This window comes from Trichormus sp. NMC-1, from assembly GCF_001858025.1.
GTDB lineage: Bacteria > Cyanobacteriota > Cyanobacteriia > Cyanobacteriales > Nostocaceae > Anabaena.
In genome coordinates this window covers 1,796-55,517 of sequence record NZ_LZQD01000002.1, presented here as the reverse complement: position 1 = coordinate 55,517, position 53,722 = coordinate 1,796, and the positions used below count along the sequence as shown (strand labels likewise).

44 protein-coding genes and 2 pseudogenes are annotated in these 53,722 nt (G+C 40.9%); 15 read left to right on the top strand and 31 right to left on the bottom strand.

Features of this window, described 5'->3' with window-relative positions; translation table 11 throughout:
- Positions 1 to 244: 244 nt before the first annotated feature.
- The gene (locus tag A9Y75_RS26270) at positions 245 to 481 is read right to left on the bottom strand and encodes a SpoIIE family protein phosphatase (RefSeq protein ID WP_236721372.1); all 237 of its coding nucleotides are present in this window, start codon (positions 479 to 481) and stop codon (positions 245 to 247) included.
- Positions 482 to 489: 8 nt separating this feature from the next.
- Here A9Y75_RS26270 and A9Y75_RS07180 point away from each other — a divergent pair, with 8 nt between their 5' ends.
- A complete protein-coding gene (locus tag A9Y75_RS07180; RefSeq protein WP_071188896.1) occupies positions 490 to 2,223 on the top strand; it encodes a DUF4114 domain-containing protein in 1,734 nt (577 codons plus the stop codon).
- Positions 2,224 to 2,687: 464 nt separating this feature from the next.
- On the opposite strand, the gene A9Y75_RS07175 is transcribed toward A9Y75_RS07180, so the two are convergent.
- From A9Y75_RS07175 to A9Y75_RS07110, 14 genes are all read right to left on the bottom strand, one after another.
- Positions 2,688 to 3,899 (bottom strand): SpoIIE family protein phosphatase, encoded by a 1,212-nt coding sequence (locus tag A9Y75_RS07175; protein WP_071188895.1) that lies wholly within the window; start codon positions 3,897 to 3,899, stop codon positions 2,688 to 2,690.
- A gap of 145 nt (positions 3,900 to 4,044) precedes the next feature.
- Positions 4,045 to 7,956 carry a response regulator gene (locus tag A9Y75_RS07170; RefSeq protein WP_071188894.1) on the bottom strand — a complete coding sequence of 1,304 codons (3,912 nt, stop codon included), beginning with the start codon at positions 7,954 to 7,956 and terminating at the stop codon, positions 4,045 to 4,047.
- A gap of 196 nt (positions 7,957 to 8,152) precedes the next feature.
- Positions 8,153 to 8,713, bottom strand: coding sequence for a heme NO-binding domain-containing protein (locus A9Y75_RS07165; protein WP_071188893.1), 561 nt, complete (start codon positions 8,711 to 8,713; stop codon positions 8,153 to 8,155).
- Positions 8,714 to 8,915: 202 nt separating this feature from the next.
- Positions 8,916 to 9,227 carry an STAS domain-containing protein gene (locus A9Y75_RS07160; RefSeq protein WP_071188892.1) on the bottom strand — a complete coding sequence of 104 codons (312 nt, stop codon included), beginning with the start codon at positions 9,225 to 9,227 and terminating at the stop codon, positions 8,916 to 8,918.
- Between the two features lie 89 nt (positions 9,228 to 9,316).
- Positions 9,317 to 9,784: an anti-sigma regulatory factor gene (locus tag A9Y75_RS07155; protein ID WP_071188891.1), complete on the bottom strand. Its 468-nt coding sequence runs from the start codon at positions 9,782 to 9,784 to the stop codon at positions 9,317 to 9,319.
- Between the two features lie 45 nt (positions 9,785 to 9,829).
- Complete coding sequence (locus A9Y75_RS07150) at positions 9,830 to 10,828, bottom strand: sugar transferase (protein ID WP_071188890.1); 999 nt, start codon at positions 10,826 to 10,828, stop codon at positions 9,830 to 9,832.
- A gap of 19 nt (positions 10,829 to 10,847) precedes the next feature.
- Entirely contained in the window at positions 10,848 to 11,333 is a 486-nt protein-coding gene (locus A9Y75_RS07145; protein ID WP_071188889.1) for a glycosyltransferase, read from the bottom strand.
- Positions 11,334 to 11,460: 127 nt separating this feature from the next.
- Positions 11,461 to 11,922 carry a PssD/Cps14F family polysaccharide biosynthesis glycosyltransferase gene (gene pssD, locus A9Y75_RS07140; RefSeq protein WP_071188888.1) on the bottom strand — a complete coding sequence of 154 codons (462 nt, stop codon included), beginning with the start codon at positions 11,920 to 11,922 and terminating at the stop codon, positions 11,461 to 11,463.
- Between the two features lie 47 nt (positions 11,923 to 11,969).
- Positions 11,970 to 12,167: a hypothetical protein gene (locus A9Y75_RS30370; protein WP_071188887.1), complete on the bottom strand. Its 198-nt coding sequence runs from the start codon at positions 12,165 to 12,167 to the stop codon at positions 11,970 to 11,972.
- Entirely contained in the window at positions 12,118 to 12,453 is a 336-nt protein-coding gene (locus A9Y75_RS07130; RefSeq protein WP_071188886.1) for a glycosyltransferase family A protein, read from the bottom strand. The genes A9Y75_RS30370 and A9Y75_RS07130 overlap by 50 nt, the downstream gene beginning before the upstream one ends.
- Positions 12,454 to 12,528: 75 nt before the next feature.
- Positions 12,529 to 13,491, bottom strand: a complete 963-nt coding sequence (locus A9Y75_RS07125; RefSeq protein WP_071188885.1) for a glycosyltransferase family 2 protein — start codon at positions 13,489 to 13,491, stop codon at positions 12,529 to 12,531.
- Positions 13,488 to 14,765 carry a lipopolysaccharide biosynthesis protein gene (locus A9Y75_RS07120; RefSeq protein WP_071188884.1) on the bottom strand — a complete coding sequence of 426 codons (1,278 nt, stop codon included), beginning with the start codon at positions 14,763 to 14,765 and terminating at the stop codon, positions 13,488 to 13,490. Before A9Y75_RS07120 ends, A9Y75_RS07125 begins: the two co-directional genes overlap by 4 nt.
- Positions 14,762 to 15,763: a glycosyltransferase family 4 protein gene (locus A9Y75_RS07115; protein WP_071188883.1), complete on the bottom strand. Its 1,002-nt coding sequence runs from the start codon at positions 15,761 to 15,763 to the stop codon at positions 14,762 to 14,764. The genes A9Y75_RS07120 and A9Y75_RS07115 overlap by 4 nt, the downstream gene beginning before the upstream one ends.
- A complete protein-coding gene (locus tag A9Y75_RS07110; RefSeq protein ID WP_071188882.1) occupies positions 15,760 to 16,818 on the bottom strand; it encodes a polysaccharide pyruvyl transferase family protein in 1,059 nt (352 codons plus the stop codon). The genes A9Y75_RS07115 and A9Y75_RS07110 overlap by 4 nt, the downstream gene beginning before the upstream one ends.
- 694 nt (positions 16,819 to 17,512) lie before the next feature.
- Here A9Y75_RS07110 and A9Y75_RS07105 point away from each other — a divergent pair.
- The 3 genes from A9Y75_RS07105 to A9Y75_RS07095 are packed head-to-tail and all read left to right on the top strand — an operon-like array spanning position 17,513 to position 21,318.
- Positions 17,513 to 18,541, top strand: coding sequence for a polysaccharide biosynthesis/export family protein (locus A9Y75_RS07105; RefSeq protein ID WP_071188881.1), 1,029 nt, complete (start codon positions 17,513 to 17,515; stop codon positions 18,539 to 18,541).
- The gene (locus A9Y75_RS07100; protein WP_071188880.1) at positions 18,538 to 19,935 is read left to right on the top strand and encodes a GumC family protein; all 1,398 of its coding nucleotides are present in this window, start codon (positions 18,538 to 18,540) and stop codon (positions 19,933 to 19,935) included. The genes A9Y75_RS07105 and A9Y75_RS07100 overlap by 4 nt, the downstream gene beginning before the upstream one ends.
- Before the next feature lie 54 nt (positions 19,936 to 19,989).
- The gene (locus tag A9Y75_RS07095; protein WP_071188879.1) at positions 19,990 to 21,318 is read left to right on the top strand and encodes a capsular biosynthesis protein; all 1,329 of its coding nucleotides are present in this window, start codon (positions 19,990 to 19,992) and stop codon (positions 21,316 to 21,318) included.
- Positions 21,319 to 21,577: 259 nt separating this feature from the next.
- On the opposite strand, the gene leuS is transcribed toward A9Y75_RS07095, so the two are convergent.
- Positions 21,578 to 24,157 carry a leucine--tRNA ligase gene (gene leuS, locus A9Y75_RS07090; protein ID WP_071188878.1) on the bottom strand — a complete coding sequence of 860 codons (2,580 nt, stop codon included), beginning with the start codon at positions 24,155 to 24,157 and terminating at the stop codon, positions 21,578 to 21,580.
- A gap of 160 nt (positions 24,158 to 24,317) precedes the next feature.
- On the opposite strand from leuS, the pseudogene A9Y75_RS26265 reads away from it, so the two are divergent.
- Positions 24,318 to 24,443, top strand: a pseudogene (locus tag A9Y75_RS26265) (gamma-glutamylcyclotransferase); the annotation flags it as partial.
- Positions 24,444 to 24,631: 188 nt separating this feature from the next.
- Positions 24,632 to 24,780 (top strand): annotated as a pseudogene (locus tag A9Y75_RS27365) (gamma-glutamylcyclotransferase); the annotation flags it as partial.
- Positions 24,781 to 25,411: 631 nt separating this feature from the next.
- Here the strand turns inward: A9Y75_RS27365 and A9Y75_RS07080 are convergent.
- Both A9Y75_RS07080 and A9Y75_RS07075 read right to left on the bottom strand, forming a co-directional pair.
- Entirely contained in the window at positions 25,412 to 26,044 is a 633-nt protein-coding gene (locus A9Y75_RS07080; protein WP_071188876.1) for a transcriptional regulator, read from the bottom strand.
- Positions 26,045 to 26,200: 156 nt separating this feature from the next.
- A complete protein-coding gene (locus tag A9Y75_RS07075; RefSeq protein WP_071188875.1) occupies positions 26,201 to 26,857 on the bottom strand; it encodes a sigma-70 family RNA polymerase sigma factor in 657 nt (218 codons plus the stop codon).
- 582 nt (positions 26,858 to 27,439) lie between these two features.
- Here A9Y75_RS07075 and A9Y75_RS07070 point away from each other — a divergent pair.
- Positions 27,440 to 28,264, top strand: coding sequence for a L,D-transpeptidase (locus tag A9Y75_RS07070; protein ID WP_071188874.1), 825 nt, complete (start codon positions 27,440 to 27,442; stop codon positions 28,262 to 28,264).
- Between the two features lie 334 nt (positions 28,265 to 28,598).
- Here A9Y75_RS07070 and A9Y75_RS07065 read toward each other — a convergent pair whose 3' ends face one another.
- The 4 genes from A9Y75_RS07065 to A9Y75_RS07050 all read right to left on the bottom strand — a co-directional run bounded on the left by A9Y75_RS07065 (position 28,599) and on the right by A9Y75_RS07050 (position 32,789).
- The gene (locus tag A9Y75_RS07065) at positions 28,599 to 29,144 is read right to left on the bottom strand and encodes a late competence development ComFB family protein (protein ID WP_071188873.1); all 546 of its coding nucleotides are present in this window, start codon (positions 29,142 to 29,144) and stop codon (positions 28,599 to 28,601) included.
- A 77-nt stretch (positions 29,145 to 29,221) separates the two neighbouring features.
- Positions 29,222 to 30,142, bottom strand: coding sequence for a M23 family metallopeptidase (locus A9Y75_RS07060; protein WP_071188872.1), 921 nt, complete (start codon positions 30,140 to 30,142; stop codon positions 29,222 to 29,224).
- Positions 30,143 to 30,409: 267 nt separating this feature from the next.
- Positions 30,410 to 31,585: an ABC transporter permease DevC gene (devC, locus tag A9Y75_RS07055; protein WP_177176129.1), complete on the bottom strand. Its 1,176-nt coding sequence runs from the start codon at positions 31,583 to 31,585 to the stop codon at positions 30,410 to 30,412.
- 10 nt (positions 31,586 to 31,595) lie between these two features.
- Entirely contained in the window at positions 31,596 to 32,789 is a 1,194-nt protein-coding gene (locus A9Y75_RS07050) for an ABC exporter membrane fusion protein (protein ID WP_071188871.1), read from the bottom strand.
- 12 nt (positions 32,790 to 32,801) lie between these two features.
- Between A9Y75_RS07050 and A9Y75_RS28320 the strand changes: the two genes are divergently transcribed.
- Positions 32,802 to 33,317 carry a hypothetical protein gene (locus A9Y75_RS28320; protein ID WP_177176128.1) on the top strand — a complete coding sequence of 172 codons (516 nt, stop codon included), beginning with the start codon at positions 32,802 to 32,804 and terminating at the stop codon, positions 33,315 to 33,317.
- A gap of 637 nt (positions 33,318 to 33,954) precedes the next feature.
- The gene (locus A9Y75_RS07040; protein WP_071188869.1) at positions 33,955 to 34,569 is read left to right on the top strand and encodes a TetR/AcrR family transcriptional regulator; all 615 of its coding nucleotides are present in this window, start codon (positions 33,955 to 33,957) and stop codon (positions 34,567 to 34,569) included.
- Between the two features lie 3 nt (positions 34,570 to 34,572).
- On the opposite strand, the gene A9Y75_RS07035 is transcribed toward A9Y75_RS07040, so the two are convergent.
- The gene (locus A9Y75_RS07035) at positions 34,573 to 36,156 is read right to left on the bottom strand and encodes a serine/threonine-protein kinase (protein WP_071188868.1); all 1,584 of its coding nucleotides are present in this window, start codon (positions 36,154 to 36,156) and stop codon (positions 34,573 to 34,575) included.
- Between the two features lie 450 nt (positions 36,157 to 36,606).
- Positions 36,607 to 37,905 (bottom strand): glutamate-1-semialdehyde 2,1-aminomutase, encoded by a 1,299-nt coding sequence (gene hemL, locus A9Y75_RS07030; RefSeq protein ID WP_071188867.1) that lies wholly within the window; start codon positions 37,903 to 37,905, stop codon positions 36,607 to 36,609.
- A 348-nt stretch (positions 37,906 to 38,253) separates the two neighbouring features.
- On the opposite strand from hemL, the gene A9Y75_RS07025 reads away from it, so the two are divergent.
- The 3 genes from A9Y75_RS07025 to hisIE all read left to right on the top strand — a co-directional run bounded on the left by A9Y75_RS07025 (position 38,254) and on the right by hisIE (position 40,856).
- Positions 38,254 to 38,886, top strand: a complete 633-nt coding sequence (locus tag A9Y75_RS07025; protein ID WP_071188866.1) for a carbohydrate binding domain-containing protein — start codon at positions 38,254 to 38,256, stop codon at positions 38,884 to 38,886.
- An 866-nt stretch (positions 38,887 to 39,752) separates the two neighbouring features.
- Positions 39,753 to 40,136 (top strand): zinc ribbon domain-containing protein, encoded by a 384-nt coding sequence (locus tag A9Y75_RS07015; protein ID WP_071188864.1) that lies wholly within the window; start codon positions 39,753 to 39,755, stop codon positions 40,134 to 40,136.
- Between the two features lie 69 nt (positions 40,137 to 40,205).
- On the top strand, positions 40,206 to 40,856 hold the full coding sequence (gene hisIE / locus A9Y75_RS07010) for a bifunctional phosphoribosyl-AMP cyclohydrolase/phosphoribosyl-ATP diphosphatase HisIE (protein WP_071188863.1): 651 nt from the start codon (positions 40,206 to 40,208) through the stop codon (positions 40,854 to 40,856).
- A 61-nt stretch (positions 40,857 to 40,917) separates the two neighbouring features.
- Here the strand turns inward: hisIE and A9Y75_RS07005 are convergent, their stop codons facing one another.
- Together A9Y75_RS07005 and A9Y75_RS07000 are read right to left on the bottom strand one after the other, a co-directional pair.
- Positions 40,918 to 42,654, bottom strand: coding sequence for an iron uptake porin (locus tag A9Y75_RS07005; protein ID WP_071188862.1), 1,737 nt, complete (start codon positions 42,652 to 42,654; stop codon positions 40,918 to 40,920).
- 759 nt (positions 42,655 to 43,413) lie between these two features.
- Positions 43,414 to 44,124 (bottom strand): response regulator transcription factor, encoded by a 711-nt coding sequence (locus A9Y75_RS07000; RefSeq protein WP_071188861.1) that lies wholly within the window; start codon positions 44,122 to 44,124, stop codon positions 43,414 to 43,416.
- Positions 44,125 to 44,786: 662 nt separating this feature from the next.
- Between A9Y75_RS07000 and A9Y75_RS06995 the strand changes: the two genes are divergently transcribed.
- Positions 44,787 to 45,422, top strand: a complete 636-nt coding sequence (locus A9Y75_RS06995; protein WP_071188860.1) for a CPP1-like family protein — start codon at positions 44,787 to 44,789, stop codon at positions 45,420 to 45,422.
- A 57-nt stretch (positions 45,423 to 45,479) separates the two neighbouring features.
- Here A9Y75_RS06995 and A9Y75_RS06990 read toward each other — a convergent pair whose 3' ends face one another.
- The 4 genes from A9Y75_RS06990 to tnpA all read right to left on the bottom strand — a co-directional run bounded on the left by A9Y75_RS06990 (position 45,480) and on the right by tnpA (position 51,604).
- Complete coding sequence (locus tag A9Y75_RS06990; protein WP_071188859.1) at positions 45,480 to 45,734, bottom strand: hypothetical protein; 255 nt, start codon at positions 45,732 to 45,734, stop codon at positions 45,480 to 45,482.
- A complete protein-coding gene (locus A9Y75_RS06985) occupies positions 45,731 to 47,608 on the bottom strand; it encodes a DUF1998 domain-containing protein (RefSeq protein WP_071188858.1) in 1,878 nt (625 codons plus the stop codon). The genes A9Y75_RS06990 and A9Y75_RS06985 overlap by 4 nt, the downstream gene beginning before the upstream one ends.
- Positions 47,605 to 51,099 carry a DISARM system helicase DrmA gene (gene drmA, locus A9Y75_RS06980; protein WP_071188857.1) on the bottom strand — a complete coding sequence of 1,165 codons (3,495 nt, stop codon included), beginning with the start codon at positions 51,097 to 51,099 and terminating at the stop codon, positions 47,605 to 47,607. Before drmA ends, A9Y75_RS06985 begins: the two co-directional genes overlap by 4 nt.
- 91 nt (positions 51,100 to 51,190) lie before the next feature.
- Positions 51,191 to 51,604: an IS200/IS605 family transposase gene (gene tnpA / locus A9Y75_RS06975; protein ID WP_071188856.1), complete on the bottom strand. Its 414-nt coding sequence runs from the start codon at positions 51,602 to 51,604 to the stop codon at positions 51,191 to 51,193.
- Between the two features lie 209 nt (positions 51,605 to 51,813).
- Here tnpA and A9Y75_RS06970 point away from each other — a divergent pair, with 209 nt between their 5' ends.
- Positions 51,814 to 52,257, top strand: a complete 444-nt coding sequence (locus A9Y75_RS06970) for a hypothetical protein (RefSeq protein WP_071188855.1) — start codon at positions 51,814 to 51,816, stop codon at positions 52,255 to 52,257.
- On the opposite strand, the gene A9Y75_RS06965 is transcribed toward A9Y75_RS06970, so the two are convergent.
- The gene (locus A9Y75_RS06965; RefSeq protein ID WP_071188854.1) at positions 52,243 to 53,118 is read right to left on the bottom strand and encodes a DUF4351 domain-containing protein; all 876 of its coding nucleotides are present in this window, start codon (positions 53,116 to 53,118) and stop codon (positions 52,243 to 52,245) included. The genes A9Y75_RS06970 and A9Y75_RS06965 overlap by 15 nt on opposite strands.
- A gap of 155 nt (positions 53,119 to 53,273) precedes the next feature.
- On the opposite strand from A9Y75_RS06965, the gene A9Y75_RS28315 reads away from it, so the two are divergent.
- Positions 53,274 to 53,722: hypothetical protein (locus tag A9Y75_RS28315; RefSeq protein WP_071188853.1), on the top strand; the 449-nt coding region annotated here is incomplete at its 3' end.

Below are 53,722 nucleotides of genomic sequence, written 5' to 3'. Positions count from 1 at the left end.
AATCTTTGCAACTAGTTATAGATTTAGTACAACTCATCAGCCATTCATCCTTAAGATTACGAGAAATTCAACATCAATATTTATTATCATTAATTTCCCAGTCTGAAATTGCGCGCCCCCGACGAAAACGTATTAATCCCCGTGTTGTCAAAATTAAAATGTCCAAATTCAAACGCAAAAGCTCTTCCCAGTATCAGAAGGTACAATACTTACCGGAATTTTGCTCTTTTACGACGTATTGCTCTCAATACCCTTCCAGGGATGATCTGAATGGGTGTGAAGAGGCAAAATTAATTTCTAATAAAGAGCAGTCATCTGTAAATGATTGACTAGCTGTAGCAGTTTTAATAGCTGCTAAAACATCGTCTAAATTCAGAAAATCATGATTACATCTAGTCAATAAATTGATAAAATCATTCAATTTCCACAGTGTACCATCAGGCAATTCAACTTCATAAACTCCATCGCTAAAAACATAGATTTTACTAGATGGTTGAATTTTACATACAGCCGACTGTCACAAACATCAGTAAATCTGGAGCCGAAGACACCAATATCACTTTCACCCTTGAGAACTTCACATCTGCATTTACTGACATAGATAGTGATAGTCTGACGAAGATTAAAATTAGCAGTTTACCTGCGAATGGGACTTTAAAGTTAGACGGTACAGCAGTTACAGTTAATCAAGAAATAGTAGTTGCTGATATTGCTAAACTCGTCTTTACTCCCACAGCTAACTTCAATGGTAATACTAGCTTTGGTTGGAATGGTTTTGATGGAACTGTCTACGCGACAACAGATGCAACGGTTAATATAGCAGTTGGAGCAGTTAACGATGTCAGCGTATTTGCGATCGCAACGGCTGAAGCCACAGAAGGAAATGATCTTACTTTCACTATCACTCGTACAGGGGATGCTCAAACAGAACAGAAAGTAACTGTTTCCACAGCTATTAACGCCGGCGATACAGCTAGTAATAATGACTTTACTAGTAAAAGTGAAAATCTTACCTTTGCAGTTGGTGAAACTCAGAAAACCTTCATAGTAGAAACAAATCAAGATTCCCTTGTGGAAGAAAATGAAACTTTCACTGTGAATTTAACTAGTGCCACAAACAGCGCAACTATCAGTTCTACAAACGGTATAGCCAAGGGAACTATCAATAACGAAGATATTCCACTAGCTGCTATTACTAACAACAACATCTTTACCATTAAAGGGATTGGTGAAAAAGTCAGACTCAAAGCCACTTTCATAGAAAGTAATTCTAGTTTTGTCAATGAACTAGGTGTATTTATTGTTGACGATGCTGAAGGTAGAATCAATGGTATTGCACCAGGAGAACAAGGTTATAACCAAGCAGCTTTAAACCGTGCCAGAAGCCAAAGTCAAACAATTTTCTCTGCTATTGCTAATCTTCCAAATCGGTTTGAGACTGACAATCTGACACGCTTGCTGGAATTTAATTCCGGTAATAACTTGAAATTCTTCTTGGTAAAAGACGGTACAATTGACTCTTTCCGGGCTGGAAGGATATCAGCTACAAACATTATCTTTGCAGATACCTCAACCCAAAGAATCACAGAAGATGATGATGGTTTTTCCATTTCTTGGAAGGAAAGTACCACTGTTACAGAATTCAATTCTCTAGTAGTTAATATTCAGTCCACTGATGAATCCTTAACTACAGGTACAGCATTACAAGGAGACAACCAAGCAGAACTAATTGATTTTCAAGATATATCAGGTAAGGTGAAAGCAGATTTTTCTGTTTATCGAGAAGCCGCATTTAATAACGAAGTCTACTTTTATAAAGTAGATAATGCTCAAGGATTAATTGGTAGTCTACAAGCAAATGCAGCTAATCGAGCAAATTACCTGCAAGCTGCAATCAACAATATCATTAAAGATGCAGACACTGGGGAAAGAATCAAATTTGCTGTTGCTAACCAAGGTTTATTTACAGACAGCGCCATGATTGCGGGTGGTTCAATCTTGGCTCCCATGATCATTATCAATGGTACTTTGTCCCAGTTAACTGATAGTAACACTGGTAATGATCCTCAAGTTTATTTCCCATATTTGGGAGTCAATTCTGATGGAGTAGATCACATTCGTTTGTTAGGAGATAACACCTTTGGTTTTGAGGATTTACCTGGTGGTGGTGATGCAGATTACAATGACATAATTGTTCGATTCAATTTTTCGATAGTTGCTTAATAATTGAGCCTGGGAATAATAGCGTAGCATAAGCCATATTCCCAGGCTAATAGTAAAAGTCTGATTAAGCCCAATACCCGTGAATAAAATTAATAGCCGATAAATAATTACTAATATTAATTCTGCAAAATATTAAGGCATAAAAATAATCTACTCCGCGATTAAATCTACCAATCTGCTAACGAATATAATAAAAATCCTTTACTCCTTAGTTTTCTTGAATCTTTGCAACTAGTTATAGATTTAGTACAACTCATCAGCCATTCATCCTTAAGATTACGAGAAATTCAACATCAATATTTATTATCATTAATTTCCCAGTCTGAAATTGCGCGCCCCCGACGAAAACGTATTAATCCCCGTGTTGTCAAAATTAAAATGTCCAAATTCAAACGCAAAAGCTCTTCCCAGTATCAGAAGGTACAATACTTACCGGAATTTTGCTCTTTTACGACGTATTGCTCTCAATACCCTTCCAGGGATGATCTGAATGGGTGTGAAGAGGCAAAATTAATTTCTAATAAAGAGCAGTCATCTGTAAATGATTGACTAGCTGTAGCAGTTTTAATAGCTGCTAAAACATCGTCTAAATTCAGAAAATCATGATTACATCTAGTCAATAAATTGATAAAATCATTCAATTTCCACAGTGTACCATCAGGCAATTCAACTTCATAAACTCCATCGCTAAAAACATAGATTTTACTAGATGGTTGAATTTTACATACAGCATTTTCATATTCTCCTTCTGCAAATGCTCCGATGGGCATACTGGGAGTAATTAACTGTTTGATATCTATACTAGAGTCAGTTGATTGAGAAATTAATAAAGCTGGTGGATGTCCAGCAGTAGCATAAGTTAATTGATAAGACTCAATGTTAAAAACCCCATACCAAATGGTAAAGTAACGGGCGTTATGTTTTTCCATTTGGAAAATTTCATTCAAAGCGTTGAGAACTTCAGATGGTTGATGAAAATTTGCTTGAGGGAGAGTTTGTGAACGCAACAAATTATGCACGGAAATGGAAGGGAGTGCTGCACCTAATCCATGTCCAGAAACATCCAAAAGATAAATAACTAAGTTCTCTTGATCTAACCAATAGTAATCAAAGCAATCACCACCTAATTGATGAGAAGGTAAAAACCTGTGATTAATAGTTACTAATCCTGACATTGGCTCAGGTAAAATAGATGTAACATAATCAGCGGCTTCATGCAATTCCGTTTCTAAAAGCTGTTTCTGAATTTGTAAATCTTCAGCTAATCTCTGAAGCTCTTGATTAGTTTGATATAACCTGAGTCCTGCTCGCACTCGTGCTTTTAGTTCACTCACATCAATGGGTTTGCTCAAGAAATCATCTGCACCATTATCTAAACCTTCAACCCTATCTTCAACTGCTGTACGTGCTGTTAGCAAAATAAAAAATGTGCTTGATAAAGATGGTTCAGATTTAATGTTGCGACAAACTTCTAAGCCATCCATTTCATCCATTTGCCAATCACAAATAATCAGGGCAGGATGATGCTGATAAGCTTGCTCTACACCTTGTATACCGCTAGAAGCGAGAATAACCTCATATCCCTGTCCTTGCAGTGCTTGTTTAAGAACTATTTGGATAATTCGATCATCATCAATGACTAAAATTTTGAGTTTAGAATTAGATATTTCCAGCATAATTGGTAATTAGTAATTACCTACCTTAACAGATATGATGCAGCAGAATATGGCTTACGCTACGCTATCAGGAATCAGGAGAGACGTTCCAGCCTCTCGTCTGTACAGGAGTAAAACTGGCTTGGTATCATGCTTTGAATTTAGATTATTTACCGATTATGATATTGATCTGAAAATTTTCCAGAGCCGTAATAACATTTTTATATTCGCCCTTTATTTGATTAACCAGATCAGCGATTTGTGCTAATGATTGATTCTGGGCAGTATATTCCAAAGTCTCACAGATTTTACCCAATTTGACTGCACCTATACTAATACTGGGCGATCGCAAGGCATGAGCGGCTTTTTTGAGATTAGCTAGATTTTCAGAGGACAGCGCATCTTGAATTGCCTGAATTGTGACTGGGGTATCTTCTCGGTAAACTTGGATCAGTTCTATAATTAAGCGATCGCCCTCACTACCAGCCATACTACGCAAGCCCTCCAGAACACTGCGGTCAATCACTGACTGCTGGTTAGAGGAGGTTAATACCTCATCTGTAACAGGTTCTGTCCCTTGATGCTGCTGAGTACCATAATGTTTAAGAACTGCTTCCAGCCCTTCCAAACTAATCGGTTTACTAATATAATCATTCATTCCGATACTCAGACACTCTTGGCGATCTTCTGCACGCGCATGGGCAGTCATAGCGATGATCCAAGGTTGGACATCCTGGGAAAAGTCCCCACGAATACGACAAGTTGTTTCCCAGCCGTCCATTTCTGGCATCTGGATATCCATAAACACTACATCATACAATTGTCTTTGCAAGGCTTCTAAGGCTTCACATCCATCGTTGGCGACATCTGCCCGATAACCCAAGCGATGCAGCATCTTGAGAGCAATTTTCTGATTGACTAACACATCCTCAACTAAGAGAATTTTCAGGGGCAAGCTTTTAGAGAGTTTAGTATCAACGGTGGGGAGATTTGGTTTAGGCAACCGAGAGTAAGAGGGAATGATAGACTCGTTAGTGACTTTGGTAAACCAGCTACCGCGAACAATTTGTAATAGGGTATTATGTAACTGGTACTGGCGCACTGGTTTAGGTAAAAAAGCCGTAAATTCAGCCGCTAACTGTTTCACTTCCCAGGTTTGCTTGCCCTTAGAACTTAACATCACCAAAGGTAAATTCTGTTGTTTGGGGATGTCTCGGATTTTAGCCGTTAGATTGAGAGTGTTCCAGTCTGGACTATCAATATCTAAGATAGCTAGAGCAAAAGGTTTGTCTTGCCACAGATATTGGAGTATGGCATCATTAGATTCGGCAACTTGAACATCTAATCCTAAACTTTGAAGTTGCACAGTTAAGCATTTTCTTAAATTGGTGTTATCAACTGCTAAGAGTAATCGTTGATTGAGCAGTTCAGGATCAGTACCGATGGAACTATCAATAGCTGACGGTTCAACTGGCAAAATAACTGTGAAATAGAAAGTAGAACCTTGATTTGGTTGACTATCTACCCACATTCTCCCCCCCATAATCTCGCACAGCCGTTTGCTGATGACTAATCCCAAGCCTGTGCCACCGTAACGTCGAGTCATGGAAACATCAACCTGACTGAAGGGTTTGAAGAGTCGATGTAAGCGATCGCGGGGAATGCCAATTCCTGTATCCCTGATTGCAAATTGCAACTCGTAGCGGTCAGGAGTTGAGGCTGTAGTTGCCTGATTACGTACCAGTTGCCGAGTAGTGATGATGATTACAACTTCGCCAATATTTGTAAACTTGACTGCATTACTAATTAAGTTCCAGAGAATTTGGCGCAGACGGGTAATATCACCAATAATAAATGTAGGTACATCTGCTTCTATCAGGTACATCAATTCAATCCCTTTGGAAGCGGCTTGGGGAGCTAATAAATCTAGGGCTTCTTCCACACAAAGACGCAAATCAAAAGGCTGTGCTTCTAACTCTAATTTGCCAGATTCAATCTTAGAAAAGTCGAGAATATCATTAATAATCGTTAGCAGTGCATTACTACTATTGCGAATAGTTTCTACACAGTCGAGTTGCTCAGAAGTTAAGCTAGTATCCAAAAGCATTCCACTCATGCCGATGATGGCATTCATAGGGGTGCGAATTTCATGACTCATGGTAGCCAGGAAATTACTTTTGGCCATATTGGCAGTCTCTGCTGTTTGTTTGGCCAGATTTAGTTCTTCATTTTGCAGTACTAACAGATTGGCTTGATGGGTTTCTTGAGCCAGTAAATGTGCTTGGGTAAGGGCAATACCCATTTGATCAGCCAAGTGTTTGAGTAGATCCAATTCTAATTGGGTCCATTGTCTAGGGCGATCGCACTGATGAGCAATTAATAATCCCCATAAATCTTCCCGCACTAAAATCGGGACAACCAGATTGGCTTTCACCTGAAACTGCTGTAAAAATTCCAGATGACAAGGTTGAAATCCGGCTTTCTCTATATCGGAAATAACAGTCATCCGTCCATGACGATAAAAGTCAAAGTATCCATCCTTCAGACAAGGATCATTGATATCTTGGTCTAAAGTGACTGACCATCCGGGAACTACTGCCTCCTGAACAACTTTACCATTACCATCAGGGTTAATTTGGAAGATAACAACGCGATCGCACTGCAAAATCCGTTGCACTTCCGTTACTGTTGTCTGAAGGATTTTTTCCCATTGCAAAGACTGGCGAATTTCTTCAGTAATTTGCTTGAGAAGTAGCACCCGTTCATATTGTTGTTTTAGTGCGGCTTCTGAAAGTTTGCGTTCGGTAATATCTAAATGGGTTCCCACCATTCTCATCGCTCTACCTTGGGAATCGCGGCTGACTAACTTACCCCGATCTAGAATCCACTTCCATTCTCCACATTTGGTTAAAAACCTGACTTCTACCTCATAAAAAGGTGTCTCACCCTTGAGATGTGCTATCAGTCGCTCTTGCATGAGGGACAGATCCTCTGGATGGATCAACCGAATTTTCAGCTTGATATCGTTTTCTAATTCTTCCGGCGCATAACCCAGCATTGTAAACCAACGTGGACTACGATAAATTTCCCCAGTCACCAGATTCCAGTCCCAAAGTCCTTCATCTACAGCATCTAAAGCCAGCTTTAACCGTTCTTCACTTAATCGAAGTGCATTTTCAGCTTGTTTGCGTTGGGTAATATCATGGTATTTCCACAGATGACCATAAAATTTTTGTTCAACCACAATAGGTATATAATCCTGTTCCAAGATTCGCCCATCTTCTAGTAGCAATTCTTCATTGAGAACTATTTGATTCTGGCTGAGAATCTCTTCCACTCGCTGGATGAATTTCTCTGGTTCAGCAAAGAGTTGTTTGCTCGTCTGTGCTGCTTGCTGACAATCTATGCCTTGTAAAGCTTCTGGAGCAACGGGAATGCTAAACTGATCACAAAATTCCTGATTTGCTAGAATAACGTGCCGGGTTTCATCTTCCAATAACACACCAGCTTGTAAACTTTCAATCACTGTTCTCAATCTTGATGCTGTTGCTCGTAATTCAGCCCGTTGAGATGTAAGTCTAGCCGTGAGTTTTTTGGCATCTGTCAGAGCCGAATTTTTAGCCTGCAAAAGAAACAAATAATCTGCAACCGAGTCGTAGAGAGGAAAATCATCGAGCTTCAGGTCCAGTTTTTTTAAATCGTTAATCTCGGTAATCCAGGGAGAACCAAGAAACAGCAGATGATCGGATGCCTCTAGATATACCATCTCTCCTTTTAGCTGCATTTCCTTGTGGTGGGATTGCAACAGAAACAGCGATGGGGAAACTCCCTCTTTAGATGAGCGCGTATGCTGGCTAATAGCTGCAAAGTTGACTGGAAATTTAGGGCGATTAATGTGGAAATGTTCTTCTAGAGAACTACCAACAATTAAAATAGGTTCAAGAATGCGTTGAAGCACCCCACCCGCTTGGAGAATCTTCATGTCTCGATCTATGACCAAATGAAAGGGAAACAAAGCTGCAAATTGGTCAGGGTCAAGACTGAATTGTTTTGATTCGATCACCCGATCATTTGTCATAAATAGCCATTATAAACTGCATACACCACCACACCTAAAAAATTGCTCTAGCAAAGCAAGAAAGCAGATTTTAAAAATGTTTAATTAATTGTACACAGGTACTTAGCTTACTTTAGTTAAATGGGGATAAAACTTTAATTTTTTGTTGTTTGCAATAACACAACTTCGTTAATTTATCCGATAGTCACAAAAGCGGTTAGGACTGAGAATCATCATATTCAATAGAGAAAATATCGTGAGACGCACCCTGTTGACGAAAACTGGTTTGGGTAACATCTACCTTGGTGTTAAAGCGTTTTCCCAATCCGTGGAGTAAACCCATTACCATTGGGGCTAAACCCTGACGAGTAGATTGATAGTGCAGTTCCATTGACTTTTCGCTGGTGTGTTCGCAATCAAAAGATGGGGGACGGAGTTGGGGAAAACTCAAGCCGACTCGTGCGTGCAGATTATCAAGGTTCTCAATAAACTGCCCTAAAGAGTTGCCGGCGCTATCTAAAAGTTCCCCATAGCCTTCTTCTGCCGTGTATGTCACCCAGTATTCACCAAATGCTTGCAGTATTTCTTCTGCCTCCATGCCTAAAACTTCACAAGCTGCTGCGACCAAACGATAGGTAATATCGTCAGAATAAGCATCCATACCAATAAAAAAGTCTATGTCTTCAAGTTCAGCTTTTTGCTTGATGCTTTCCCAGGTATCCTCACCGTGGTATTTGCAAATCATATCTTCAATTGCTTTATTGACTAAACCGTACATTAACTTAAACTCCTCAGTATAAAAGATACTTTTCAAAAATCTGCTGCCTTTATGCAAAACCTTCACCTCGCGCATCTTGGCTCAAACCAGAAACAATGCAGTATATTTTGTTCGTGAAGGGTACAAACTGGAAGAATAAAACCCTTGTGGTGCGGGCATATTGCCCGCTAAGTGTGTACCTGATCACAGTGGGAAATCCGAGTTAAGCAGATACGAATGATGCCTGATCCGGTAACACCTCAAAAAATTGATTTGTGTTAGTCATATCAAAGATCATTTTTATTTGCTCATTTATAGAACAAAGTACCAATCTACAATTATTTTTTTTAACTGCTTTGAGTATTATTAGCAAGGCACTAAAACCAGAACTATCCATAACTGTAACTTCTTGAAAATCAATCAGAATTGTTTTGATATCTGATTTTATAAATTGATCTACGACTTCCTTTAGTTCATTACCATTTTTGCTATTCAAAATACCTTGTGGCTGAATGACTTTAAATTGTGAATCCATGAATTTACCTGAAATAGACATCTCGAAATGTGGGTTTATTAATTGAAAAGTTTAAGAAAGTTAAACAATCATATTGCACGAATGTAGTATTAGGAAATAGCTAATTGCTTTTTGATTAATAAGCAGTTTCTATTTTCTAATTCACGAGTATAACTAATTATCCAACCATAGTCTTTTCTGAGTTTGAGGAAGAAGATACAACCCCATTGATATTCATGTTCTAAAGGATCAAATTGGCTTTGGCTAGTTTCTTGATCAAAACGTTCCATGGCCGCCTCTAAATCAAAAATATCACCTTGATCCCAAATGCAGATTTGGAAATATTCAGAACAAATTTGTACTTCTAAATCAACAGGAGTTTCAGGACTAAGGTGGATATGGGCGTGACGCACCACATTTGTAAAGCCCTCTAATAAACCAGTTTGTCCTTGTAACCAGATTTGATAAGTAATCTGGTTATTATTAAATTGATCGAACCATTCTACAACGGTTGCCATTGCGTCAATATCGCTAACAACTTGCAGCTTATAATTATGGAGTAATAAATTTGTGTCCATGAAAATTTAGTAAAAAGGTAAGCTGTTTTAAATTAAAAAAATTTCTTATACAGCCCCGGAATCCTTGTTAAAAACCACAACAAATGTTTTTAACATAAGTTGAAAATCATAACCAAGACTCCAATTTTCTTGATAGCGCAAATCGAGCTTAATTACATCTTCAAAGTTGCGAATTTTTGAGCGCCCATTGACCTGCCATTCACCACTTAATCCTGGTCTGACATCCAACCTTTGCCAATTAAAGATTTCATATTGTTCTAACTCATCAGGAGTGGGTGGACGAGTGCCAATTAAACTCATATCTCCTTTGAGGATATTCCAAAATTGGGGAAATTCATCTAAACTAGTTTTGCGAAGAAAGCGACCAACACGGGTAATGCGGGGGTCATGATCATTTTTGAAAAAAGCGCCAGAAGCTTGATTTTTAATAGTAGATTTGAGAGCTTCAGCATTAGTCACCATTGACCGAAACTTCCAAATTTTAAATCGTCTTCCCATCCAACCACAACGAGTTTGACTAAATAGTATAGGTCCAGGACTATCAAGTTTAATTGCGATCGCAATCGGAACAAACAGCACAGCAGTCACACCCAAGCCCACAATTGCCCCTACAATGTCAATTGTCCGTTTAATAGGCGATCGCACCGAAGCATGAGTTAAAGGTGGACGCTGTTGAGATTTACGACTGACAGTAGGGATAATTGCCTCAGTATCGGCTTCAATACTCAATATTTTATCCAAACCGACCATGACAAAAGCCAATTTAACTTGGGGATTAAGACTCCAAACAGTTAATTGAATATTTTTGGCTTTTGCTGATTTGATATTAGTAATGAGTGAACCAATCCCACTACTATCAATAATTGTAGTTTGTCCAAAATCCAAAATGATTTTAGTAACAGTAGTATCTTCAATCCATTGTTTAAAAGATTCCCGAAAAGATACAGCTTCTATCACAGTTAATCGCGGTGATAACTGGACTAAAAGAGTATTATTAAAACGAGAAGTCACTAACGATATTGTTGTATTGGTATGAGTAGCCATGATTTTTACCTACTTAAAATTAGTTAAGATTTTGACCAAAACGAGATTGTAAACTCTGACAAAGAGCGATCGCACTAGCATGAGAAACATCAGCAACAGAAACCTTTCTAGGAGCATCTATAAACCGCACCAAATCTCCCGGACACCAAGCAACAGGAACATTAATTTGCGATAGTGCTAAACCAAGTTCTACCTGATGATCATCAACGTGTTCTTTAAACTCTTGACTGCGCGAAACCAAAATATAAGGCTTATCCAAAGAATCCAAAAGCAGTAAAGTTCCTTCACCACAATGAGCAATCACAATTCGCGCTTCATTAATCAAATCTTGAAACTTTTCTTCCTTGAGAAAACGGTAAACCTTTGCACCAGCAGGTAAAATAGTGGAGTTACCGTACTGAACAACCACTTCTTCTTGAATCATTTCCGACTGTAACAACACCTCAACCCATTGCATCAGACGATTGAAAGGATATTGTTCTGTACCAACAGTGACTAAAATCATAAATTAAAGAGGGAATAGGGAATAAAGAAATTTTGTAGGTTGGGTTGACGTAAGGAAACCCAACATTATTAATGCTTTTGTTGGGTTGCGCTGTCGCTTAACCCAACCTACTTTTTTCTTAGTTGTTTTAACAACTTAAAACCTCCTGGGGAATCACAAGTTCAGCTTGAGGATAACGGGCTTGTAATTGCGGCCACTGCACATATAAAACACTGAGAAAAGGTAAAACTAATTTCGCCGATAAACTTAAAGTATTCACCCGCGTTACCGATTCAATAAATACAGTTTTGCTCCCCAATAATTTGCCCAAAATCAAAAAAGGGACAGCCACACCAGCACCAGTAGAGATAATTACATCTGGTCGAATTTTTGTAATTAATTGCCAAGATAAAAGCAGATTTCTGAACAAATTTGGAAGATTCCGATTAGTAGGACTGTAAGCCCAATGCACCTGTTCTCCAGTTAATTCTGCTTCTGTAGTTTTAGTGCGAAAAGTCACCCAAACTCGCTCTTGATTTTCCCAAAAAGGACGTAATTGTTGCAGAGCTTTAAAATGTCCACCAGAAGAACAAACTAATAAAACTGTCATAATTGGTAATTGGTAATTGGTAATTGGTAATTTAAAAGAGTTGATTTCTAACTCATTTGTTCCTTTTGAATACGTTGTTGCTGAGTTGCTCCTGTAATTTGCATAATTAATGTTTCCAACCATTGGTATAGAGATTTTGGTAAAATCCATAAGAGATAAGCAGCCATTAAAGAAATCAAAGTGCGACGAGGTTCTTCAAAAAGAATTTGCCAATGTGTAGCTAAAGCTTGATTTAATAAAGTCACCGCAACTTTTGGCGATCTCATCACTATCAACAAAACCTAAAAACTCCCCTTGCGCGTGACGAATCCCTGTATTTCTCGCCCCAGCCAAACCGCGATTTTGCTGATGAACAATCTTAATTCGCTCATCATTAAACTGCCGACAAATTTCAATACTTTTATCAGTCGAACCATCATCAACAATAATAACTTCCAAATCGCCGTAAGTTTGAGCCAGAACCGAATCCAGCGTTTCAGCAACCGTTTTCTCAGAATTATAAACAGGAATAATCACAGATATTTTAGGCATGATATTAATTAAGTGACAGGGAACAGGTGACAGGTGACAGTAGGAAAAAGAGAAGAGACAGGAGTTTTTTAGTTTTTAATTAATTTCTTTCTTTGCGTCTCTGCGTGAAAAAAAAATCTTTTCCATCACCAAAGAGCCAAACACAGCAACCAAAGTCAATAAACTCCGTCGCGGCTGATGAAACAACAAACGCCAATCAGAAACCAAAGCACGACTCATAAAATCCACCCCCACCGCAGCCGGTAACTTCAACCGAAAAGCCCGTCGAGCCAGATAACGTAAATGCAGAGCTTGAGCCAAAGCAAAATGATTTTCAACCAATTGTGGAGCATAAACTTTCGCCTTTTCCACCAGTTGATTCCAACCCGTTTCCATCCGATACAAATTCGATGACAGTCCAGCAGAACTGGTACGATAACGAGTTAACACCTGGTTTATCCCCGCAATTTCCCAATCACCAGTACAAATTACCCGCAGTAACCATTCCAAATCTTCCGAATAACTCATATCAGGAGAAAAGCCTCCCACTTGAGAAAATACTTCCTTACGAACTACCCAATTAGAAGTAGTAGTAGTGGGATTTTCTGAAAGTAAATATTTAGGTTTTAAATCAGTTAAACGGGAACTAGAAACTTGTCCAGTTGGTTCACCTGTTTGAGTTAATATTTCCACCTGAGCAAAACTAACTCCTAAGCGGGAGTTAGACTGAAAATGTTGCAGGTGTTGTTGCAGTTTATCAGGAAGCCATTGATCATCAGCATCAAGAAAAGCAATAATTTGACCTTTACTTTTTTCAATTCCTAAATTACGAGCCGTAGAAACTCCCCGATTTAGTTGATGAATTAAATGAATACAATTATCTGTTTCTTGATATTGCCTGACAACTGCAACTGTGTCATCCGTAGATCCATCATTTATTATTAATAATTCCCAATCAGAGAAAGTTTGCTCTTGAACAGATGCGATCGCTGCTGGTAGAAACTGAGCAGCATTGTAAGCAGGGATAATTACTGACACCATTGGTTTAATATTTGTCATGGATTTACCTCCTGCAAGAATTTAGGTAATTTTTGCAAAGTTGCCCATAATGTATATATTGGCTGCAAAGTCAGGTGTGTTAATATCACAGCCACCGCAGCACCCAAAATTCCCCAGCTTGTACCGACACAAATAGCAGTAGCTAAACAAGCAGTAAACAAGAGATTCCAACGCAATTCAATTTCTGGTTGACCAAAGGCGCGGAACATTAAAGAAGCTGCATCTGCAAAGGGACGGGATAAAGCCGAAATACAAATTAGGATTAAAATCGGTACTGCGCCTCTTTCTACCCATTTAGACCCAAATACGAGGGGAACATAAATAGGGGCTAAACTGGATTGTAAGACCACTAAAGGTACAATCATCACAGCGATTTTGCGGAGACTTTGGGTATAACGTTGGGTAAATAACTCTGTTTGAGATTTGAGATCACATAGGTCAGAAAATAGGGAGACTCGGATAGCATTGATAACACTTAAACTAATTCCTAATCCAGCATTAAAAGCAAAATAATAAATTCCTAAAGCTTCCACACCTACAAATCTACCAATTAAAAGATAATCAATATTTTCTCTAAATATTGTTAGTAGTTCAATGCCAAGTACCCGACTGGCAAAGGATGTAATTTGTTGCCATTTATCGAATGTGAAAGATTTGGTCATCCGCCAAGGATGATATTTAAAGGTGAGAATAATCCAAATCGGTGCGACTAAAAACTTCGGTAACACAATTGCCCACATTCCCATACCAGAGAGGGCAAAAATTGCCGTCAGTACATTATCTGTAGATACTTGGACTGAACTAATTAGGGCGAGAATATTTAAGCGGTTTTCTCTTCTAATTAAGGCTGTTTGTACCATTGCCAGAGGATAAATTAGATACGTAATGGCAATGAGACAAATAGGGAGAATCAGATGGGAATTATTATAGAATTGTGCGATCGCTAATGATGCTAAACATTGACCTACAAATAAAACTAAGGCAATTACCCAATTCAAACCATAAGCAGTGCGACATAACTCTTCCACTTCTTCCGCTTCTGCTTGCACGATTTTGTCAGCAATACCGTTGCGGGTGAACACACGAATAAATTCAAAAGTCATCAACACAATGGCAGCTAAACCATAATCTTCTGCACTGAGAAAACGAGCAAGAATGACTGTGGTAATAAGACGAAATACCCTAATTACTAATTCAGAAGCCCCCATCCAACCAATGTTGCGGATAAAGCGGTCTTTTTTGAAGGAGGATAAAGTTTGGGCTATTGTTTTCATGTCAATTCCTCCAGCAACCCTTCCCAATTAGATAAATAATTGTGCCAAGAATTGATTGCGGAAGCTTTTCCTTGTTCTCCTGTTTGTGCTAATTTGTCCGCAGGTAAATTGACTAATTCCTGAATTGCTTTAGCTAGTGCTACAGAATTTTCTGGGGGAATAAGTAGGCCAAAATCTTGAATTTGTTCGCTCAAACCATCCACTGCTGAAGCAATAATTGGTTTACCAGCAGCCCTAGCTTCTAAACAAACATTACCCCAAGGTTCCCAACGGGAGGGAATAACCACAGCATCGCACTGACTTAAAAAAGCAGGGACATCATCAATACGTCCCACAAATTCAATTTTGGGACAGTTAGCAGCTAGTTGTTTTAATTTGCCTTCGTCTTGTCCTCCACCACCAATTTTTAATTGAATTCTGGCATCGGGAATTTGTTTGACTGCATCAATTAGGATATCAAAGCCTTTTTGGTAAGAAAATCGCCCATAAGCACCTAATATGAAAGGTTGATTTGACAATCTCGGTTTGGGGGGAATATTGAAAAAGGGATAAATCAACCTGGAGAATGGAATTACACTAATTTTGTCAGCAGGTGCTAATTGGTTTTTGATGATCCAATTTTGCTGTCCTTGGGAAACAGTAACTAAGCGATCGCACATCCCATAAGCCAGTTTTAACATTCCATGAAACCGATTCACTGACGGCACATTAAAGGCTTCAAAACCTGCACTGTAGTGATGTTCATTAATAATTAACTTGGCTGAACGTCGTAGTTTCCACAGCGGAAATAACCCCCGCCAGGAGGAGGCAGCATGAACTACAATCACGTCAGGGTGTTGTTTTGAGATCACAGAAGATGCTGCTGATAAAGGCTCAGTAATAAACTCAAATTTTTCGGACAGCCAGGACATTTCTAAACTTTTTAATGTGGCTTTAATGCCACCAGTCCAACCCATGCCTTTACCGCCTACAAAATGGCAAATTTTTGGTTTTATCATGGTAATATTCGGCTATAACATTTTTGAAAATCTTCTTTGACCTGTTGACGAATGGTTTCATGGTCAAAGTTAATAGCAGAGGTAGCAGCGATCGCATCAAGATGAATATCTGGGTTAAATTCTTCCAAGCTGCAACCAGGAATTTGTAAACGTTTTGTTAAATCTTTACCTTTATTTGAGTAGTACAAGTTAAAGGGAACTCGACCACTGGCCAAGGCTAAAACTGATGTATGATATCTAATTGCTACAATCAGACGACAAATAGCTAATGCACCCATTACCAATTCCCAGGTAGGTAGTTGATGCGTAAAATCAAAGGGATTAAAAATTTTCAGCTTCGGTACTTGTTGGACTATTTCCCTTGCCATAGCCAAGTCATTATCAGCGCCGTAAGCTTGAGACTGAATCAGCAATACAGGTTGATATCCCTGTTGGCAGAATTGCCGACTTAAAGATACCAGTTGCCTTTGAAACTGCTCATTATCATGGCGATACATGGAATCAAAGGTACGCAGAGAAATTAAAGCTGCTGATTCTGGTTGAATTTCCAGTGTTTTTAACAGTTGTTCTGCTAGGTCTTTGGCTTGCTCACTTACTGATAAAGTAAATGCTGCATCAAAAGATAAAATTGCTGGGATGCCAGATGCAGTTAAACGTTGATGGCTTTCCACATCTCGCACGCAAACAGCAGCCAACCGACGCAAGCATAAGGTCAAGGCTTGAAAACTCAAACTGTGACATGAGCGGGGAATTGATTGACCAAATACAAAAGTATGCTTGGGCGATCGCCTTAATTCCAACAAATTCCTGATGAACGCTTTGGTAATTAAACCTTCACGGGCATTATTAAAAATATCGCCACCGACACTAATATAGGCATCACAATGCCTAATCTGCGGCACAATTTGCAAACAGGGAATGTAATCCGGTTTTGAATCTTGGAATTGAGCCACAACTTCAGCCTCAGATGCTAGAGCAGTTAAGGCGCTATAAATGGCTGCATCACCAATATTTAGAGTTGAATACGTGTTTACCAGACCAATAGTGAGTCCCATAATGGTGATTCTCAGAATTAATTGACTGGTAGATGCCCGGATAATAGTAGTTTGGGTTAAGCAATAACGCCACCCAACAAGAGATTTGATTATTTAGGTTTCTTTATGTCATCCGCTAACAGGATTTTGGATTTTGGTTTGACCCCACGGATAAATCCAGAGGCTTGTCACATCAAGGAATTATTGAGCAACCCAACATAAAATCAATAGGTATTTAAAACCCGTTTAGACCGACTTTCGCCCCGAAAAGCCACTGGGTTGCTGTGATTGCTGTGATGCCTTTTTATTAGTAGATGCCCAGCATTTCCTGAGATGGCTAACACCGTTACTGAGGAGAGATGCATTCTTTTAAAAAACCTGTATTATTTTTATATACTGAATTTGTCGGAATTGTCAAATAAAATTTGTATAATTTTTTTAGGACTGGCTACTAAATAATTGAATGATTCCATCTCACTAATTACCCTGATTCATATCAGTAATTGACAGCGGAAATTACGTAAAATTACGCCTTACGTTGCCTGGATAGTTAGTTAAATTGGTAGAAATGGTATTTTTGATTTCCAGTTATACAGTCAAATAAATATTAGTTATTAGGGACAAATTCAACTAAATTTCTAGTTGGAAATACTACTACTTTTAGTCTTTTATTCTCATTAATTTCCGAAGTAGCTACTTACGTATTTTCCTAGCGATGCTTAAACGTTTAATTTTTAATACCATAGTTGCAACCTTAACCTTAACGACACCTAGTTTGGCATTGCCCCTATCTCCGGGCGATCGCGTCAAAGTGAGTATCCCTGAAGGAGCAGAATTTAGTGGAATTTTTGAAGTTAACTTAGAAGGCAATTTAGAGATTCCCTATCTCACGCCATTGCCTGTTGTGGGTTTAGAACCAGAGCAAGTTGAGGAGAATTTGACTACAGTGTTGATTGATGGGGCTTTTTTCCAACGCTCCTTCCTCCAGGTGAGTCTCAAAGTATTGCAGTGGGGACCTGTAGAGGTGTTTGTCAGTGGGGCGACCTTTTTACCAGGAAGGGTATTTATCAATGAATCTTCCCCAGGTGAGAGAACACAGCCTCCTGTGCCAGTGGCCGGACAATATCCACCGAACCGTTATTTGGCAACTGCTATCCGTGATGCTGGTGGTGTTAAACCTACTGCTGATATCAAAAACATTCGATTGATTCGTAACGGAGAAACCCGCATTGTTGACTTATCTGGGGTTTTGACCGGTGAACCTTTTGCAGATGTAGCGTTAATTGCAGGCGATCGCATCATCGTTCCAGATTCAGGAAAAATGCACAATGAACTTGTGCGTCCTTCGCAAATTACCCCAACTGGGGTGAAAGTATTCCTTTCCAATCTCACCGTACCAGCTACAGGTAATGCTGTTTCTGGGATTGGACGTGATGCCACATCATTTCCTTATGGTTCTCGCTTTTCCCATGCGGTGACAGCAGCCAACTGTGCTGGGGGAACAAGGGGTACTAATGCCGAACGCAAAGCCATCCTGGTAACTACTGAGCAGTTGACTGGAAAAACTAAGTATTTACAGCGTCATGTCAACGATTTACTGACAAATTCCACCAGCGATGCTAACAACCCGTTTCTCCAGGCTAATGATATTGTCGCTTGCTATGACTCAAAAGTTGTTCAATTTCGGGATATTATCCAAACCATCCTATCCCCTATTCCCATTTTGCGAGATTTGTTTAAATGACACAGCGGCTATTAATTTTCAAGATGGAACATCTGGGGAGTTTGCTTAAAGGCCGTTGGCTGCGCTACCTTATCCTCAGTGCCTTGGGTAACACTTTGATTTGGGGGTCATCGCTCCATTATTTGCAAGTTACCAAACCTACTTACACCAGCGAATGGGGTTTAATCCTCAGTAGTGGTAGTTTAGGAGTGAGCGTCAACCTGCCGGGTATTGGTCAAGCATCTTCTTCTACTGGCTCTGCTTTGGGGAGTTCTACTTATGATCCGAGAGCTAATTTGGAGTATATTTTTACAAGTGATAGTGTTTTAAACGCCGCCGCCGCGATCGCCAAGATACCGGTTGAGAAATTTGGCAAGCCCCGGATTAAACTGTTAAACAACACAACGATCATGTTGTTTGAAGTCACTGGCAAAAGTCCAGAAGAAGCAAGGGATAAATCATTGGCTCTCTATCAAGCAATAGTCAGCCACATCAATGTTTTACGAAGTGGAGAAATTAGTCAAAGAGGAAAACCTTCCCAGCAAATTCTCCTTTCAGCCCAGCGTAAACTAGAGGAGGCGCAAAAAAAGCTCTCGGAATACAAAATACGTTCTGGACTGAGTTTTCCTGATCAATTAGGCAATTTATCTACCAATATTGAGCAGTTGCGAAGGCTGCGAGCAGAAACTAATGCCCAAGAGCAGATGACTGACAAACGAATGCAGCAGTTATCTGAGGATCTAGGAATTTCTCCAACCGAAGCTGCAACAGCTTTTCTTCTCCATGTAGACCAAATCTTTCAACAAAACCTCAAGGACTATAGTGAAGCGACAACTTCTTTGGAAGTGTTAATTACTAAATTTGGTGTTAACCATCCCCAAGTAGTGAAAGAAAGCAAACGCCAAGAAGCCGCTTGGGAAGCCTTACTTGAGCGTGGTGAATACCTCTCAGGAAAGCCTTTAACTCCTGCTACAGTCAATCGTTTAGCCCTGGCTGTGAACGGATCTGGGCGGGATACATTATTTCAGAGTTTGGTGTCTTATCAATCAGATCAACAGGGACTCCAAGCCCAAGTCAAAGGATTAGACTCAGCGATCGCTCAACTGGAAAAGCGTCTAGATAGTCTTTCTCAAAAACAATCAATCTTAGAAAACTTGAAACGAGATCAACAAATTGCGGAAGCGACCTTTGCCTCTACCCTCACCAAACTAGATTTAGGACAAGGAGACGTATTTTCTACCTATCCTTTAATTCAAATGGCGATGGAGCCTAGTTTACCAGATGAACCCACTACTCCCAAGAAGAACTTTGTTCTTGTTGGGGCTGCGGCTGGTTCTCTGTTTTCCACCCTTGGTCTTTCTTTGTTGTGGATTCGTAAACCCTGGATAGACAAGTTATCTAAGTGGATATCATGATGCAAGAGTATGGCTTTGCCACGCGGCGCTATCAGCAGTTTTTAAAGGAAAGAGATGGTGAAGCAGACCAACGAAGATGATATCAAGCCGGAAAATATACCAGAAAAAGTTGTCTGGTGGGCGATCGCTAACACTTATTCTATCTGGGTTTTTGGGGGGCTATACGTTGTCGGCGCTGTCTTGGGTTGGATACTACTACTGTTTTTACTAATCAAAATTCTGGCGCAAACTGAAGACACCCCAGAAGACGAAAAAATTACCATCTCCTTATCTTTGTGGATTTGGATTGCAGGAATGCTGATGATGGAAGTGGCATTGATAGCGGGACATCTCGACTACAATTTACCAACAGGTCTAATCATTAAATCCTCCATTGGCTGGGCTAAAGGTTGGGCTGCATTGGCTCTGTATCCCTTAGCAGGATGTTTAAAAATCCGTCCCCAGATAATATATCGAGCCGTATGTATTGTGGGTTTGCATACCCTGTTAATTATCCCTTTTTTACTGTTAGCACCCTCTTTGCACCTACCCCAAGTTCTCTATGTCTCACCACTCAAAGCCGTAGGGGGACCAGGTAATGAATTTTTTGATGTGCCTCTCTATGAAATTGATGGCAGCACAGGTGACTTGCGTTGGCGGCTATTTACCCCTTGGGGTCCAGCATTAGGTTTTGTGGGCAATGTTAACTTTATGCTGGCCTTGCAAGAAAAAAATAAAAAATGGCGCAGGTTAGGACTAGCAGGATCAGTTGTCATGTGTTTTGTTTGTAAATCCCGTATGGCTCAGGTTTGCATTGTGATTATCCCCTTGCTGACAAATGTCTTATCTAGCTTGACTCGACCACGAATGCTCATCGGAATGGGGTTTGTTAATTTCCTTGCTGGTATTTTTGCCCCATCAATCATTGTGGCCTTTAATAATTTTTGGGAAGGTTTCAAGGCCGCAAGAGCCGGATCAACAAGAGTACGCATGGCGTTAAAAGAAATTGCTGTCTATCGCTGGAAAACCGAAGCTCCAATTTGGGGACATGGTGTAGTTGAAGAAGGACCACATCTTGTTGAGTATATGCCCATTGGTTCACATCATAGCTGGGCTGGTTTATTGTTTGTCAAGGGAATTGTTGGGTTTATGGCTCTAGCTATTCCCTTGGGGTTCAGTTTTTTTGATTTGTTAATTAAATCAACGGACAGTAGAAGAGAAACTGCCAAAGTAGGCTTGAGTATTGTGATGATTCTTTTTCTCTATACCTTTGGCGAGAATTTAGAGATATTAGTTTATTTATATTGGCATGGATTATTGGTTATGGGTATTGGTTGTCAAGAAAAACCAAAATTTACGGACACGAGAGCGATTTTTTTCGGGGGAGAGAGAAGAACCAGCTAATTCGCGGAATATTTACGCGAACCAAGCAATTATATTAGTTGGTCTAACAATTCATGTATGTATACGTATTTTCGGACTCAAACAGTTTTTAAATTATGGTGATAGCAGTGGTGAGGTGACTGCATTAATCGCTCTCGTCTCTGTGGTTCGTTATTCCATAACTTTTGCGTAAGTCAAAAAATAATAGGTGGGTTACACTTTCGCTAACCCACCCTACATCTTACTCTCTGCACCTCTGCGTCTCTGCGTGAGAAAAAAACTAACCCAAAACGAAATTCACCAACTTACCAGGAACAACAATTACCTTCTTAATTTCCTTCCCTTCAATATAACGCTGTGCCACCTCCGACTCACGCGCATATTTTTCCAACTCCGCTTTATCGGCTTGGGAAGGAACTTGAATAGAACCGCGAGTTTTACCCATAATTTGAATTACTAAAGTAATCTCATCAGCTATCAACGCCGCAGGATCAAAACTTGGCCAAGTTTGGGTATGCACAGAATTTTTATTCCCCAACAATTGCCACAATTCATCACCAATATGCGGTGCAAAAGGCGCTAACAAAATCACCAAAGTTTGAATCCCTTCCGCGTAAATTGGTGAATTATTACATTTAGCATCAGTCAAAGCATTACTTAACTTCATCAATTCCGAAATTGCAGTATTGAATTGATATTCATCTTCCACATCTTCCGTAATTGCTTGAATTGCAATATGAATCGCTCTCCTTAAATCTTTTTCCGCTTTATTTAACTTATCCAATTCCGCTTTTTGCTTACAAACTCCCGCAGCAGCATAATCTGTTACCAATCGCCAAACGCGATTTAAAAAGCGGAATTGTCCCTCAACATCAGCCTCATCCCATTCCAAATCTTTTTCAGGAGGTGCTTTAAATAAAATGAACATTCGCGCCGTATCAATGCCATATTTATTAATCACATCTTCCGGTGCAACACCATTTCCTTTTGATTTGGACATGGTAGCATAAAGACGTTGTAAAGGTTCTCCAGTTTGTGGATCTACAGGATTATTAGCATCAACTAAATTAGAAGGAATCCATTTATCCTTACCACCTTTATTTGGGTTCATGTAAGTTAAACCCTGAACCATTCCCTGAGTTAATAGGCGTTGAAATGGTTCATCAAAGTTAAATAAACCTCTATCTCTCAATACTTTTGTAAAGAAACGCGAATACAATAAATGTAAAATTGCGTGTTCAATTCCCCCCACATATTGATCTACAGGCATCCAATTATTTACTTTGTGGGAATCAAAAATCTTTTCTTCATTCTTCGCATCTGGATAACGCAAGAAATACCAAGAAGAATCAATAAAAGTATCCATTGTGTCGGTTTCCCGTTTTGCAGGAGTACCGCAAGTTGGACAAGGCACATTTACCCAACTTTCCAACTGTGCTAAAGGTGAACCACCACGTCCACTTAATTCGATATCTTCCGGTAATTGTACAGGTAAATCTTTGTCAGGTACAGGCACAATTCCACATTCAGGACAATGAATAACAGGGATAGGTGCGCCCCAATAACGTTGTCGAGAAATCAACCAATCTCTAAGGCGATATTGTATCCGTAATTTACCAAAACTTTGCTTTTCTGCAAATTCGATAATTGCTTTTTTCGCATCTACAGAATTCATGCCATTAAAGTCACCGGAATTAACTAAAATTCCCGTTTCTGTATATGCTGATTTTAAAGTTTCTTCTGCACCAATTTCCGGGACAATTACAACTTTAATTGCTAAATTTTGTTCTTTTGCAAACTTGAAATCTCGGACATCATGTGCCGGTACACCCATCACCGCACCTGTACCATATTCATAGAGAACATAATCAGCTATCCAAATCGGTACTTCTTCGCCGGTGAAGGGGTTAATAACTTGACCACCTGTAGGAATACCGCGCTTTGGTTTATCTTCCGCAGTTCGTTCTAACTCGCTTTGGTTGCTGACTTCTTTGATAAAGGCTTCTACCGCCGCTTTTTGTTCGGAAGTGGTGACAACTTGAGTTAAGGGGTGTTCTGGGGCTAATACGACGTAACTCACACCATAAACGGTGTCGGGACGGGTGGTATAAACACCGATTTTTTCTTCTGCACCAACAATAGGAAATTCTAAATATGCACCTGTGGATTTTCCAATCCAGTTAGCTTGCATTAATTTTACCCGTTCCGGCCAACCTGTGAGTTTATCTAAGTCGTTTAATAATTCTTCGGCGTAGTCGGTAATCTTGAAAAACCATTGACGTAGTAATTTACGTTCAACTATTGCTCCACTTCGCCAAGAACGTCCTTCATTATCAACTTGTTCATTTGCTAATACAGTTTGGTCAATGGGGTCCCAATTAACTGCGGCTTCTCTTTGATATGCTAAACCAGCTTGTAAAAATTGCAGAAAAATCCACTGTGTCCATTTGTAATAATCAGGGGAACAGGTAGCAAGTTCAGTTTCCCAATCTAAGGATAAACCCAGACGTTGTAATTGTTGCCGCATCTGGTCGATATTTTGATATGTCCATTTAGCAGGGGGTACACCTCTATCAATGGCGGCGTTTTCTGCGGGTAGTCCAAAAGCATCCCAACCCATTGGATGTAATACTCTATACCCTTGCATCCGTTTGAGACGGGCAATTACATCTGTAATTGTATAATTACGGACGTGACCCATGTGCAAGCTACCGGATGGGTAAGGGAACATGGAAAGCGCGTAAAATTTTGGCTTGTTTTGATTTTGAGGTGTTTTGTCTAAGCTAAGTTCTAACCATATTTTTTGCCATTTTTCCTCAATTGCGGCTGGTTGGTATAATGTTTTTTGGGGGGACTCCACTAAAATTTCTCCTAATTAACTCTTTTCTTGATTATCTGTTGACCTATTGTAGATGCTAGGTACAGACATTAGGAGAGGAAAATAACAATGATTTTCTCATCTGCGCTTATTTGCGGTTATCTGCGTTTTTTTTATTTTATAAAGCCCCTTGTTCAAAACTATGATCAATAAATCAAATATAAAATTTTCTGAAGAATTACGGGTTTTTGTTTACGGTACTCTCAAACCAGGCGAAGCTAATTATCAAAAATACTGTGCGGGAAAAGTGGTAGAAGCGAAAAGAGCGAACTGACAAGACGCTTTGCAGACCTGAAGCTTTAGCGCTCAAGCTATCGCAACTGGTAAACTAAGTAGGTGGGCGTTAAAAATTGTCGTTGGGGTAAGGGAACAGGGAACTCTTAACAGGGAACAGGAAGAGAGCTTTGGGCGATTTTACTTTTCTTCACATACCTTTAAATTTTTCTGTTAACCTACTTATATGCTTTACCTGGAGGATATCCAGCGATGACACAGGGGGAGGTAAAGTTCACGGTTATTTACTCTCTTTTGCTAACTCAACGGTTTTAACAGAATTGGATGATTTAGAAGATTACCAGCCGACTCGACAAATCTCAGAAAACCTTGATGAAACAGGAAGAGAGCTGAAGCAAAATTCTTCTCCCCCAACCTACTCTAATCAAAGCCGTTCAGAAGGGATTGGGATTGGGGAAACTGCTTTAGGGGCAGCTGTCCCTGAATCTGCACCAAATTCGGTTGCTGCAAAGCCTCATACTAAGTTGACAACAGGCAAAAAATATGTAACTAGTGCTGCGGATACGCCAAAAAACACAAAACTGGTGGTTCCAGAACCTGAAGGACAGAATCGGAAGGCTGAAAATCGCCCCAAGAGCTTTTTATTTCCGGGTGTGGCTCAAGCAAAATCTGTTCTACCTTTAAATTTTTCTGTTAACCTACTTATATGCTTTACCTGGAGGATATCCAGCGATGACACAGGGGGAGGTAAAGTTCACGGTTATTTACTCTCTTTTGCTAACTCAACGGTTTTAACAGAATTGGATGATTTAGAAGATTACCAGCCGACTCGACAAATCTCAGAAAACCTTGATGATCGGCAATATATAAAGACTTTTGAGCCAACCAACTTGTCTTTGGGTTCGGCTTGGGTTTATCTCATGACTCCAGAAAAAATTTATCAGCTAGGCGGTATCTGCCTAGTTGATGGCTGTTGGAAGAGTTCACCTGACAAGGTTTAAATTAGTTAATATCCTGTTGGGTGTCTTCCGGTTGAGTTAGGGCTGGATTAACTGGCGCTTTCGGGAAGGCTACGGCTGTTTTGGGAATTTCAATGACTGGGTTGTTTAAGGCTACCATCAGCGGTGAAGCAGGAACTGCTGGTTGTGTGGTTGCCACAGTTGGTTTTATTTGTTGTTGTGCCAGTTGCATTTTCAATCCGGTATCTGGCAATAAACCGGATATTGTGCCGATGAAACAAGCAGCCACAGCTGCACCACCAATCATCCAAGCTGCCTGAGAACGGCGGTGCAAGCGTGTCCATACTTGCTGGAATGTTGCTTCTGGGGATTGTTGGCATGGTACTGGTATAGTTTTTAAGCCTTGCCTCAGCTTTAATAGTCGCCCATACAAGCATTTAACGGAGGCATCATTTGCCAACCATTCTTCTATTTGCCTGCGTTCGACTGCTGTCACCTCGCCATCGAGATAAGCACTCAATAACTCGAAGCGATCAGATTCGCTGTGCCGTAGGCTGTCGCGCTTCTCTATATCCATAGCACCCGTTGATTCATTGGTATGATTAGCCATTCCATCTGGTACATCCTGAGGAAGTTGGGAGTGGGAACGGTCATAAAACTGAGAATCAGTATTCATTTTAACGTTTTTACCAATTCATGTCCGGGTAAACACAGCGGATGAGTTTGAGAATTTAAGCATTTTGCCTCTAAATGGCAGATAAAATTGGTTTTTTTCGGAAATTCTTAATATTTCTTAAATTCTGCCATTGAACTGAGAAAAGGTATTGTAAATTTAGGTATCTAGATAAACTTGCAACTGGGCTTGCAATCTGGATCTAGCTCTAGCTATTCTCGACTTTACAGTTCCTAAAGAAACTCCAGTGATTTCGGCAATTTCTTCGTATGCCAACCCTTCAATTTCTCTGAGGACAATAGTAGTACGGAACACCTCTGGCAAATCAGCGATCGCTTCTCGCAGTTGTTCGTAAAATTCTCTAGTGGTGAGTTCTTCCTCAGGCCCTGGAGTATCGCCAGCAATTTCCCAATCCATCTCTCCGTCTTCTAACGAGCGGGGAGCATCCAGTGATAGGGGACTAACAACCCGCTTGCGTTTACGCAACTCGTCGTAAAACAAGTTAGTGGCAATCCGGCTTAACCAACCGCGAAATTTAGCAGGTTCTTGTAATCGGTTAATATTCCGATAAATACGAATCCAAACTTCTTGAGCCAAGTCGGCTCGGTCTGACCAATCAGGAGCAAGATGATATAAAACCCTATCGACCTGAGTCTGATAGCGGCGTAATAGTTCTGCAAAAGCAGTACGGTCTGGACGCAATCCTACTTGACAGCGCAAAATTAGATCGTGATTTGAGAGTTTGTCAACTGGCACCGATGCTTCCGAATAAGTTGCATCAACAGTTGACCAGGATACAGTAATCGACTGACTCATAGATCGTACTGGGTTTAAATTATCCCTTTCTATTAGACCTGATAATTTGTCAGAAGTTCCTGAGTCAGGTGACGGATTTATGACCGGAACACAGAAATATAAGAAAAGACACTCTTTAGGAGATGAGCGAACAGTATTATCTAGGGAGACAAGGAGGATGACTAGGGCAGTAAGGAGGAGATCAACAAGGCTAATCGGAAACCCTATGGAGACGTACCCATAATAGGGAAGATGGTAATCAGATTAACAACTGACCACAAGGGCTTGACAAAAACTAGCATCTATAAATTATGAAAGTATTGGCAGATGAATGAGAAAACTAATAATTTTTGAGCAATTTCTTGCTAATTGCTGGCAGTAAGCAGTCAATTAGTCATTGAATTTTGGATTTTGGATTTTGGATTTTTGGCTTGTGACTACAAATGAATCTGCTGGCTATGAAGATTTTGGATTTATTACGTAGTTGTAACTATGATAGTTATGACTGCGAGGGCTGCCACAGCTAAAAAAATCTCAAATCGGCTTTTCTCAAATCTCAAATTGGTACAGTCAGCCAGATATGTCAGGGATAAACAATAGGCGATGGCAATGGCAAGAAATGAATCTGTAGCGCGGATGGTGATGTTCCTATGTTTTGGCACAGCAATTTTGTCTCTGGCTGTCCATTGGCACATTATGAAAACGACAGGGCAGTTGAATCAGTCTGCATCCACTACATTGAAGCAAAATTCTTCTCCCCCAACCTACTCTAATCAAAGCCGTTCAGAAGGGATTGGGATTGGGGAAACTGCTTTAGGGGCAGCTGTCCCTGAATCTGCACCAAATTCGGTTGCTGCAAAGCCTCATACTAAGTTGACAACAGGCAAAAAATATGTAACTAGTGCTGCGGATACGCCAAAAAACACAAAACTGGTGGTTCCAGAACCTGAAGGACAGAATCGGAAGGCTGAAAATCGCCCCAAGAGCTTTTTATTTCCGGGTGTGGCTCAAGCAAAATCTGTTCAGGGATTGGGGACTAGTAAGACGCAAGTGGTAGTTGATTTAAGCGATCGCCGTGTCTATGTTTATCGCTATGATCAAGTTATCGCTAGTTATCCTGTTGCCATAGGAAAGGCGGGTTGGGAAACGCCCACAGGTGACTTTCAAGTCATGCATATGGAACACCATCCGATTTGGCGGCACCCGATTACTGGAGAAGTCTTTGATGCCGGTACTAATAGTCCTTTGGGAGACAGATGGATTGGCTTTTGGTCAGATGGACGAAATGAAATTGGCTTTCATGGCACGCCTAATACTGACCTGTTGGGAGCGGCCGTGTCTCATGGTTGCTTAAGGATGCGTAATGCTGACGTGCGGTTGTTATACAGCCAGGTAAGTATAGGTACACTGGTATCAGTACGTGATTAGAAGTCATGTCCGGTTGATTAGTTATGATTCCTGCATCTTTGCAAAAATCCCATTGTGCAGCGTGGCGCAATAAGTAGGCCGGCGTAAATATTTGTGGTGAGGATCAGGCAGATTGAGTCGATTTTGAAGAAGACACGGGGACACGGGGACACGGAGACGCGGGGATAAGTCAAGAGTAAAGAGACACGGAGATATGGGAAAAGAGTTGACTCTCAGAAGACCGCGTCTCCCCCTCACCGCGTCCTCTTCTACCGCGTCTCCCACTCTGGAGCGTCCTCTTCGGTCAGTGGTCAGTTGTTAATTTTAACGCTGACTACTGACTACTGACTAATGACTAAGATTGTGATTTCTGTTCAAAATTATGTGCGTAGACTTGGAGTAAGCTACTGACTTGACGCAGGACTTCATTGCCAGTATTTTTACCTAAAGCTTGGCGTTCTGGGAAGAACTTAGGCTGATCTAAGTAGCGATCAATCGCCTCGCCGACTTGCTGAGAAATCAATTCCTCAAGTTCTGTTTTGGCGCGGTTGCGTTGGTAGTTTGCGCCTTCTTCTGTAGTAGCATACAAGGGTGGAAGACGATTGAGAGCATAAGCAGTGATGTCCCCAACATCTAGAGAGCTTTCACAGGTCGCTTCAATTTCTGCTACTTTAGCGATTACCTCCGTCAGTACCAACTCTTCCATCACGTTAATAAATTGTTTGCGAGGTACTGCTATTACCTCACCAGTCAACAATGAACCCATGAGTCGATCCAGTGCCATGTACTCTTCAATGGAGAGATCTGACGCATTATCACAGATTCGCCCCACTTCTGCTTCCATAGCTGGTGTTAGATAACCATCCTGGAGAGCTTGTTCGACAATTTTTTCAATACTCATAACTCTCACCATTTAATTTAAGCCAGGTAGGTAAAGTAGTAACCACAGCCAGTTATCACTGATTTACTCTGTCCTTATTAATCAATCACCTTGATCAGCCAGGGTTTTGGGTCAATAGATTGTCCATTGACATATAGACCCCAGTGCAGGTGTGGCCCAGTAGAAGCACCTGTTGAACCTACTGTGCCAATTACTTGACCGGCTTTCACAAAATCGCCTTCTTTAACATTAATGCGACTAAGATGCATATAAAGGCTAGTTACTCCTTGACCGTGGTCAAGGCCAACTATGTTACCGTGAACTCGGAACCCTTCGGTTACTTTACCTACCAATGCAACTTGCCCATTAGCGGGGGCAATTACGGCTGAACCCGCTGCTCCAGCGTAGTCAAGACCACGATGGTAGTAATTATTGGCAAATTTACCATTATAGTAGCGACGTACACCATAGGTTGTCGTCATCCTGCCAGCATTTGGTTTGCGGAAGATACCATTCCAGTATTTTTGCGGTGTTTGTAGGGCTTTGAAGGCAGCTACGCGTTTTAGTTCAAGTTCTGTGGCTTTTACTCCCGCTTTTCCAGGGGGTAAATTAATTCGTTGGATAGGAAATTTGCGATCGCGCACTTGCACAGCTAGGTTTCTCTCCTGACCATCCCCGAACACTTTTAATGTTCTGACTCCAGGTTTCTCTAGTGGAGTTGTGGGAATCAAAGAACGGTATTTATTAGGAGCAATTTCAAATGCTGGATATCTTTTCTCGCCAACTGTCACCGTGGGATTGCTAGTATTTTCTTGACTATCTACATTAATTACTACTGACAGTGTGTCTCCCAATTGAGGATTGGTGGGTGTTACCTGTACTTGTAAGGCCTCTGCGGGTAATGCTAAAGCAATAGGGACAGCCGCAACTATTCCCATTAAAATCTTGTTTGCGCGGTTGGTGATGCTAACACTCTGCAACCAATTCTGCGGATTGATAGGGTGAGCTTTTATAGTCATAGAGTTATGAAAAAATCTGTTGCTGCTGTTCCTCAACAGACTAACTTATTCCCGCTACTGTTTCCGCCGCTTGCTCAAAAAAATCAGCTTGATGTTGTCCGAAGAGGACTCGGAGAGTGGGAGACGCGGTGACGCGGTGAGAAAGAAAGATTGTCTTCTGAGAATCAACTCTTTTCCCATATCTCCGTGTCTCTTTACCCTTGACCCCGTGTCCCCGTGTCCCCGTGTCCCCGTGTCTTCTTCAATTCCTATACTCAGTACTGTTTCTTAAAACATATCCGCAGGGTCAGCAGCTTGAAGTTTGCGAGTAGCGATCGCTCCGGAAATTGTACACATAATAATCGTCAATACTAACACCTGTAAGGCGCGAAGTATGGTCATATACATGGGTAAATTTGTAGCTTTGCGGGTCAATTGATAAAGCCCCAAGGACACTGCTAACCCTGGCATAAACCCCAATAGAGCCAAAATCAGCGCTTCTTCAAATATCACAGTTAATAAATAGTAATTAGGATAACCAATAGCTTTTAAAGTCGCATATTCTCGCAAATGGGCATTAACATCGGTAAAAAGGACTTGATAGACAATAATCACCCCAACCACAAACCCCATGGAAACACCTAAGCTGAAAATAAAGCCGATAGGGGAGTTAGTTCGCCAAAAGTTATTCTCAAATTCAATAAATTCCGCATGAGTCAGCACTCTGATATCATCTTTCAGGTAAAGTCTCAAGTTTGCGGCTACTTTTTGCGAGTCGTAGCCTGGTTTTATCTTCACTAAACCGAGACTAACACTACTTGCTGGGCGGTTGGGAACTAGCCTCAATAAATTCTGATCGCTAGTAATCAAACTACCATCAGTTCCAAAGGAAGCACCAATTTTAAATAAACCACTAACAGTGATTGTCCGACCGTCGATTTCGGTAGTAACCATTTTACCTTGATCAATTTGTGCGATCGCTTGTTGATAATCTCCTCTTGCACCTCGGTCAAATAGAACTGTATCTGGCAGTTTAATAGACTGTAATTGTTGATTGACTTCCGGTAAATCAAAAGCTGGCTTATTGGGATTAAAGCCGATTGCTAACACTGCTGTCTCTCTACGAGTTTGGGGATTCTTCCAGGTGATGACATTGAAATACATTGCTTCTGCTGATTCAACCCCTGGTATATCCATTGCTTGGTATAGTCGTCTTCGAGAAAAGGTAGACATACTTTGCAGGTTACGAGTTTGGGGACTAGTTAAAATAATGTCGGCTTGTAAGCTACGATGCAGTCTAGTATTGCTGTCATACAGTGCAGTTTGAAAGCCAAGCTGCATGAACATTAGCACATCAGCAAAAGCAATACCTGATAATGCTACCAGCAAGCGACTTTTTTCATGACTTAGTTGGAACCACCCCAGAGGTGTCCGTCGTCGCAGTTGTTGGAGTATGCCAATCATAAATTACTTTTTAAATTTCGATGACTACTTTGACTTGCATATTGGTTAAGTTGGCGGCTTTCTGACTGGAAGTTGGATCTAGTCGGATATGAACTTTGACAATTCTGTTATCAATATTGGTAGAGGGATCAGTATTAATCGCATTTTGCCGCTGTACTTGCAAGCCTATCCGCTCAACTGTTCCCTGTAATTCCACAGGTAGGACATCACCAAATACCCGCACTTGTTGCCCTGAATGCACTTTGCTAATATCGCTTTCGTAGACTTCGGCAACTGCGTACATTTGGTTAGTTTGTCCAATATCGACAATTCCATCATTTGAGATTAATTCTCCTGGACGGGTATGGATTTCAAATACTCGGCCATTTTGGGGTGATTGCACGTAAGCTTGTTGGAGATTAGCTGTTGCCTTTTTTACTGTAGCTTCAGCACGACTAATTTCGGCTTTAGCTGCTACCAAATCCACTGGGCGTACTTCGGAAATTTGATCTAGAGTTGCGGTGGCTTCTTTCAGTCGTTGCTGTCCAGTTAACTGGATACGATTTAAAGAAGCAAGTGCTGCTTGCAAAGTTTTTTGGCCAGTTTTTACGGTTAAACGTTTACTGTCCCGTTGGGAGGCAGAAATTGCCCCTTCTGTATAGAGTTGCTGATAACGTTTGTCTTCTGCTTGAGCATTGATTAATTCTGCTTCTAAGCGGTCAATGGTGGCTGTTTGGGTATCAAGATCACCTTGGCGTTCTGCTACTATGCGAGCAATTATGGCTTTTTGGGTGTCAATTTCCCCATTTTTTGCACCAGCTTGAATGCGGGACAAGTTAGCTTTGGCTACTTTGACTTCTTCTTGGGCTTCTTGTAATGCTGCTTGCAAGCGATCGCGATTTTCTAAAATGGCTATTACTTGACCTGCTTTTACACTATCTCCTTCTTGCACCAGTAACTTTTCTACCCGACTTCCCTCACCAGATACAGCAGCAGAAAGTTTAATTACTTTTCCTTGCGGTTCAATTCTTCCTAGGGCTGTAACTGTTTTTATTTCCGGCATGATCACCACGGGTGCTATTGCTTTTTGGGCTGTCTCCCGCAGTCGTAGAACAGTAAAAATACTGGCGCTGATCACAGTTAATGATGCAATTGTAGATATAGTAATCAGTAACCAAATAATAGACTGAGAAGATAATGAACCTTGTAGCTTGGGGTTTTGCACAATAGCAGACCTTTGAAGCGATTCAAAATTCGTTTGTTGAAAATGTATAGCAGGAGTCAGGAGTCAGGAGTCAGGAGTCAGGAGTCAGGAGTCAGGAGTCAGGAGTCAGAAGTCAGGAGTCAGGAGTCAGAAGTCAGGAGTCAGGAGTCAGAAGTCAGGAGTCAGGAGTCAGAAGTCAGGAGTCAGGAGTCAGAAGTCAGGAGTCAGGAGTCAGAAGTCAGGAGTCAGGAGTCAGAAGTCAGGAGTCAGGAGTCAGAAGTCAGGAGTCAGGAGTCAGAAGTCAGGAGTCAGGAGTCAGAAGTCAGGAGTCAGGAGTCAGAAGTCAGGAGTCAGGAGTCAGAAGTCAGGAGTCAGGAGTCAGAAGTCAGGAGTCAGGAGTCAGAAGTCAGGAGTCAGGAGTCAGAAGTCAGGAGTCAGGAGTCAGAAGTCAGGAGTCAGGAGTCAGAAGTCAGGAGTCAGGAGTCAGAAGTCAGGAGTCAGGAGTCAGAAGTCAGGAGTCAGGAGTCAGAAGTCAGGAGTCAGGAGTAAAACCCTTTTGTAGTGAGAGTTTCATTATCAATTGATGTCCTAACCATCCTGTCCACGGCTGTAAATGTAGAGGAAAGCAATATGAGCAAATTCAACTGTAGATTTTTAACACTCTGACCGAAGAGGACGCGGTGAGGGGGAGACGCGGTGACGCGGTAGAAGAGGACGCGGTGAGAAAGAAAGATTGTCTTCTGAGAGTCAACTCTTTTCCCATATCTCCGTGTCTCTTTACTCTTGACTTATCCCCGCGTCCCCGTGTCCCCGTGTCCCTCTTTCACCGTGTCTCCGTGTCTCCGTGTCCCCGTGTCCCTCTTTCACCGTGTCTCCGTGTCTCCGTGTCCCCGTGTCCCTCTTTCACCGTGTCTCCGTGTCTCCGTGTCCCCGTGTCCCTCTTTCACCGTGTCTCCGTGTCTCCGTGTCCCCGTGTCCCTCTTTCACCGTGTCTTCTTCAAAGTTTTCTGTCCGTTGTACCGTAACTTAAAACTCTAAGAACCAGTCTTGATGGGAAGATTAAAAGTTTGAAGTCATGTTTAAACTAAACCGTTTAGTCTTAAAATGTAAACTAAACGGACTAGTTTAGTCAACTGTGTAGTCCTCTTCTTTATAGAGAATCGTTGACAAAAAGGATATTAACAAAATGGCACGCCCGAAAATTGGGGAGATACAGCGATCAAATTCAGATAAAGTAGAAAAAATTCTCCAAGGAGCGATGCAGGAGTTTTTGAAACATGGCTATGCAGCGACTAGTATGGATCGGGTAGCTGAAGCGGCGGGAGTTTCTAAAGCGACAGTTTACAGCCACTTTCAAGATAAAGTCGGACTTTTTAGCGCTCTGATAGAGCAACTAGCCAGAAAACGGTTTCAGTCGATTTTTGGACAACATCTCCTCGTGGGAGAACCCTACATAGTTTTGCGGGGATTGGCTAAAACTGCCTTAGAGCAGATGACAACAGATCCAGAATATTTAGCTTTTGAGCGAGTACTAATTGGTGAGTCAGTGCGTTTTCCAGAACTAGCTCAAGTTTTTGTGCGCTGCATTGCTAAACCAGCAGTTGAGACTATCAGTAAATATTTAGGATCACATCCAGAACTAAAGATACCTGATCCAGAGGCAACAGCGAGGATTTTGATTGGTTCTTTAGCGCATTTTGCCATGACGCAGCAAATTTTACATGGTAAGGAGATTATGCCTATGGAGAGCGATCGCTTGATTGATGCTTTGACACATTTGATTGTGAATTGTGCCGAATAGCGATCATAAAAAACCTCGTTTTCCATTGGGGCGCACTGTCAGCCAATTAGTTTTGGCTAGTGCTAGTTGTTCATCAGTCACCTTAGCACCAGTCAGATTAGCACCGCACAAATTAGCACCCCGGAGATTAGCCTGACTCAAATAAGCATAGCTGAGATCAGCCCCTCTCAGGTCTGCCCCTTCTAAATCTGCATGACTGAGGTAAGCTTTGGTCAAATTAGCATCTTTTAGATTTGCGTACATGAGACTAGCTCTACCAAAATCACTATTGTTGAGATTAGTGCCTTGGAGGTTAGTTTTTTGTAGTTGAGCGTGATGAAAATTAGTTCCTGATAAATCGGTACCTTGTAAGTTTAATAAACTGATGTTGTATGAAGCGAAATCTCGTCTTCCCTTCAGATAAGCTGTGAGCAAACTTTGGGAATCTAATTTGCGCGTTTCTTGAGAACTATTGCTATTACTAGCCGTTACATCTGGAGATTTGGATATTAACTGCCTATGCTGGATGCTTCCAGCCGGCAATCCTGATGTTTCTGCTGACTTAGCTCGTCTAGCACGAATTGCTGCTGCTACGTTATTGGTACCGGGATTATTGGATAAAACACCGGAATTATCTGGGCGTTTGTTGATTCGTTCTTTAACACTAACATCAGATTTGACGAGCAATCCCTTTGCTAAACTGTCTAAATATGGTTCTATATCTAGCGCTCTGAGTACATCTGGGGCTGACTGGTAGCGATTGCGGACTGAAACATCTAACATTTTTCTTAATACGCTTGTTAAATGCTCACTCAGATCCACAAGCTGCTCCCACATCATTTCACCTGTTGTGGGATTGTATGGCAAATCTTTAGGAGTTTTAGCAGTCAGTAGATAAATGCAAGTTACGCCTAAAGCATAGATATCGCTGGCATAAACTGGACGCATAGCCATTTGTTCGGGAGGGGCAAAACCAGGAGTACCAATGGCATAAGCCGTTAAAGCTGTCTGTCCCGATTGATTCGCAGCCACTTGGCCGACTTGGTTTTTGACAGCACCAAAATCAATGAGTACTAGTCTTGCGTCTTGAGCGCGACGAATTAAGTTAGCTGGTTTGATATCACGGTGAATTACCTTTAGCTCATGGATGTATTGCAGTAATGGCAGCATTTCGCTTAAGAACTGCTTCACTCCAACTTCGCTATAGAGTCCTGTTTTTTTGACTTCTTGTTGGAGAGTTGCACCACTGACATACTCCTGAACCAAGTAAAATTGCTTTTGCTCTTCAAAATAATCCAGTAGCCGTGGTATTTGCGGATGATTGCCGATTTTACCCAAGGTTTTGGCTTCTCTCTCAAACAATTCCCGCGCCATATTTAATATATGGGGGGCTGTTCCTGAGGGACGTAGTTGCTTGATTACACAACTTGGCTCTCCTGGTAAGGCTTGATCGAGTGCTACAAAGGTTGCTCCGAAGCCCCCCTGACCTAAAGGTTTGATGACTCGATAGCGATCGCGCAAAAGTAGCGGCTCACCACAAGACTGACATCTTTGGCTAGATGCCAAATTTTTTGGATGGGAACAGGTAGGATTGAAGCAGTAGCTCATGCACTGTTAACTCGCTGCACGAAAAATAACGGAGAAAGTGAGACTCTGATTACATTATTGAGAGCAAATTTGAATTTTGCCAGGTCATTTCTGCTGGAAATCTCTTAAAGAGTTTCTAAAGTTATTGTGAAGTTAATTCCAGCTACAGTAATTGTTCACTATTAACTATACCCAGGATGAAAATCGTTTTCTCCATTATTATCTCATTAAAATTCGGACAGAACAGCTACTTTTTTTGTGTGAAATTACTGAAAAAACTAATTATTGTTTATACTTCTAAATTGTATAATTAGATGATTAGTATTTCAGTATTATTTCTATTCAAATTCTAGCTTATCAAAAAACTACTCTGTCCTGAAGCTTAGGGAATTATCTAAGGCTGTTAAGTAGTGCGGAGTTTTGAGAGGGACAACGACGCTACTCAAAACTTCGCACTTAGTACTTTTTTGGTTACAGACTGGACATCACATCTCGTACAGCAGCTAAAGTCTGTTCAATATCTTCGTCAGTATGAGCTAAAGAAGTGAACCCAGCCTCAAATTGAGATGGTGCTAAGTAGATACCACGCTCTAACATCCCGCGATGGAACCGCCCAAACTTTGCGGTATCTGACTTTTTAGCATCCTCATAGTTATGCACTGGACCAGCGGTGAAAAATAAGCCAAACATGGCGCTAATATTGCCACCACAAGCAGCATGACCGGTTTCTTGAGCAATTTTTAGCAAACCATCAGCCAGTTTCTTGGTTATCCGCTCTAGATAATCATAACTACCGGGTTTTTGTAGCAATTCCAGTGTTTTAATCCCAGCAGTCATAGCTAGGGGATTACCAGAAAGAGTACCAGCTTGATATACAGGACCTGCGGGAGCAACCATTGACATGATATCGCGGCGACCACCATAAGCTCCCACGGGCAAGCCGCCACCGATGACTTTACCCATTGTGGTTAAATCGGGAGTGATGCCAAATTTCTCTTGAGCGCCACCGTAAGCAATACGGAAGCCGGTCATTACTTCGTCAAATACTAATAAAGCTCCATTTTCCTGGGTAATTTCCCGTAAACCTTCTAAAAAGCCAGCATCGGGAGTAATAAAGCCAGCATTACCAACAACAGGTTCGAGAATTACACCGGCAATTTCGTCGCGGTTTTGCTCAAATAAGACTTTGACAGCTTCCAAATCATTGTAAGGCGCTGTTAATGTATCCCTAGTTGCGGCTTTGGGAACGCCAGGGGAGTCAGGTAAACCCAGTGTAGCTACACCAGAACCAGCTTTAACGAGGAACATATCAGCGTGACCGTGATAACAACCTTCAAACTTGATAATTTTATCTCGTTTGGTGAAAGCTCGCATTAACCGGAGTACGGCCATACAAGCTTCAGTTCCAGAGTTGACAAATCTCACCATTTCGATACTAGGAACTGCATCTATGACCATTTCTGCGAGAACGTTCTCTAGGACACAGGGAGCGCCAAAGCTAGTACCTTTTACTAAAGCTGCTTGTAGGGCGGAAATGACTTCTGGATGGGCATGACCACAAATAGCTGGTCCCCAAGTACCTACATAGTCGATGTATTGGTTTCCGTCTACATCCCAAATATACGCTCCGTTAACGCGATCAAATACTATCGGTTGTCCACCAACAGATTTAAACGCACGAACTGGAGAACTAACGCCTCCTGGCATCAGGTTTTGAGCAGCAGCAAAGATTTCTTGTGATTTTGTGGTTTTAATCGTTGTGTTTACCAAGGTTATCTCCTATAGGTGGTGATTAAATCGAGCTTCTATTTGAGAATAAGACAAAATCAGGTTGAAAGTTTCTATGCTCATAGAATTGGCTACTGTTGTAACTTTTGTAGCTCTTGTGATTTCTGTAATTTCTGAGATACGGCATAGGCATAAAAGTTTTTTTATTGCGGCAAGGATCAGGGTAAAAAATTATATAAAATTTCAGTGAAGTCACTAGACAAAGTTGTCGTTTTTTTTACAATGCGGTCAATAGCAGAATGCTTGGGTGTTGAAGTTGCTTTCTGGACTTTAAATCACCTTTGGCTTTCTGTGGTTGATGTTATTTGCAAATAAAAAAAGGACAACGTGATGAAATTATCTCGAATTCTGCCATTAGTAGTTGGTGGTGCTGTTGCTGGTATTGTGGTCAGTAGTGCATCTCCAGCCCAAGCACTAGAGTTTGTAAATAATGGGGATTTTGCATCTGGTTTAACTGGATGGACCAATAGTGGTTGGATTGGTAACAATAGTAATATCGGTGGCAACTCTTCTATTAAGGTTGTAACAAATAGATTTTCCACTAACCCAGGAAATCTATCGCAAACTATAAGCAGTCTTTCTGTGGGACAGACTTATAACTTTAGTTTTGACTATTTTCATACTGGAGGAACTCCAAATGGCATCATAGCCACACTGGGGTCTACAACTCTAGCCTCTCTGATTAATACCACTACGAGTTCTTTCACAAACTTTTCCACAACTTTTGTGGCTACACAAACTTCGGCTCTATTAAACTTACAAGGTTACAATAATCCCGCTTCTGCTTATTTAGACAACGTATCTTTGACCGATGCTTCTACCCCAGTACCCTTTGATATTCCCGGTGGTGCAACCATCCCCACAGTCGGTTCTCTCTTTGCTCTAGGGTTGATGAGACAAGCTAAAAAGCGTTTAACAGCAAAAAAACTTGTTGTTAACCCTGTGGAGACTGTAGCTTCATAGCTTAAATGTCTGAATCAGGATATCCAGGATTTAAGGATTTTCAGGATGGTTTATTAGAGAATGTTTTAAAAGTATTTTTGGTAACATCAAAAGTCTCAGAACCTAACCCCCAACCCCTTCCCTACCAGGGAAGGGGAGTAAGAATCAAAGCCTCTCTCCCTGTGGGGGAGAGGTTTGGAGAGGGGTTTAGAGTATAATTTGCAACTTTTCAAACATCCTCTTAAGGTGCGTTTGATATTTAAGAATATGTTTGACGCACTTGATAAACTGTCAGAATTAGGATATCCAGGATTTAAGGATTTTCAGGATTTTATTTTGTCAGAATCAGGATATCCAGGATTTAGGGATTTACAGCGGTTTCCGCTCTTATGAAGTACATCTTAGCCCCCTCATCGCTTGCGGGGAGGGGGTTGGGGGTGGGGTGTTTGTATCTCATAACACCGGGAAGTGCCGTATAGGATTTTATTTTGTCAGAATCAGGATATCCAGGATTTCAGGATTTACAGGATAAAATATACACATCAAATCAAAACTTCCGCAACTAGAACACCGATTCATTAAGGATATTCTGATTCTGACGAAAATTTCTAACTTCTAAAATCCTGATGTTAACAAAAAAACCATCCTGTAAATCCTGAGTCAGACAAATTATATAATTAAACGCAGATAAACGCAGATAAACGCAGATTTTATAATTTCTTTTGACTCTCCCAAGGGGATATTCTGAATTCAGGAAAAAGCACAAAAAAGAGTATATAGGGGTTGACAACAGATTTTAAATTTGTTACAATAAATTTGACAAGGAAGAACTATTTCGCAATAAATATATTAAGCAAAAACTGGTAGGGATTTAGCTAAGAAGTTCCTTGAAATATAAATTACAAGATATTCAAGGTGTGTTTTTAGAAGCTCCTACCAAGAAGATAAAACCATCTCAAACTTGTCCCAAATGTGGATATCAAGAAAAGAAAACACTCTTACAGCGTGTTCATGTTTGTGCTAGTTGTGGTTATACCCAACAGCGTGATATTGCTGCTGCGGAAGTGATGCTTGCTTGGAGTCAAAATAAACTACCGGGGTTTGGAACGAACCTCGTAGACGCAGATGGAAGTAGCTCTACCAAAAAACGTCGGCGTTCACTGAGCGAAGTCGAAGTGGCAACTGGCAGTTTCAGGCAACTATCCCAGATGAAGCGTCAAAAATCTCAACCTACTGCTGGGGATGTAGAAACCCCAGCCTCAACGAAGTAGGCTGGGGTAGTTCATGGAATGATATCTTGAATCCATTAGTCATTGTTAAATTCAAGAAAGTTATCTGGTATGTCTTCTCCTGAACTGCACTTGCTCCAATCTGCCATCCCTGTAGAAAAAATTCGCTACGATGATCAAGGTTTAGTACCGGCAATAGTCCAAGATTATCTGGATGGTACGGTTTTGATGATGGCCTGGATGAATCAGGAATCTCTACAAAAGACTTTGGAAACTGGAGAAACTTGGTTTTGGAGTCGTTCCCGTCAGGAGTTCTGGCACAAAGGCGCGACTTCTGGTCATATTCAGAAGGTGCAGACTATTCGTTATGACTGTGATAGTGATGCTTTACTCATTGGGGTGGAGCAATTGGGAGATATTGCTTGTCACACTGGGGAACGCAGTTGTTTTCACCAGGTTGATGGGAAAGTGACACCACCACCAGGGGATATGTTATCACAGCTTTTCCAGGTGATATGCGATCGCCGTGATCATCCTAATGAAAGTTCTTATACCTGTAAGTTGTTAGCAGGTGGTGATAATAAGATTTTGAAAAAGATTGGTGAGGAAAGCGCCGAGGTAGTTATGGCGTGTAAAGATGATGATGCTGATGCGATCGCAGGTGAAGTTGCTGACCTGTTTTATCATACCCTCGTTGCTCTGGCACATCATCAAGTTGATTTAAAAGCTGTATATCGTAAATTGCAAGAACGCAGGAAATAGGCAAGGGAGCAGGGAGCAGGGAGCAGGGGGAGAACAACCACTGTCACCTGTCACCTGTCACCTAAAAAGTAAACGTAGTACGGAGTACACCTACAGCGGTGGTTTGGTTGTTGCTATTACCTTCAGGATTAAATAGCACAAACGCACCAGGGGTAATGCTCACATGATCATTAACGCGAAAACGGTAATAACCTTCTAAATGGTAAGGTGTAGCTCTATTTGTACCCGCATCAGCAAGTTGGGCTGAACCACCAGCTTCAGTACGATATAAAGGCTGTCCAAAAATTAAACCTGCATTATTGCCTTTTTTGAGTAAATCATTAAAATGCAAACCTACCATCCAACTGGTGAAAGTTGTGGAAGCATCTACAGCAGGAGAATCTACAAACATTGCTGCACCGTAGCCAGATAAGGCCACTTTTGGGGAAAATCGCCAAGTTAAAGTCCCACCAAAGGAGTTCATATTTACAGGTGTTCCTAGTGGGAGACCAGACAAAGCACCAATGTCACTACTAGTTAAACCCGTGCCTAAAATATTGATCTCGTGATAACTATTGGCGTAGTTTAATCCCACATCTATAGATTGGGTGGGTTTAAAAGTCAGTTGGGCTGCAACTACGCTACTACCACCAAATACACCAGATCCCAAGGGTGTACTACTGCTGCTTTGAGGAATGTTGGCGTTAACACTACCATACAAAGCTCTCAAATCTAGTTTTGGGGAAAAACTATAAATAAAACCAGCCGCAGATGCTAAACCAGAACCGGAAGTACCACCAGAAACGCGAACAACAGGGTTTAAATTACCAAAACGGGAAATAGATTCTTGTCCTTCCCCATAAAAGGGAGTAATAGCCGGAAAAGCATCAGAAACTTCGGCCGCAGTCCCCGCAAACAAGGTTAATTTCTCAGCAACGGGAAAGATATACAGTAGTTTATAAAGTTCCAGTGAGTTTGCACCGACAGCATTTAAAGTTTTTACATCAACTCCTGGAAATTGCGGTTCAAAGCCGGTTCGCGCACCACTAGCACTCAATAATGATGAGGATAATCCTAAACTATTTTGCAGACTACCAGCCCCAGCCACACCACCTAAGAAATTATGAGCTTGTAAACCGGTAATCAGTAAGTCTTTACCTGTAAAGCTGGTGGTCAGGTTTAAGCGGACTCTGTTAGTCAGGATGATATTAGGGTTATCCTGACCAGGAGCGCCTCCTGTAGCACCAATAGCGGAGATAATAGCTTCACCACTCAATTTGGTTGTTGTGGAAAATCTATTGGCTTCTATTTCAGCAGTACGAGCTTCTACTGCATCTACTCTACCTCTGAGTGTTGCCAGTTCGCCAGAAAATTCTTCTTGCAGTTTTTGGAGAGTAGCTAAATCTTGTTTTGTTAATGAATCGCTTGTACCAGCAGCAATTAATTCGTTAACTTTGTCTAAACAAGCATTTAAACCAGCTGCAAATTCATACCGAGTCAACGCACGATTACCCCGGAATGTACCGTTAGGATAACCTGCAATACAACCATATCGCTCAACTAAAGATTGTAATGCACCAAAAGCCCAATCTTTAGGCTGTACGTCTGACAGTTGGGACACAGATGTAACTTGTTCTATCCCGTCTGAAGCTACAACTTGAGGTGATGATGTGGATAAATCAGCACTTTGTTGTTTTTGACTGACAGCAGGTGAATCTGTTTGCAGGCTATCAGCAGCCATAGCTTGTACTGGGAACAATCCAGACAGTAAGCAGAGTAAACCTACTCTACCAAAATTATTGGGCAAATTTACTTTCATGATGACTCCTCACAGCTAAATTTGAATGCAATGTTTTTAGATCAAGAGCTACTGTGGCTCTTGACTTGTCAAGAATCTTTACTACAGATGCAGTAATATATTTGACTCTATCTCTGATATGCGTTCCTCCTGGCACTACTGGGTTAAGTCCAGGAAATTCTCGCCTATATCCCTTGATTTAGAAAATTATATTGTTTTTTCAGCAATATATTTCTGAAAAGATCACTGGATTATTTTGAGTACAATTACTGAGAGAATTGTAATTCTCAAAACGAATGATATTGATCGTAAATTTATTTATATCAGAAATCTACACAAACAATCTTTAAAAATTTTTATACCTGTTATTAACCAAGGAATATTTGGAACTGGAAGAATAATTAAAGACAATAACTAGTGCCGCTTGATCGGAACTAAAAATAAAAAAAGCAGATTATACAAGCTTTTTAGGAATTTTTAATGGTTAGTTGACTTATGCGGATGTGTACTAGTAAGAATACTATAGGACTCCTATTTAATTTTTGAAATATACGTAGAGTAGGCATTGCCCACTCTAAGATACTTAAAATTTTTCAGCTATTATTTATGATTACTATAGGATTATGGAAATAGCGATAGCGAAGCGCTGCTGCAAGCAGTTCGCCACGCTGCTCGTATCTATTGAGAAACTTTGTTCCATCAGTGCTAAGTTGAAATGCTTTGGGAGAATGGGGTGATGGGCAATAAAGAGAAAATTCTTACCCTACACCCTACATCCTATTACCGGTCTTCTTGTGGATGAGTAGTAGATTCAAACTTGTAACCTACACCACGCACAGTCTGAATTAAAGCTGGCTGAGTAGCATCAATTTCAATTTTCTTGCGAATTTGACCGATGTGGACATCCACAACCCGCTGGTCTCCCACATATTCATAGTCCCAGACTTCTTGGATAAGCTCTGCTCGCCGCCAAACTCGACCTGGATGACTGGCTAAAAAATGCAACAAGTCAAATTCTAGAGCCGTTAAGGGTACTGATTGGTTGTTAAGCGTCACTTCCCTCCGTACTGGATCAATCATCAGCTTTTCAAAAATGAGGCGTTTTTGCTCTGCGTTAGTCACAACCCGCTGACGTCTCAAAATCGCCGCAACTCTAACTTCTAGTTCTCCCAGACCAAATGGTTTAGTGAGATAGTCATCAGCACCTTTAGAAAAACCGCGAATTTTATCGGCTTCGTCTGTCCGGCTAGTTAGCAAAAGTACAAAAACGCCATTACGACTTTGCATCTCTTGACAGAGGTTGAAACCAATTACATCTGGTAAATTTACATCTAGAATTACCAAATCTGGGTTAAATTGCTCAAATAGAGTTAAGGCTGCCTTACCATCTTCGGCAGCTTCTACTTGATAGTTCTGTTTAATCAAAAAGCGTTGGATTAAATTCCGAACCGCAGGGTCGTCATCAACTACAAGAATCTTGGCAGGAGCCATGACCATCACTTTGCACAAAAATTCATAGGATTAACATGGGTGATGCGTAAAAACGCAGTTTCCGCTTTGGCAGTAATTAAGAATCTACAAGGCTAAGGTAGGAGTATCCTGATTATTCAAATAAACTGTAATCACAATTATGAACTATGTAGGTACAATAACCTTTAGGTCAGTAGATAAACACTTCAGTATATCTACTAAATTGATCTTCTAACCTTTATTTGTAGAGGTTTTATCAAAAATTATACTGTCTAGTCAGTAAGATGGGAGTTTAAAACCTTCTAATTTTAGACGTATATGTAAATTTATACCATAAATCATGGTAATCCCAATTTCTCATTTAGAAAAACGCACTCAAGCGAAGATCACTTACTTAAACCAATAATATTATCTTCTTATAGTCAATACGGTTTCAACATTCCCAGTTTAAATACTAGGGTAAAACCCTAACTAGCAAACGACATGAGAGTATACACGGTGTTATGGCAATATGTTAAACTAACTGTAGTTAAAATTCCTGGGTTAAACAAACTAACCCGTGCTAACATCCTGGTAGAGGATTAAAATCTGTTGGTACGTTTGTTTCAATCTAGATAAAACCTAAGGTTGTTTTTTCCTCAACAAAAGACTGCCGCTTACTAAGGCTGAACTAATAAACTGCCATGAGCGATCAAAATCCCTACGAAAAACTTGGGGTATCAGAAGATGCTAGCTTCGATGAAATTCAGGATGCTCGCAATCGCCTATTGGAGCAACCTGGTAGTGGTGATGGTAATGGTCTAGAACTCATTGAAGCGGCTTATGATGCTATTCTAATGGAGCGTTTACGGATGCGCCAAGAAGGGAAAATTAAAGTACCTGAACGTATCCGATTTCCGGAAATGCGAGTGCAATCATCTCTTCCGAAAGAAAATTCTAGCCCTCGTGAGCAGTCACCAGCATGGCTGCAACGAATGTTGGATCAACCAACACTATCAGATGTGCTATTACCAGGAGCTTGGTATCTAGGTTTAAGTGCTATCAGTGTGTTTTATCCTGCTGTTAACGACCAGATTTTACAGATGGCTTTGGTAGTTGGGATAGGAATCAGTATTTACTTTCTCAATCGCAAGGAAAGTAAATTTGGTAGAGCCGTTTTGTTCACACTGGTCAGTTTAATCATTGGATTAGTAGCTGGCGGACTAATTTATACCTCGTTATTGCTGCAACAAGTACCATTCATCAACCTAAATTCCAATCAGTTTTCTACAGTACTAACCTTTATATTGATGTGGTTAATTAGCAGCTTTTTACGTTAAAAATATTGGAGACTGAGATATTGCTTAACCCAAAGGATCGCAGAAGAAAATAATGTACTAAATTTTGAGAATAAACTTAGCTTGGGATACACTTCGTTCCTCTGCTAATAGTCGCAGTGTATAAGCGATATGCTCAGAATGTACACCTATGACATTGAGACGGTTCAGTTCATCAACAATGTCTTGATTTAAAGCCGCTGGGATGTAGTTAGCGACATTGGATATAGAAAAAGGCGGAGAAAGTCTGCCAGTTTCTAAAGCCGTTGCTAAATTAACAAGGGCTGGACGACTGAGGTTAAGAAAAATCTTCATCCTCCTTTGTCCTCAAAGAATTCTGCTCCTGTTCCTTCAACAGTGGCAACTACCAATGCCCTGTCAAGAAATTCATTGCGCCGTTCGCAAGATGTTTCGGCAATCAGTAAACACCCATGACAAGCAGCACCATGTAAAAAACGCTCCTCTTGCTCATTATCTGGTTTATGCTGGGCGCAGACCGGATCATTGGAGCATAATCTTCCTTGCTCTAATGCTACTTCCAAATGGTATTCAATGCGTTTCCCAACTTCTACCAGTCCGCCTAAAGTACCTTCTGACCCAGTTGCTCCAGTGTATAAAAGAATTCCATAACCAGCTTCATTAGCATAAATACGTTCACGGATGGAACTGGCCGCATAACCGCATTCTAGTGATACTGCCATAATTAATAAGTGTGATAATGAATGCAGCATAATATATGGCAGTGCGGGGAATTTAACTTTTTCCTTTTCCTGGTCTATACCTTTACGCGCACACCAAATATCAAATCCTCTTGATAATTCTCGCCCTCGTTTTTTGACAGATTCTCGCTTTAACCAATTTTCAATAGCTTCCTGACGGAAAGCAATAAATACACCTTCGCCTCTATTCTCAATTGCCGGTACCCAATTAGGTTCAATATCCAATGCAGCACGCCTGACGCTGATATCAAGTTCGCCGTCAATATCTGGCATTTCCGCCTCAAAGCGAGTAAAACCCACCTGAGCAATTACTTCCCGTAACCGATGTACTAAAACAATTTGTTCAATACAGGCAGAAAAGGTAGGTTGTAAATTATCTAAACTACGTGACCTGGCGTAAAAATCACCTTCTGGTACATCTTCCCCAATTTCGACGGCACTAGAAAGTAGTGTCTCAATTTCTACTTGCTTAATACTTTTATGTGGTTTTTCTTGTCGTCTTTGTTTTCGTTGAATTTCTTCCCAGACGGCTTCATTGCTAAATCCTTCCAAATTTGTGGCTACCTTAGACATTAGACTCTTAACAAGAGTAAGCTGTTCGAGCGTTGTTATATTTTTAAGAAAATCTTCATAGACTGAATTTACGGCATCTTGTAAAGGTGCGTCAGAATCAGGGAGAGAGATCACGCTGAGGACTTGGGAAAAATAAGCATTACTAGCAGACCTCACTAATAAGCGATTGTATTCTGGTAGACCTGTGGATTCACGAATACAACTCAGTTCTTGGGCAAAATCACCAAGCCAAGGGCGGTGTCCCTGACATGGACCTAAAACTTTACCATTGCGGACTGTAGCATTAGCAAGGGGACGACGTTTATTTTTACAGCCTTCGCAGCGAACATAAATTTCCGCAAAGTCGTTACCAGAACCACCTTCATCCAACCATAGCTGACCTTGACATTTATTATCAGAGTCATTATGTACAAAACGAGACCAATCAATATCGCTGATATGTCCTTTGACGCAGGCTTGGACAAAGCGGACGGGGACAACGGGGATTGATTTTTTCTCAGAATTAAGATATTTACCACTCACCAAATTACCCCAAGGTATCAAAGGGCGAGTGCGGTAGGTTTTTTGGGTTTTATTGTCGTACCAAGTTTCCTTGACTTGGGCTAAAAACCAAGTGGGAAAAGTAAAAACATTAATCCCCGTGCGGGCGGCTTTGGGGTCTTGTTCATCAACTGGTGGTGCATAGAGTTTGATGTGAGGGACTTCTAAAATTTCGGCAACTCTAGCCGCTAGACGGTCTTCAAAGATGAGTTTTCTATCGCCACGCCAATGATTTAAACCACCAATTAATACAGAATGTTTCGGTAAATCTACCATTGCCCCAGGTCCAAAGGTAGAGAGAATTTGACTTTGGCGAATTTGTCCTGGTGGTGATTTTTTTCTGCTAGATTTATTCATTTTCCTGCCTCCTCTACCTCATTTCCATAAGGATTAATTACCCACAGATTGACTGTTGGTTCAACATCGCGCAAACTTCGCTGGGCTTTGAATTTCTTTTGTACTTCTAGGGGTTGGTTGTTTAATTCTGGGTCGAGAGGGTCAAATATTAGTGCAGGTGCTTCGCCTACTTCCCGTTGATATTGAAGGCTAATTTTGCTACTGCTATTGGCGATACGTTCCCACAAATCAAGCAAGTCTTTAACTTGGTTTTTCACCTTCTGACGTAGGGCTTCAGCTTCAACTGCATCACGCTCTTTATCGTGCATTTCTGCGCGTTTGGCTATGGTATCAACGACAAAATCTAAATCTTGACGATGTTGAGTAATATCAAAAGCATGGCGTGGTGCTGTCATCTTTGGGTGTCCGAGACGTGCTAAAGCTACGGTAATGGCTGCAAGACCTCTATCAATAGCGCGAGGGGAAAAAGGAGTCACGCTAGTTGCTTCTACCGCTCGATAAAATGTTGAATGCCAAGCACCGAATCGTTCATAATGAGAGCGATCGCGGGGACGATGAATGTTCAGCAAAGTAACTACTAACCCAGGCTTTTCCTCTGCCCGTCCCACGCGGCTGGTAGCTTGGATATATTCGGCTGCTGTCTTGGGTTGACCGAGAACTACCATTAAACCCAAGCGGGTAATATCCAAACCTACGGAAATCATGTTTGTTGCTAAAACAACATCAACTTTTTCTTCTAGATCAAAGGTTGATTCCATTCGCCGCTTAGTATCTGCAACATCACTAGTATTAACACGGGAAGTTAATTCTTCTGGCTCGTCATCAATTTTACGACCAGCAAATAACCCGGATATTTCATCTACTCGTTTGCGCTGGCTGTAACGCACCAGCCCAGAATTTACCTCATCTTCCACAATTCGCCGACTGCCACCGAGTTCACGTAGGGAATTAAAGTAACCTAACAGTGTCATGTAAGGATCTGCTGGGTTGTGGGAATTTTTCTTTCCTCCTTGTTCTAACCAATGTTTTTGGGCTGCACCTAGCAAGGCTAAGTATGTACGCAATAATACTACCTTTAAACTGCGTCCTTGAGCAGCAATTCCTACATAAGTGCGGGCATTTTTGACTGTGGCGGGGACAGTTTTCGCAAAGAAGGAATCGCGTTTATCGGGTCCTGGTGGTGGAAATATATCAACTTCACTGCGACCAAATAATGCTTGAATTTGCTTGCTGGCGCGGCGGACTGTGGCAGTGGAAGCAACTATTTTCGGACGAATTTTTTTGCCGTCTATTTCTTGGCTACACAAGGCATCAATGGCAGTTTCGTATAGTCCTACCATTGTTCCCAATGGTCCAGAAATTAAATGTAATTCGTCTTGGATAATTAAATCTGGTGGTGGTAAATGGCCGCCCAGGGGTTTACCGCAGCCTGTTTGAGTTGGTCCATAAAAGCCATTATTGTCGTAGCGGTCTACTCGTCCAAATAATGCACCTGTTTCTCCTACCCAGGGCAGACTGGCAAATTTATCAACTGTAGAGATAATAAAACAAGGTAAGCGGCGATATATTGATTCATCTACGGCGACTATTGGTAAAGGATGATCACCTTGGAAATTACAGCGACGATTGGCACAACCTATTTGTAAATTTGTTGGTTGATCTGGGTTTTTTAATTGGAATGAGTTGCGGGTAAATTTTGTCCCGCACCAAGGACAACTTTCTAAAGGAATAGGTGATGGGCTACCGTTATTTTTTTGGAAATCAAGAGTCCGCTTTCTAGCAGTGTTTTCGTCATTATCTCCTTTTTTGCCCATGCGGTTGGGTGTTGCGCTTTGTCCTACCCACAGTCCTATTTCAAATGGCCAAGTTCCTAACTGCTGGGGGTTTTTCTGGCGTTCCAATTCTAAGGCGCAAATCATTGTTGCCGCCCTTCCGAGTTGGTCGAGAGTCAACAGCCGCAGGGTATAGCGCATGAGGACGCTTAAACCGGCGGATTTGATACCAGGATAACGCAGTCGTCGCAGAACCAGGGTAAAGGCAGCCAGTCCTAAGTAGGCTTCGGTTTTACCGCCACCGGTGGGGAAAAATAGTAAATCAACTAATTCGCGATCGCTATTTTCGGGGTAGGCTATTCCTGGCAAGTTAGTTAGTAAAAACGCTAGTTGAAAGGGTCGCCATTTGGGGGCTGTTTCTGTTGTTTCTCTTTCGGGAGGAGTATTTTTACCGTGAGTAGCACGTTGGCGCAGGGCTGTAGCAATGGCGCGATTGGCAATACAGAAGGATGCAAATATTTGGGGATCACCTAATGCTTTGATACCTGCGGCGATGCGTTTAGCTGTATTTTCCCCACGTTGGAGTAAATCTAGGGCGACATTTTGCCGTTTGGGTTCGGTGGGACATTTTGCCCGTTGTTCTTTGATCCAATCAATGTAAGCACCTACCATTGGACTCAGCATATTTTGCAATGCTTCTGGTGTGGGTGCGGCGGCTAGGGCTTCCATTCCCAACTCAACGTTTTCTACGTCAGCAGCTATGACCTTTTCTACATCAGCGGTTGGTATCCAAGCGGTACGGACTTCTTGACAACTACCATCAGGATTTGTAAGTGCTATTGCAGAAACGTTATGACCTACAGCATATTCATAATCATCACGATATTGTAAATCAGCAACGTTTTCATCCCAATCCTGATGATCTCGTCCGCGTAAATTGGGACGAGGTACTAGTGGTTCTGGGGTATTGATGATTAAACTGGTTTGAAAAGTATAGGTAACATCACGCTCTTTATCTGAGGTGGGAAGGCGATTATTGACCAAAAATACGGAAACAGAACAAGTCCCCCCAGGAACAAGTTCCTTGGATGTTACAGGACGAATAGAGACGACGATTTGTAAGCCGTGGTGATCTGGTATGGGAATAGTTTTTGGGGATTGGCTTTGATGAAGTGGTAATTTTAGAGGAATAGTTATTTGGGCTTGACGGGGAATCCGCTTCCAGTTTCCCGATAAACTGTGATTTGGTGCTTCTGATTCGGGTATCGTTTCTATTTCTGAGGGTGAGGGAATTTCTGCTTCACCAACATCATTTGCAGATTGTCCAACGGTATGATCTTTTAACGGAAAATAATCACCCCACTGTACTGTCACATTAAGTTGACTGGCATTTTCCGCAACCAGTAAACTTAAACCCATTGAGGAAGGGAAAAAAGCTTTCTTAGCGAATGGTTTGTCTGGAATATTTTCATCTTCACCTGCACTACCGCCTTGAACTACGTCTAAATCGTCATTGCTAGTATCATCTCCGCGCTGTTCCATAGGCGCACCATAGGGGACGAGGAAGCCTGTTAGATACCATTTGGATGGTGCTTGATCTAAAATTTCTTCAGCGTGGACAAGATCATCGGGTGTGGGTCCGATGAGGTCAAGTTGTAAGGCATCAATAAGATGCGATCGCACTTGGGCGGAGCTTGTTTGTATAGAATTTACAGTCAAAATATTATTATCTCCGTGTTATTACTTTTTCTGCTTTTGTTTAATTAATTAGGATATTTGCAGTTATTTTACGGGAATATCAGCGAAAATACTAGACTATTTCTATTTTTTCTAAATGATGATTAGTTGTTCCTTGTAAATGATGATGTTTTTGATTTTTGACATAATTAATAGCTTGTTCAAGTTGCTTGCTACCTAGAGAAAATACACCATATCCTTCTTGCCAACTAAATTTATTTGATTTATTAGTAAGGGTCTGGTTTAAATAGTAGGAACTACTTCCTTTAATGTTTTTTACGAAATCTGCAATTGCTATTGTCGGGGGAATAGATACAACTACATGAATGTGGTCTTCCATACCACCTATTGCATGAATTATACAACGAAGGGCATCTGATTTACCAATTATGTAATTATAAAGATCAGGTTCGTTATGGGGCATAATCAGGGGTTGACGTTCTTTTGTTCCCCAAACAATATGATAATAAAGTTGCCACAAAGACATATTTTTAGATGATTAATATTTAGCTACATTTACAGTTTGCCCATATTGGTGGAAAAAATATTCATTCCCACAGAGAAAGATAGCCATATAGTCAGAAATAGCCAAAGATATCCAGATAGACAGAGATATCCAAATAGCCAGAGGTTAAAAACCTCTGTCTAAAAGCTGAAATCGTCTGAAGACGATTGGTGGAAAGGGTAATATTAATTATGTTAATTTTTTTTAGTCCTCTTTTAGAGGACTTGCGCTATGAGACGGGGGTTTATAACCCCCGGCGGACTGAAGACGATTGGGTAAAGAGTAATATCAATCATGTTGAATTTTTTAGTCCTCTAAAAGAGGACTTGCGCTATGAGACGGGGGTTTATAACCCCCGGCGGACTGAAGACGATTGGGTAAAGAGTAATATCAATCATGTTGAATTTTTTAGTCCTCTAAAAGAGGACTTGCGCTATGAGACGGGGGTTTATAACCCCCGGCGGACTGAAGACGATTGGGTAAAGAGTAATATCAATCATGTTGAATTTTTTAGTCCTCTAAAAGAGGACTTGCGCTATGAGACGGGGGTTTATAACCCCCGGCGGACTGAAGACGATTGGTGGAAAGGTAATATCAATCATGTTGTATTTTTCAGTTGGCTAATTTTCCTTTAACCAATTTTCTAAATCATCAACCTTGCTAAAATCTAATAATGCTTCTCCCAAAGATTCTATTTTCTCAATTGGTAATTTTTGAATCCGTTCAATTAACCCAGGTTGAATTTCTCCAAATCGTTTATTTAGCAAGCGGATAATTAATGCTGATTCTTTTTGCCAAATTGCTAAATCTCTTTCTTGTTGATACAATGGTGCTAGTCTCATAATTACCTCTCTATCTTCCGGATCTTGATTATTTTTTGTCAAATGCGTTTGCAGATTGTAAAATAATTCTAGCGTGATTCTCCTGAAAGGATGATTTGCGGGTAATGCTATAAGTTCGTCAATAGCTTCTTTTTGAACTGTTCCTCTTCCTAACATTCTAATCCATAGGGTTTCTTCTATACGTGGTAATTGATGAATTACTACTATGGCTGTACGAAAAGAGTCACCTAAGTAGTATATTCCCGCTAAAGAGTCATTTTTTAATGTAGCATAAAAACCTGATAAAAGGTTAGCAGATGCGGTAGGGGTAAGTATCCATAATTTTGGAATTTCGTTTTCTGAGATTTTGGTGTTATTTCGTTTTGCTTCTCTTTTTAATAGGGATTTAACTTCTACTAATTTTACTATACAATCTAGGATTTCATCTGCTGTAACTGGGTTGCGATAGGGTTCAAATATTGCTGGCTTTGATGCCATTTTACCTAATAGTCCTAACAGTTGCAAATTAGGATCTACTTGGAGGTATGGTGAAAAATAAACATCTATTTCTTTGATTTCTGCTGCAACTCGACTAGGTGCTTGTACTTCTCCATAGTTTTTCAGAAGTTCTTCTAAATAGTCTTTAGAAAATTGGTCATGTATAAATCTGGTCATTTTTATTGATGATTAATTGTCTGATAGCGTAGCTATATCAAGATTTATAATATTTGAGGATTTACAGGATTGTTAATTGATGATTTTATCCTTTTTAAGATATTAATTAATGTCCTTTATTAAAAATTAATATTTTACTTTGGTTATTTGTCGGTTTGGCTGACGCAAAGAAACCTAACATTTTTATTATCTCACCCAAAGGTATAAAGTTACCACATATAACCACAGATATTTATATAAATAGAGAAATATTCAGAGATATCCAGATAGCCAGAGATATCCAGATAGCCAGAGATATCCAGATAGCCAGAGATATCCAGATAGCCAGAGATATCCAGATAGCCAGAGATATCCAGATAGCCAGAGATATCCAGATAGCCAGAGATATCCAGATAGCCAGAGATATCCAGATAGCCAGAGATATCCAGATAGCCAGAGATATCCAGATAGCCAGAGATATCCAGATAGCCAGAGATATCCAGATAGCCAGAGATATCCAGATAGCCAGAGATATCCAGATAGCCAGAGATATCCAGATAGCCAGAGATATCCAGATAGCCAGAGATATCCAGATAGCCAGAGATATCCAGATAGCCAGAGATAT

What these genes read in the sequence shown, in the direction of transcription:
- A9Y75_RS07170 (WP_071188894.1), bottom strand. Translation starts at nt 7,956, where the DNA reads ATGACAAATGATCGGGTGATCGAATCAAAACAATTCAGTCTTGACCCT.
- A9Y75_RS07000 (WP_071188861.1), bottom strand. Translation starts at nt 44,124, where the DNA reads ATGGCTCCTGCCAAGATTCTTGTAGTTGATGACGACCCTGCGGTTCGG.
- A9Y75_RS06965 (WP_071188854.1), bottom strand. Translation starts at nt 53,118, where the DNA reads ATGACCAGATTTATACATGACCAATTTTCTAAAGACTATTTAGAAGAA.
- A9Y75_RS07160 (WP_071188892.1), bottom strand. Translation starts at nt 9,227, where the DNA reads ATGGATTCACAATTTAAAGTCATTCAGCCACAAGGTATTTTGAATAGC.
- A9Y75_RS07100 (WP_071188880.1), top strand. Translation starts at nt 18,538, where the DNA reads ATGACACAGCGGCTATTAATTTTCAAGATGGAACATCTGGGGAGTTTG.
- A9Y75_RS07065 (WP_071188873.1), bottom strand. Translation starts at nt 29,144, where the DNA reads ATGAGTATTGAAAAAATTGTCGAACAAGCTCTCCAGGATGGTTATCTA.
- A9Y75_RS06985 (WP_071188858.1), bottom strand. Translation starts at nt 47,608, where the DNA reads ATGAATAAATCTAGCAGAAAAAAATCACCACCAGGACAAATTCGCCAA.
- A9Y75_RS07035 (WP_071188868.1), bottom strand. Translation starts at nt 36,156, where the DNA reads ATGAGCTACTGCTTCAATCCTACCTGTTCCCATCCAAAAAATTTGGCA.
- A9Y75_RS07075 (WP_071188875.1), bottom strand. Translation starts at nt 26,857, where the DNA reads ATGAGTCAGTCGATTACTGTATCCTGGTCAACTGTTGATGCAACTTAT.
- A9Y75_RS07165 (WP_071188893.1), bottom strand. Translation starts at nt 8,713, where the DNA reads ATGTACGGTTTAGTCAATAAAGCAATTGAAGATATGATTTGCAAATAC.
- A9Y75_RS07070 (WP_071188874.1), top strand. Translation starts at nt 27,440, where the DNA reads ATGGCAATGGCAAGAAATGAATCTGTAGCGCGGATGGTGATGTTCCTA.
- A9Y75_RS07060 (WP_071188872.1), bottom strand. Translation starts at nt 30,142, where the DNA reads ATGACTATAAAAGCTCACCCTATCAATCCGCAGAATTGGTTGCAGAGT.
- A9Y75_RS06970 (WP_071188855.1), top strand. Translation starts at nt 51,814, where the DNA reads ATGTTAATTTTTTTTAGTCCTCTTTTAGAGGACTTGCGCTATGAGACG.
- devC (WP_177176129.1), bottom strand. Translation starts at nt 31,585, where the DNA reads ATGATTGGCATACTCCAACAACTGCGACGACGGACACCTCTGGGGTGG.
- A9Y75_RS07095 (WP_071188879.1), top strand. Translation starts at nt 19,990, where the DNA reads ATGGTGAAGCAGACCAACGAAGATGATATCAAGCCGGAAAATATACCA.
- A9Y75_RS07110 (WP_071188882.1), bottom strand. Translation starts at nt 16,818, where the DNA reads ATGGGACTCACTATTGGTCTGGTAAACACGTATTCAACTCTAAATATT.
- A9Y75_RS07115 (WP_071188883.1), bottom strand. Translation starts at nt 15,763, where the DNA reads ATGATAAAACCAAAAATTTGCCATTTTGTAGGCGGTAAAGGCATGGGT.
- A9Y75_RS07130 (WP_071188886.1), bottom strand. Translation starts at nt 12,453, where the DNA reads ATGCCTAAAATATCTGTGATTATTCCTGTTTATAATTCTGAGAAAACG.
- pssD (WP_071188888.1), bottom strand. Translation starts at nt 11,922, where the DNA reads ATGACAGTTTTATTAGTTTGTTCTTCTGGTGGACATTTTAAAGCTCTG.
- tnpA (WP_071188856.1), bottom strand. Translation starts at nt 51,604, where the DNA reads ATGTCTTTGTGGCAACTTTATTATCATATTGTTTGGGGAACAAAAGAA.
- A9Y75_RS06990 (WP_071188859.1), bottom strand. Translation starts at nt 45,734, where the DNA reads ATGAAGATTTTTCTTAACCTCAGTCGTCCAGCCCTTGTTAATTTAGCA.
- A9Y75_RS07005 (WP_071188862.1), bottom strand. Translation starts at nt 42,654, where the DNA reads ATGAAAGTAAATTTGCCCAATAATTTTGGTAGAGTAGGTTTACTCTGC.
- A9Y75_RS07105 (WP_071188881.1), top strand. Translation starts at nt 17,513, where the DNA reads ATGCTTAAACGTTTAATTTTTAATACCATAGTTGCAACCTTAACCTTA.
- A9Y75_RS07175 (WP_071188895.1), bottom strand. Translation starts at nt 3,899, where the DNA reads ATGCTGGAAATATCTAATTCTAAACTCAAAATTTTAGTCATTGATGAT.
- A9Y75_RS07145 (WP_071188889.1), bottom strand. Translation starts at nt 11,333, where the DNA reads ATGATTTTAGTCACTGTTGGTACAGAACAATATCCTTTCAATCGTCTG.
- A9Y75_RS07025 (WP_071188866.1), top strand. Translation starts at nt 38,254, where the DNA reads ATGAAATTATCTCGAATTCTGCCATTAGTAGTTGGTGGTGCTGTTGCT.
- hisIE (WP_071188863.1), top strand. Translation starts at nt 40,206, where the DNA reads ATGTCTTCTCCTGAACTGCACTTGCTCCAATCTGCCATCCCTGTAGAA.
- A9Y75_RS06995 (WP_071188860.1), top strand. Translation starts at nt 44,787, where the DNA reads ATGAGCGATCAAAATCCCTACGAAAAACTTGGGGTATCAGAAGATGCT.
- A9Y75_RS07150 (WP_071188890.1), bottom strand. Translation starts at nt 10,828, where the DNA reads ATGGCTACTCATACCAATACAACAATATCGTTAGTGACTTCTCGTTTT.
- A9Y75_RS07080 (WP_071188876.1), bottom strand. Translation starts at nt 26,044, where the DNA reads ATGAATACTGATTCTCAGTTTTATGACCGTTCCCACTCCCAACTTCCT.
- A9Y75_RS07180 (WP_071188896.1), top strand. Translation starts at nt 490, where the DNA reads ATGGTTGAATTTTACATACAGCCGACTGTCACAAACATCAGTAAATCT.
- A9Y75_RS07125 (WP_071188885.1), bottom strand. Translation starts at nt 13,491, where the DNA reads ATGACAAATATTAAACCAATGGTGTCAGTAATTATCCCTGCTTACAAT.
- A9Y75_RS07120 (WP_071188884.1), bottom strand. Translation starts at nt 14,765, where the DNA reads ATGAAAACAATAGCCCAAACTTTATCCTCCTTCAAAAAAGACCGCTTT.
- A9Y75_RS07155 (WP_071188891.1), bottom strand. Translation starts at nt 9,784, where the DNA reads ATGGACACAAATTTATTACTCCATAATTATAAGCTGCAAGTTGTTAGC.
- A9Y75_RS07040 (WP_071188869.1), top strand. Translation starts at nt 33,955, where the DNA reads ATGGCACGCCCGAAAATTGGGGAGATACAGCGATCAAATTCAGATAAA.